The 56969-nt window shown below is 62.6% G+C and carries 55 protein-coding genes and 1 tRNA gene (1 of these 56 running past the window's edge); 21 read left to right on the top strand and 35 right to left on the bottom strand.

Annotated elements, in window-relative coordinates:
• The 14 genes from QKW60_RS19005 to rplJ form a co-directional block, all read right to left on the bottom strand.
• Nucleotides 1–509: GTP-binding protein (locus tag QKW60_RS19005; RefSeq protein WP_282371052.1), on the bottom strand; the 509-nt coding region annotated here is incomplete at its 3' end.
• 81 nt (nucleotides 510–590) lie between these two features.
• Nucleotides 591–2714, bottom strand: coding sequence for an elongation factor G (fusA, locus tag QKW60_RS19010; RefSeq protein WP_282371053.1), 2124 nt, complete (start codon nucleotides 2712–2714; stop codon nucleotides 591–593).
• Between the two features lie 18 nt (nucleotides 2715–2732).
• The gene (gene rpsG, locus QKW60_RS19015) at nucleotides 2733–3203 is read right to left on the bottom strand and encodes a 30S ribosomal protein S7 (protein WP_282371054.1); all 471 of its coding nucleotides are present in this window, start codon (nucleotides 3201–3203) and stop codon (nucleotides 2733–2735) included.
• A 12-nt stretch (nucleotides 3204–3215) separates the two neighbouring features.
• Nucleotides 3216–3587, bottom strand: a complete 372-nt coding sequence (rpsL, locus tag QKW60_RS19020) for a 30S ribosomal protein S12 (RefSeq protein WP_108855081.1) — start codon at nucleotides 3585–3587, stop codon at nucleotides 3216–3218.
• Nucleotides 3588–3856: 269 nt separating this feature from the next.
• Nucleotides 3857–4552, bottom strand: a complete 696-nt coding sequence (locus QKW60_RS19025) for a phosphatase PAP2 family protein (protein ID WP_282371056.1) — start codon at nucleotides 4550–4552, stop codon at nucleotides 3857–3859.
• Nucleotides 4539–5969, bottom strand: coding sequence for an ArnT family glycosyltransferase (locus QKW60_RS19030; RefSeq protein WP_282371058.1), 1431 nt, complete (start codon nucleotides 5967–5969; stop codon nucleotides 4539–4541). Before QKW60_RS19030 ends, QKW60_RS19025 begins: the two co-directional genes overlap by 14 nt.
• Entirely contained in the window at nucleotides 5962–6267 is a 306-nt protein-coding gene (locus QKW60_RS19035) for a lipid-A-disaccharide synthase N-terminal domain-containing protein (protein WP_282371060.1), read from the bottom strand. The genes QKW60_RS19030 and QKW60_RS19035 overlap by 8 nt, the downstream gene beginning before the upstream one ends.
• 3 nt (nucleotides 6268–6270) lie before the next feature.
• A complete protein-coding gene (locus QKW60_RS19040; protein ID WP_282371062.1) occupies nucleotides 6271–7005 on the bottom strand; it encodes a glycosyltransferase family 2 protein in 735 nt (244 codons plus the stop codon).
• 97 nt (nucleotides 7006–7102) lie between these two features.
• Nucleotides 7103–8011, bottom strand: a complete 909-nt coding sequence (locus QKW60_RS19045; protein ID WP_282371064.1) for a DMT family transporter — start codon at nucleotides 8009–8011, stop codon at nucleotides 7103–7105.
• Nucleotides 8008–8829: a glycosyltransferase gene (locus tag QKW60_RS19050; RefSeq protein WP_282371065.1), complete on the bottom strand. Its 822-nt coding sequence runs from the start codon at nucleotides 8827–8829 to the stop codon at nucleotides 8008–8010. The genes QKW60_RS19045 and QKW60_RS19050 overlap by 4 nt, the downstream gene beginning before the upstream one ends.
• 164 nt (nucleotides 8830–8993) lie before the next feature.
• Nucleotides 8994–13247, bottom strand: a complete 4254-nt coding sequence (rpoC, locus tag QKW60_RS19055) for a DNA-directed RNA polymerase subunit beta' (RefSeq protein ID WP_282371066.1) — start codon at nucleotides 13245–13247, stop codon at nucleotides 8994–8996.
• A gap of 48 nt (nucleotides 13248–13295) precedes the next feature.
• A complete protein-coding gene (gene rpoB / locus QKW60_RS19060) occupies nucleotides 13296–17429 on the bottom strand; it encodes a DNA-directed RNA polymerase subunit beta (protein ID WP_282371214.1) in 4134 nt (1377 codons plus the stop codon).
• A gap of 255 nt (nucleotides 17430–17684) precedes the next feature.
• Nucleotides 17685–18059: a 50S ribosomal protein L7/L12 gene (gene rplL / locus QKW60_RS19065; protein WP_263739260.1), complete on the bottom strand. Its 375-nt coding sequence runs from the start codon at nucleotides 18057–18059 to the stop codon at nucleotides 17685–17687.
• Between the two features lie 66 nt (nucleotides 18060–18125).
• Nucleotides 18126–18641, bottom strand: coding sequence for a 50S ribosomal protein L10 (gene rplJ / locus QKW60_RS19070; RefSeq protein ID WP_282371067.1), 516 nt, complete (start codon nucleotides 18639–18641; stop codon nucleotides 18126–18128).
• Nucleotides 18642–19344: 703 nt separating this feature from the next.
• Between rplJ and QKW60_RS19075 the strand changes: the two genes are divergently transcribed.
• Nucleotides 19345–20562 carry a glycosyltransferase family 87 protein gene (locus QKW60_RS19075; protein ID WP_282371068.1) on the top strand — a complete coding sequence of 406 codons (1218 nt, stop codon included), beginning with the start codon at nucleotides 19345–19347 and terminating at the stop codon, nucleotides 20560–20562.
• A gap of 12 nt (nucleotides 20563–20574) precedes the next feature.
• Here QKW60_RS19075 and rplA read toward each other — a convergent pair whose 3' ends face one another.
• The 5 genes from rplA to QKW60_RS19100 all read right to left on the bottom strand — a co-directional run bounded on the left by rplA (nucleotide 20575) and on the right by QKW60_RS19100 (nucleotide 23574).
• Nucleotides 20575–21270, bottom strand: coding sequence for a 50S ribosomal protein L1 (gene rplA, locus QKW60_RS19080; protein WP_282371069.1), 696 nt, complete (start codon nucleotides 21268–21270; stop codon nucleotides 20575–20577).
• A 3-nt stretch (nucleotides 21271–21273) separates the two neighbouring features.
• Complete coding sequence (gene rplK / locus QKW60_RS19085; RefSeq protein WP_263739263.1) at nucleotides 21274–21726, bottom strand: 50S ribosomal protein L11; 453 nt, start codon at nucleotides 21724–21726, stop codon at nucleotides 21274–21276.
• Nucleotides 21727–21815: 89 nt separating this feature from the next.
• The gene (gene nusG / locus QKW60_RS19090; protein ID WP_282371070.1) at nucleotides 21816–22349 is read right to left on the bottom strand and encodes a transcription termination/antitermination protein NusG; all 534 of its coding nucleotides are present in this window, start codon (nucleotides 22347–22349) and stop codon (nucleotides 21816–21818) included.
• Between the two features lie 181 nt (nucleotides 22350–22530).
• Nucleotides 22531–22725: a preprotein translocase subunit SecE gene (gene secE, locus QKW60_RS19095; RefSeq protein WP_282371072.1), complete on the bottom strand. Its 195-nt coding sequence runs from the start codon at nucleotides 22723–22725 to the stop codon at nucleotides 22531–22533.
• A gap of 111 nt (nucleotides 22726–22836) precedes the next feature.
• Nucleotides 22837–23574, bottom strand: a complete 738-nt coding sequence (locus tag QKW60_RS19100; RefSeq protein ID WP_282371074.1) for a YceI family protein — start codon at nucleotides 23572–23574, stop codon at nucleotides 22837–22839.
• Between the two features lie 102 nt (nucleotides 23575–23676).
• Here QKW60_RS19100 and QKW60_RS19105 point away from each other — a divergent pair, with 102 nt between their 5' ends.
• Together QKW60_RS19105 and QKW60_RS19110 are read left to right on the top strand one after the other, a co-directional pair.
• Nucleotides 23677–25095 carry an FAD-binding oxidoreductase gene (locus QKW60_RS19105; protein ID WP_282371076.1) on the top strand — a complete coding sequence of 473 codons (1419 nt, stop codon included), beginning with the start codon at nucleotides 23677–23679 and terminating at the stop codon, nucleotides 25093–25095.
• 76 nt (nucleotides 25096–25171) lie between these two features.
• Complete coding sequence (locus tag QKW60_RS19110) at nucleotides 25172–25897, top strand: sterol desaturase family protein (RefSeq protein WP_282371078.1); 726 nt, start codon at nucleotides 25172–25174, stop codon at nucleotides 25895–25897.
• A 42-nt stretch (nucleotides 25898–25939) separates the two neighbouring features.
• Here QKW60_RS19110 and hemC read toward each other — a convergent pair whose 3' ends face one another.
• Nucleotides 25940–26890 carry a hydroxymethylbilane synthase gene (gene hemC, locus QKW60_RS19115; protein WP_282371079.1) on the bottom strand — a complete coding sequence of 317 codons (951 nt, stop codon included), beginning with the start codon at nucleotides 26888–26890 and terminating at the stop codon, nucleotides 25940–25942.
• A gap of 100 nt (nucleotides 26891–26990) precedes the next feature.
• Between hemC and hemE the strand changes: the two genes are divergently transcribed.
• Complete coding sequence (gene hemE / locus QKW60_RS19120; protein WP_282371216.1) at nucleotides 26991–28019, top strand: uroporphyrinogen decarboxylase; 1029 nt, start codon at nucleotides 26991–26993, stop codon at nucleotides 28017–28019.
• A gap of 4 nt (nucleotides 28020–28023) precedes the next feature.
• Here the strand turns inward: hemE and QKW60_RS19125 are convergent, their stop codons facing one another.
• A complete protein-coding gene (locus QKW60_RS19125) occupies nucleotides 28024–28770 on the bottom strand; it encodes a maleate cis-trans isomerase family protein (RefSeq protein ID WP_282371080.1) in 747 nt (248 codons plus the stop codon).
• 187 nt (nucleotides 28771–28957) lie between these two features.
• Between QKW60_RS19125 and QKW60_RS19130 the strand changes: the two genes are divergently transcribed.
• A complete protein-coding gene (locus QKW60_RS19130; RefSeq protein WP_282371081.1) occupies nucleotides 28958–29428 on the top strand; it encodes an Lrp/AsnC family transcriptional regulator in 471 nt (156 codons plus the stop codon).
• Nucleotides 29429–29477: 49 nt separating this feature from the next.
• Nucleotides 29478–31175: an adenine deaminase gene (gene ade, locus QKW60_RS19135; protein WP_282371082.1), complete on the top strand. Its 1698-nt coding sequence runs from the start codon at nucleotides 29478–29480 to the stop codon at nucleotides 31173–31175.
• Between the two features lie 41 nt (nucleotides 31176–31216).
• Here ade and QKW60_RS19140 read toward each other — a convergent pair whose 3' ends face one another.
• The 4 genes from QKW60_RS19140 to QKW60_RS19155 all read right to left on the bottom strand — a co-directional run bounded on the left by QKW60_RS19140 (nucleotide 31217) and on the right by QKW60_RS19155 (nucleotide 34064).
• Nucleotides 31217–32017 (bottom strand): ABC transporter substrate-binding protein, encoded by an 801-nt coding sequence (locus QKW60_RS19140; RefSeq protein WP_282371218.1) that lies wholly within the window; start codon nucleotides 32015–32017, stop codon nucleotides 31217–31219.
• Nucleotides 32017–32733, bottom strand: a complete 717-nt coding sequence (locus QKW60_RS19145) for an ATP-binding cassette domain-containing protein (RefSeq protein ID WP_282371083.1) — start codon at nucleotides 32731–32733, stop codon at nucleotides 32017–32019. Before QKW60_RS19145 ends, QKW60_RS19140 begins: the two co-directional genes overlap by 1 nt.
• Nucleotides 32727–33431 carry an ABC transporter permease gene (locus tag QKW60_RS19150; protein WP_282371085.1) on the bottom strand — a complete coding sequence of 235 codons (705 nt, stop codon included), beginning with the start codon at nucleotides 33429–33431 and terminating at the stop codon, nucleotides 32727–32729. The genes QKW60_RS19145 and QKW60_RS19150 overlap by 7 nt, the downstream gene beginning before the upstream one ends.
• A 126-nt stretch (nucleotides 33432–33557) precedes the next feature.
• Nucleotides 33558–34064 carry a DUF2478 domain-containing protein gene (locus QKW60_RS19155; protein ID WP_282371087.1) on the bottom strand — a complete coding sequence of 169 codons (507 nt, stop codon included), beginning with the start codon at nucleotides 34062–34064 and terminating at the stop codon, nucleotides 33558–33560.
• 67 nt (nucleotides 34065–34131) lie between these two features.
• Between QKW60_RS19155 and QKW60_RS19160 the strand changes: the two genes are divergently transcribed.
• From QKW60_RS19160 to QKW60_RS19175, 4 genes are read left to right on the top strand one after another with little or no spacing between them, the layout of a single operon-like run.
• Complete coding sequence (locus QKW60_RS19160; protein ID WP_282371088.1) at nucleotides 34132–35001, top strand: formate dehydrogenase accessory sulfurtransferase FdhD; 870 nt, start codon at nucleotides 34132–34134, stop codon at nucleotides 34999–35001.
• A complete protein-coding gene (gene mobA / locus QKW60_RS19165) occupies nucleotides 34994–35599 on the top strand; it encodes a molybdenum cofactor guanylyltransferase MobA (RefSeq protein WP_282371090.1) in 606 nt (201 codons plus the stop codon). Before QKW60_RS19160 ends, mobA begins: the two co-directional genes overlap by 8 nt.
• On the top strand, nucleotides 35596–36090 hold the full coding sequence (mobB, locus tag QKW60_RS19170; RefSeq protein WP_282371091.1) for a molybdopterin-guanine dinucleotide biosynthesis protein B: 495 nt from the start codon (nucleotides 35596–35598) through the stop codon (nucleotides 36088–36090). Before mobA ends, mobB begins: the two co-directional genes overlap by 4 nt.
• The gene (locus QKW60_RS19175; protein ID WP_282371092.1) at nucleotides 36087–37355 is read left to right on the top strand and encodes a molybdopterin-binding protein; all 1269 of its coding nucleotides are present in this window, start codon (nucleotides 36087–36089) and stop codon (nucleotides 37353–37355) included. Before mobB ends, QKW60_RS19175 begins: the two co-directional genes overlap by 4 nt.
• A gap of 220 nt (nucleotides 37356–37575) precedes the next feature.
• Here QKW60_RS19175 and QKW60_RS19180 read toward each other — a convergent pair whose 3' ends face one another.
• Together QKW60_RS19180 and QKW60_RS19185 are read right to left on the bottom strand one after the other, a co-directional pair.
• Nucleotides 37576–37845 carry a hypothetical protein gene (locus tag QKW60_RS19180; RefSeq protein ID WP_282371093.1) on the bottom strand — a complete coding sequence of 90 codons (270 nt, stop codon included), beginning with the start codon at nucleotides 37843–37845 and terminating at the stop codon, nucleotides 37576–37578.
• A 101-nt stretch (nucleotides 37846–37946) separates the two neighbouring features.
• A complete protein-coding gene (locus tag QKW60_RS19185) occupies nucleotides 37947–38816 on the bottom strand; it encodes a hypothetical protein (protein ID WP_282371094.1) in 870 nt (289 codons plus the stop codon).
• Between the two features lie 180 nt (nucleotides 38817–38996).
• Between QKW60_RS19185 and QKW60_RS19190 the strand changes: the two genes are divergently transcribed.
• The 3 genes from QKW60_RS19190 to QKW60_RS19200 are packed head-to-tail and all read left to right on the top strand — an operon-like array spanning nucleotide 38997 to nucleotide 41591.
• Complete coding sequence (locus QKW60_RS19190; protein WP_282371095.1) at nucleotides 38997–39533, top strand: PepSY domain-containing protein; 537 nt, start codon at nucleotides 38997–38999, stop codon at nucleotides 39531–39533.
• Between the two features lie 43 nt (nucleotides 39534–39576).
• The gene (locus QKW60_RS19195) at nucleotides 39577–40236 is read left to right on the top strand and encodes a response regulator transcription factor (RefSeq protein WP_282371097.1); all 660 of its coding nucleotides are present in this window, start codon (nucleotides 39577–39579) and stop codon (nucleotides 40234–40236) included.
• Nucleotides 40236–41591 carry an ATP-binding protein gene (locus QKW60_RS19200; protein WP_282371098.1) on the top strand — a complete coding sequence of 452 codons (1356 nt, stop codon included), beginning with the start codon at nucleotides 40236–40238 and terminating at the stop codon, nucleotides 41589–41591. The genes QKW60_RS19195 and QKW60_RS19200 overlap by 1 nt, the downstream gene beginning before the upstream one ends.
• Nucleotides 41592–41649: 58 nt before the next feature.
• Here QKW60_RS19200 and QKW60_RS19205 read toward each other — a convergent pair.
• A tRNA-Ser gene (locus QKW60_RS19205) sits at nucleotides 41650–41739 on the bottom strand.
• Between the two features lie 243 nt (nucleotides 41740–41982).
• Between QKW60_RS19205 and QKW60_RS19210 the strand changes: the two genes are divergently transcribed.
• The 7 genes from QKW60_RS19210 to QKW60_RS19240 all read left to right on the top strand — a co-directional run bounded on the left by QKW60_RS19210 (nucleotide 41983) and on the right by QKW60_RS19240 (nucleotide 48653).
• Entirely contained in the window at nucleotides 41983–43029 is a 1047-nt protein-coding gene (locus QKW60_RS19210; protein WP_282371099.1) for an SPOR domain-containing protein, read from the top strand.
• Between the two features lie 20 nt (nucleotides 43030–43049).
• Nucleotides 43050–44219, top strand: coding sequence for a D-alanyl-D-alanine carboxypeptidase family protein (locus QKW60_RS19215; protein ID WP_282371101.1), 1170 nt, complete (start codon nucleotides 43050–43052; stop codon nucleotides 44217–44219).
• A gap of 8 nt (nucleotides 44220–44227) precedes the next feature.
• On the top strand, nucleotides 44228–44839 hold the full coding sequence (tmk, locus tag QKW60_RS19220; protein WP_282371102.1) for a dTMP kinase: 612 nt from the start codon (nucleotides 44228–44230) through the stop codon (nucleotides 44837–44839).
• Nucleotides 44836–45966: a DNA polymerase III subunit delta' gene (locus QKW60_RS19225; RefSeq protein ID WP_282371104.1), complete on the top strand. Its 1131-nt coding sequence runs from the start codon at nucleotides 44836–44838 to the stop codon at nucleotides 45964–45966. Before tmk ends, QKW60_RS19225 begins: the two co-directional genes overlap by 4 nt.
• 127 nt (nucleotides 45967–46093) lie before the next feature.
• On the top strand, nucleotides 46094–46900 hold the full coding sequence (locus QKW60_RS19230; RefSeq protein WP_282371106.1) for a TatD family hydrolase: 807 nt from the start codon (nucleotides 46094–46096) through the stop codon (nucleotides 46898–46900).
• A 1-nt stretch (nucleotide 46901) separates the two neighbouring features.
• Nucleotides 46902–47702 (top strand): MBL fold metallo-hydrolase, encoded by an 801-nt coding sequence (locus tag QKW60_RS19235; RefSeq protein WP_282371107.1) that lies wholly within the window; start codon nucleotides 46902–46904, stop codon nucleotides 47700–47702.
• A gap of 21 nt (nucleotides 47703–47723) precedes the next feature.
• Nucleotides 47724–48653, top strand: a complete 930-nt coding sequence (locus QKW60_RS19240) for an AEC family transporter (RefSeq protein WP_282371220.1) — start codon at nucleotides 47724–47726, stop codon at nucleotides 48651–48653.
• Between the two features lie 61 nt (nucleotides 48654–48714).
• On the opposite strand, the gene QKW60_RS19245 is transcribed toward QKW60_RS19240, so the two are convergent.
• Nucleotides 48715–50211 carry a winged helix-turn-helix domain-containing protein gene (locus tag QKW60_RS19245; RefSeq protein ID WP_282371108.1) on the bottom strand — a complete coding sequence of 499 codons (1497 nt, stop codon included), beginning with the start codon at nucleotides 50209–50211 and terminating at the stop codon, nucleotides 48715–48717.
• Nucleotides 50212–50271: 60 nt separating this feature from the next.
• Between QKW60_RS19245 and QKW60_RS19250 the strand changes: the two genes are divergently transcribed.
• On the top strand, nucleotides 50272–50823 hold the full coding sequence (locus QKW60_RS19250) for a hypothetical protein (protein ID WP_282371109.1): 552 nt from the start codon (nucleotides 50272–50274) through the stop codon (nucleotides 50821–50823).
• Between the two features lie 266 nt (nucleotides 50824–51089).
• Here QKW60_RS19250 and QKW60_RS19255 read toward each other — a convergent pair whose 3' ends face one another.
• The 6 genes from QKW60_RS19255 to QKW60_RS19280 all read right to left on the bottom strand — a co-directional run.
• Nucleotides 51090–52307 (bottom strand): ABC transporter permease, encoded by a 1218-nt coding sequence (locus QKW60_RS19255; protein WP_282371110.1) that lies wholly within the window; start codon nucleotides 52305–52307, stop codon nucleotides 51090–51092.
• A 5-nt stretch (nucleotides 52308–52312) separates the two neighbouring features.
• Nucleotides 52313–53950, bottom strand: coding sequence for an ABC transporter permease (locus tag QKW60_RS19260; RefSeq protein WP_282371111.1), 1638 nt, complete (start codon nucleotides 53948–53950; stop codon nucleotides 52313–52315).
• Nucleotides 53951–54035: 85 nt separating this feature from the next.
• Nucleotides 54036–55130 (bottom strand): extracellular solute-binding protein, encoded by a 1095-nt coding sequence (locus tag QKW60_RS19265; RefSeq protein WP_282371112.1) that lies wholly within the window; start codon nucleotides 55128–55130, stop codon nucleotides 54036–54038.
• A gap of 83 nt (nucleotides 55131–55213) precedes the next feature.
• A complete protein-coding gene (locus QKW60_RS19270) occupies nucleotides 55214–56320 on the bottom strand; it encodes an ABC transporter ATP-binding protein (protein WP_282371113.1) in 1107 nt (368 codons plus the stop codon).
• A 202-nt stretch (nucleotides 56321–56522) separates the two neighbouring features.
• Nucleotides 56523–56768 carry a MoaD/ThiS family protein gene (locus QKW60_RS19275; RefSeq protein WP_282371114.1) on the bottom strand — a complete coding sequence of 82 codons (246 nt, stop codon included), beginning with the start codon at nucleotides 56766–56768 and terminating at the stop codon, nucleotides 56523–56525.
• On the bottom strand, nucleotides 56768–56969 hold the end of the coding sequence (locus tag QKW60_RS19280; protein WP_282371115.1) for a xanthine dehydrogenase family protein molybdopterin-binding subunit. 2039 nt of this gene lie beyond the right edge of the window; 202 of the gene's 2241 nt are visible here — the last part of the coding sequence; its start codon lies beyond the right edge, outside the window — the gene reads right to left on this strand; its stop codon occupies nucleotides 56768–56770. Before QKW60_RS19280 ends, QKW60_RS19275 begins: the two co-directional genes overlap by 1 nt.

Below are 56969 nucleotides of genomic sequence, written 5' to 3' on the forward strand. Positions count from 1 at the left end.
GCCGAACCCTTGATGATCGGAATGTCGTCGCCCGGATATTCGTAGGACGACAGAAGCTCGCGCACTTCCATCTCGACCAGTTCCAGAAGCTCTTCGTCATCCACCTGGTCGACCTTGTTGAGGTAGACGACCATGTAGGGGATGCCGACCTGACGGCCGAGAAGGATGTGCTCGCGCGTCTGCGGCATCGGGCCGTCAGCGGCGTTCACCACGAGGATCGCGCCGTCCATCTGCGCCGCACCGGTGATCATGTTCTTCACATAGTCGGCGTGGCCCGGGCAGTCGACGTGGGCATAGTGACGGTTCGCAGTTTCATATTCCACGTGAGCGGTCGAGATCGTGATCCCCCGCGCCTTCTCTTCCGGCGCCGCGTCAATCTGGTCATAGGCCTTGAAATCGCCGAAATACTTCGTGATCGCAGCCGTCAGCGTCGTCTTGCCGTGGTCAACGTGGCCGATCGTGCCAATGTTCACGTGCGGTTTGTTACGTTCAAACTTTGCCTTTGCCATCATGGCCTCCTGTTCTGGGTTCGGTGCGCTTCCTAGCGCCCTACGGGGTGGTAGGGTGCGCCGCGATGGCGCACCGAGTTATCAAGCGTATTTCTTCTGGATCTCGTCCGAGATGTTCTGCGGCACGGCCTCGTAATGGTCGAACTGCATCGTGAACACCGCGCGGCCCGAAGACATCGAGCGCAGGTTGTTGATGTAGCCGAACATGTTGGCCAGGGGCACCATGCAGTTGATCACGTTGGCATTGCCGCGCGTGTCCTGACCCTGCACCATGCCGCGACGCGACGTGAGATCGCCGATGATGCCACCGGTATATTCCTCCGGCGTCACGACCTCGACCTTCATGATCGGTTCGAGAAGCTTCGCACCGGCCTTCTTCAGACCTTCGCGCATCCCGGCACGCGCCGCGATTTCGAAGGCGAGGACCGACGAGTCGACGTCGTGGAACGCTCCGTCAACAAGTGCCACCTTGAAGTCGATGACCGGGAAGCCCGCGAGCGGACCCGAGTCCATGACCGACTTGATGCCCTTTTCGACGCCCGGAATGTATTCCTTCGGCACCGCACCACCGACGATCCGGCTTTCGAAGGAATAGCCCTCGCCCGGTTCGGTCGGCGAGATGATCATCTTCACCCGCGCGAACTGACCGGTACCGCCGGACTGCTTCTTGTGGGTGTAGTCGATCTCGGCCTCATGGCCGATGGTTTCACGATAAGCCACCTGCGGCGCACCGATATTCGCCTCGACCTTGAATTCCCGCTTCATGCGGTCAACGAGGATGTCGAGGTGAAGTTCGCCCATACCCTTCATGATGGTCTGACCGGACTCAAAGTCGGTCTCGACGCGGAAGGAGGGGTCTTCGGCGGCCAGACGGGCGAGAGCGATGCCCATCTTTTCCTGGTCAGCCTTGGTTTTCGGCTCGACCGCGATCTCGATCACCGGCTCGGGGAAGGTCATGGTTTCCAGAACCACCTGCTTCTGGGCATCCGACAGGGTGTCACCCGTGGTGGTTTCTTTCAGACCCGCCAGCGCGATGATGTCGCCTGCAAAGGCTTCTTCGATTTCCTCGCGGTTGATCGAGTGCATCATCATCATGCGGCCGATACGCTCGCGCTTGCCCTTCGTCGTATTGACGATCTGGTCGCCCTTCTTGAGGACGCCGGAATAGATACGGGTGAAGGTGAGCGAGCCGACAAACGGGTCGTTCATGATCTTGAACGCCAGCGCCGAGAACGGCTGCGCGTCGTCAGCCGAACGGGCCTGATCGCGGGTTTCCGTCTCATCGCCCGGTTTGAAGCCCATATAGGCCGGAACGTCGAGCGGCGACGGCAGGAAGTCGATGACCGAGTTCAGAAGCGGCTGAACGCCCTTGTTCTTGAACGCGGAGCCTGCGGTCACCGGAACGAAGGACAAGGACAGCGTGCCCTTGCGGATCAGCTTGCGCAGGGTCGCCTCATCCGGCTCTTCGCCTTCGAGGTAAGCCATCATCGCGTCGTCGTCCATTTCGACGGCGACTTCGATCAGCTTGCCGCGCCATTCTTCGGCGAGTTCCTGAAGATCGGCGCGGATCGGCTTGCGAACCCAGCTTGCGCCGAGGTCTTCACCTTCCCAGACCCATTCTTCCATCTTGATCAGATCGACGATGCCTTCGAGCTTGTCCTCGGCGCCGATTGGCAGGGCGATCGGGGCGGGGGTCGCACCGGTGCGGTCCTTGATCATCGTCACGCATTTGAAGAAGTCCGCGCCGATCTTGTCCATCTTGTTGACGAAGACGATCCGCGGAACCTTGTAGCGGTCGGCCTGACGCCAGACGGTTTCGGTCTGCGGCTCGACGCCCGCGTTGGCGTCCAGAAGACAGATCGCACCGTCGAGCACCGCCAGCGAACGCTCGACTTCGATGGTGAAGTCGACGTGGCCCGGGGTGTCGATGATGTTGAACCGGTACTTGGTGTCCGAGGTGCCTTCGGCGGTCGGGTCTTCCTGACGCTGCCAGAACGTGGTGGTCGCAGCCGAGGTGATCGTGATGCCACGCTCCTGCTCCTGCTCCATCCAGTCCATGGTCGCGGCGCCGTCATGGACTTCGCCGATCTTGTGGGACTTGCCGGTATAGAAAAGGATCCGCTCGGTCGTCGTGGTTTTACCCGCGTCGATATGAGCCATGATACCGATGTTGCGGTATCGCTGAAGAGGGTAGTCGCGTGCCATCTTTCGCCTTCCTTCCGCTTACCAGCGGTAATGGCTGAACGCTTTGTTCGCGTCGGCCATCTTGTGGGTGTCTTCGCGCTTTTTCACCGCAGTGCCACGACCGTTGACGGCGTCGGCAAGCTCACCGGCCAGACGCTCTTCCATCGTGTTTTCGTTGCGGTTTTTCGCGGCGGTGATGAGCCAGCGGATCGCCAGCGCTTCGCGGCGCTCGGGGCGGACCTCGACCGGCACCTGATAGGTCGCACCGCCAACGCGGCGCGAGCGCACTTCGAGCGAGGGCTTCACGTTGTCGAGCGCTTCGTGGAAGCATTCGATCGGCTGACGCTTCAGCTTGCCTTCGACGCGCTCAAGCGCGTTGTAGACGATCCGCTCGGCGACGGATTTCTTGCCGTCGACCATCAGGTTGTTCATGAATTTGGTCAGAACCTTATCGCCATATTTGGCGTCAGGCAGAACTTCGCGCTTTTCGGCGGCGTGACGACGAGACATCTGGTGATCTCCTTATTTCGGACGCTTCGCGCCGTATTTCGAGCGGCGCTGACGACGATCTTTAACACCCTGGGTATCGAGGACACCGCGCAGGATGTGGTAACGGACGCCCGGAAGGTCTTTCACCCGGCCGCCGCGGATCAGGACAACGGAGTGTTCCTGAAGGTTGTGCTTTTCGCCGGGGATATAGCTGATCACCTCGTAGCCGTTGGTCAGGCGGACCTTGGCCACCTTACGCATAGCCGAGTTCGGCTTCTTCGGCGTCGTGGTGTAGACGCGGGTGCAGACACCGCGCTTCTGCGGGCAGGATTCCAGGTGCTGGGACTTGGACTTCTGCGGCTTTGCTTCCCGGGGCTTCCGGATCAGCTGTTGGATCGTCGGCATTAACTCTCGCCTTTGTTTGCAGCCCGATCAACGATCGCCCGTCAGCGACGTTTCCGGGGGCTTTTCTCACAAGTCGTGCCCTGCGCGTCCGCAAAACACCAAAACCGCAATCGTCCCTTCGCGGGGCGACGCGGTGGAATTCCAGAGGATCGGGGCTATGCGGCCCGGATCATGACCACTTCAGTTCTGATACACGCCCACGCGCAGTACACCCGTGGCCGAGTGGGCGCCGTATAGGGGGAGTCGCGGGGGTTGTCAACAAGGGGCGCTCAGCGTCGTTCCGTCAAAAGCCAGCGGTGCAGTCCCAAAGCAATGGCGAGCACAAAAAGCACGGCAAAGACGGTGTCGGACAGGAAATGCCGCCCGGTCATGACGCGCAGCGCGAGGCCCGCTGCGGGCAGAAATACCGCCACTGCTACACAAGCACGGAACAGGAGGTCGGACAGCACGCGCCGCAGAAGCGGTACGAGGAGCAGGAAGGTGATCGCGAGTGCGACCGCCGCCGACCCTTCGCCGGACACGAAAGAGCAATTGGATGCGCATTGATCTGACGGCAGCCAGGGGGGCGTGAACGTGAGTGTCCCGCCGAACTCCGTCGTATCGGCCGGCCGCGCCCGGCCCCAGTGGTTCTTCAGCACCGCGTTTACCAAAAGTACGGGGCCGAGTAGATAAAGCAGGAAGACGAACCCCGCCGGGCGCGCGCCGAAGCCGGGCAGCGGCCGCCGGATCGCGGCGAGGCCGAGAGCGGCGAGCGACAGCAGAACGGCAGCGATCGACAGGTTCCAGATGAAGTGCCGCAGCGCCTGAACAGAGTCCAGCCGACCCAGCCAGAATCCCTCGCCTTCGCGGTAGAACGCCGCCGACACTGCAAGGTCGAGCCCCGGCCAGATGGCAAAGACAGCGACCGCCACGAGGAAGGCGACGGCAAGCCGGATGGCTGCCTTGCGGTGATCAATTCCCGGCATCTCGGCACCCTTTGGGCAGAAGCCAGGCCCGCAGCGCAAGCCCCGCATGGGCCCCGTTTCCGGTGTCGAACTCCGCCACAGGCGCACCTGCGCAGGCAGGCGCGTCGCCCGCGACCAGAAGCACCCCGGCCGCGTCTGCGGGCAAGGGGAAGGTCTGCTCATAGTAGCTGCGCGGGCGGTCCTTCGGCGTGGGAGCATAGAAGGTCAGCCCTGAACCTTTCCCGGTATGAAAGAGGTCCGCAAGGATGTCGCGGTCGCCTGCAACGATAGATGTGGCCCCCGCCACACCCGCTGCGTCGATGATCTGACGGCTCAGATCGACACGGCCCAGATAGCGGGCCAGCAGCGGCTCGCCTCCGCGTTCGGGGACGGGCGCGATCACCGTCAGGACCGGCAACAGCACCGACAGCGCACCGTTGATGGCGAGCGACCACGGCAAGAGGCGCGGCGCACGATCCAGAAGCACCGCCACGGCGAGAACCGTACCGGCGAAATAGGCGGCGACGCCCCAATTGGCATAGGCTTGTGCAAGGAAGGCCTGAACGCAGACGATTACCACCACGGGCAGCGAGAAAAGGGCGAGCCCCCGGCCCTCAACCGATCCGGGGCGGACATAGCCGAACAGCAGTGCCGCAAAGATAACCGGACCGACAACCGCGAACTGGCTGAAAAAGAACTCGGCCAGACCGGAGGGATTGAGATTGGCGAACCATGACGCATGCTGCACCCAGCCTGCATTATCCACCGTATGCGCAACGGTCGTAAGGTCGTTCGACAGGTTCCAGAGCACATTCGGCAGGATCGCAACGACGAAAGCGATCAACATCGTGGCCCAGACCCGCAAGCCCGGGCGCAACGCCGGAACGAAAACCGCCGCCAGCGCCACACCGATCAGGAAATAGACCGCCGCGTATTTGGCCAGAAATGCAAGGCCGAGGCAAAACCCCGCCACTGCTGCGAACACTACCCGTCCCGTTTCGGCCGCCCGGATATGGAACAGCAGTGCTGTCGCGAAGAATGGCGCCATGATCGTATCGGTCGAGATGAGCACGCTGCCGAGCGCCACCATCGGCAGTGTCGCATAGGTGATCGCGGTCCAGAACGCCGCGCGCCCCGAGAAGAGGCGCGCCGAGACCGCCCCGAGGATCAGCGCCGTCGCCCCGTGGAAGATCGCGCCGGGCAGGCGCACCCAGAACGGTGCATCGCTGCCTGCGAGTTCCGTCACGGCCCGGATCACCCAGGCGATCAGCGGCGGCTTGGAGTAATAGCCGAAATCCAGCCGTTCACCCCAGAGCCAGTACTGGCTTTCATCGACGAACAGGTCGGTCTTGTTGAACCACAGCGCCACGAGCCGCGCGAGCGTGACCGCGCCGACCACGAGGGCCGCGCGCGGCAACCAGTCCGCGCGATCAGCCATTGGCCCGACGGTCTTTGTAGATAAGTCGGAGGTTGCGGGCATAGATGAAGACACCCGTTGACTGACCGAGGATGAAGACGACGTCGCGACGGTAAATCGCGTAAGTCAGCAGGATCAGCCCACCCGCCATCGACAGGTACCAGAAGGACAAGGGCACGACGGATTTCCTCGCCCGTTCCGACGCGATCCACTGGACAAGGAACCGACCGGTGAACATCAGTTGGCCGAAAAGCCCGAAGGCCACCCACCAGAACTCAAGCCAGCCGTCGACATGGAGGACGGCGAACACCTTGTCCATGCCTCAGCCCTTCTTCGCCCCGGGCTCGGTCGGGCGCGACTGTTTGCGGCGACGCAAAAGCCACATCACGCCGACGAGGTCGATCATGCCGACAAAACCGCGCTGGAGATTGGAATAGTTCGACCGCCCTGCCCCACGCGGGCGATGCGAAACATCGACATGCGCGACCTGCCAGCCGTCACGTGTAAAGAGCGCCGGAAGGTAGCGGTGCATGTGGTTGAAGAACGGCAGACGCAGGAAACCGTCGCGACGGAATGCCTTGAGCCCGCAGCCGGTATCGCGGGTACCGTCCTTCAGCGCCCAGGACCGGATTGCATTGGCAAAACGCGAGGCCAGTTTCTTTGACATCGTATCCTGCCGCCCGACCCGCTGTCCGGCCACGATACCGATCGCCTCGGACCCCTCGGCCAGAAGCGGCGCGAAAAGTTTCGGCAGTTCCTCGGGCGGGTTCTGTCCGTCGCCGTCGAGCGTACAGACAATCGACCCGCTGGCCGCGAGAACGCCGCTGTGGACCGCAGCACTCTGCCCACCCGACCGGTCATGGCGAAGCAGCCGGAGATTCGGATGGCTGTCCATGCGGCGGGTCACGACCCCGGCGGTGTCATCCTCGGACCCGTCATCGACGACGATGACTTCGTAGTCCCCATGCGCCGCACAGGCCGCGTCGATCCCGTCGAGCAGCGTCTCGATATTCTCCGCCTCGTTCTTCGCGGGAATGACGATGGAAACCGTAACCATGAGCGCCCCGGAAGTCGGCTTGTGTCAATGTATCTGGTCTGCGTCTGGCGGTCGTACTGCACCGGGCCGCGATTGTAAATGTGCGCGCGGGATACGGTCAGCGCAGCCGCAGGGGTGGCGTTGCGGGTGTCGCGACCACCTGACCAAGTCGGCGTTCGCGGTGGAAGGTGTAGATGCCGGTGGCAATGATGATGCCCGCACCCACAAGGGTGAGCATGTCCGGCAGTTCACCGAACGCGGCCCAACCCAGCGTGATCGCGAAGACCAGCGCGGTGTAGCGGAACGGCGCGACGACCGCGACCTCCCCAACCCGCATCGCCATCACGATGAGCAGATATCCCAGGATCAGGAACGCAGCGGCCGTGCCGATGAGCACCGCGATGCCCGGCCGGACCGGTGCCCAGCCGGCGAACGGCAGGAGACAGGCGGCCGCAACGGTGACCGAGGCGCCGGCAAGGAAGGCGACGCTGATCGATGGCACCTCCGCCGACAGGCGGCGGGTGGAGAGGTCGCGTATGACGACAAATCCGACCGAAGCCAGCCCGACAAGCGCCCAGCGGTCAAATCCTTCGGTGCCGGGCCGTACGATCAACAAGACCCCGGCAAAGCCGATGCCGATCGCGGCCATCCGGCGCCAGCCAACCGGCGCCCTCAACGCAACGGCGGCGGCCAGAGTGACGGCCAGCGGCAGCGCCTGCATGATGGCCGAGAGATTAGCCAGCGGCATATGCCTGAGCGCGGCCAGAAAAGTCAGCGTCGCCGCCACCTCGGCGAAAGATCGCATGATCAGCAGTCGGCCGTCCCCCGGCGGGAACCGAAATCGCAACCGACCCTGCCGCATACCGATCACGACAAGCGCCAGAACCGCGAGCGCGCCGCGCAAAACGATCGCCTGCGCCAGCGGCAGTTCCGCCGTCACCGCCTTCATGCAGCTGTCGTTGATCGTGAAGGCCGCCATGGCGAGGCTCATATAGAGCGCCCCGCGCAGGTTTTCGTTCGCGATCATGCCTGCCCCTGATCCCGCGCGGCCATTGATGCCACCTTCAGCGCTCCTGCAAGTCTGTCGGGCTCAATGCCGAAACGGCGGCGCAGGGTATAGCGCGCCGGGCCGGGTTCCATCGGGTCAGCGAAGTTTCGACTGGTCACGGTGCTGTCGTTCCACCCGTGAACGCCGCGCACGAACATGATCTGATCCTGAAGGCTGAGCGTTGTCATGTGGCGATAGACCAGATGATGCGGGTAATCGAAAACCGATTTATCGTGATCCGGCGGCATGAAAAGTGTCAGCGCCGGGGTCCAGCAGGACGCCGTCACCTTATGCACGCTGACCTCTTCGCCGGTTCCGTTCAGCGCCAGCCCCTTGCAGTGATCGAGCGCGACGAGCGGCTGAAAGGCAAAGGCAGGTGCGGCGAGGGCCTCGAAATCCGACCGCACGCGCCGGACGTAATCGGTGGCGACGGCGTCGTCATCGTCGAGCCTGAACTGGGCGACGATATCGGCGCTCTTGTCGATCCGGTCCAGCATCACCTGGCGCGAAACCTCGCGCAGGCGCCCGGGCGGCAGGAACAGAAGCTCGAACTGCGGCACATCCGCGACAATCTGTTGCAGATGACCGCGCCATGGCTCGGGGTAATCCTCACCCGTTGCGACCACGAGGTGAAAGTCAGGATCGCTCTGCGCCCGGATCGACGGCATGAACACATGTTCGAACCATGCCATCCGGGTCGTCAGGCGCAGCGGATCGTAAAGCTCGCGTCGGCGCTCTTCGAAATCCTGCGACGGCTTCTGAAACCCGTTGGTCACGAGAAGCGAAAAGCGGCACATTCCAAGGACCTGAATTCGCAAGGTTTACCTTTCCGTGCCGGGTCTTCCGCCGAGGTAGGTTCCGGCGGGGGCAGGATGTGGTTGCCCTACCTGGTTGTCAATCGCCCACAAAAAAGCCCCCCGCCAATGGCGGAGGGCCGTTTTTCAGTCAGGCACGCAGACCGTCAGTCGCGGCTTTCGTAGGTTTCCACCAGACCGCTGTCGATATCCATGTCGATCACGTCGTCCAGCACCTCTTCGCTGGGCGCGGCAAGCTGTGCGGCCTGCTCAGCCTCGGCCTTGCGCTGCTCGATGACCGACTGGTCGCGGTCATGGGCGATCTTGCGCACGCGCATGGTCGCGCCACCGGTACCGGCCGGGATCAGGCGGCCGACGATGACGTTTTCCTTCAGGCCGACCAGACGGTCGCGCTTGCCCTGAACCGAAGCCTCGGTCAGGACCCGCGTGGTTTCCTGGAACGACGCCGCCGAGATGAACGACCGGGTCTGGAGCGAGGCCTTGGTGATACCAAGCAGCACCGGCTCGCCCGTGGCGGGGGTGCCGCCGCGCGCGATGACCTTGTCGTTCTCTTCGTCGAACTCCGACTTGTCGATGTGCTCGCCCTTCAGAAGCGTCGAATCCCCGCTGTCGAGAATTTCGATCTTCTGCAGCATCTGGCGGACGATCACCTCGATATGCTTGTCGTTGATCTTCACGCCCTGAAGCCGATAGACGTCCTGCACCTCGTCGATGAGGTAGTCGGCCAAAGCCTCGATCCCCATGATGCGCAGGATGTCATGCGGTGCCGGGTTGCCATCCATGATATAGTCGCCCTTCTGGACATGGTCACCTTCCTGAACCGGAATGTGCTTGCCCTTCGGCACCATGTATTCGACCGGCTGCAAGGACTCGTCGATCGGCTCGATCGTGATACGACGCTTGTTCTTGTAGTCCTTGCCGAAGCGGACATAGCCCTCGATCTCGGCGATGATGGCGTGGTCCTTCGGACGGCGCGCTTCGAAAAGCTCGGCCACGCGGGGAAGACCCCCGGTGATGTCCTTCGTTTTGGCACCTTCGCGCGGGATACGCGCCACCACGTCACCGGCCTTGATGTCCTGCCCGTCCTCGATCGATAGAATGGCATCGACCGACATCTGGTACGTCACCGGATTGCCCGCATCGCTGCGCATCGGTTCGCCTGTCGCCGGATCCATGACGATGATCTCCGGCTTCAGATCGCTGCCCTTGGGCGCGGTGCGCCAGTCGGTCACGATCTTCTGGGTCATACCCGTCGCTTCGTCGGTATCATCGCGCACCGAGATGCCCGAGACGAGATCGACGAACTTCGCCACACCCGCTTTTTCGGCGATGATCGGCAGGGTATAGGGGTCCCACTCAAACAGCTTGGCGCCACGCTTGACAGTCTGACCGTCCTTGACGTGGATCTTCGCACCGTAGCTGACCTTGTGGGCGGCCCGTTCCTGTCCGTTCTCGTCGATGATGGCGATCTGCATGGAGCGGCCCATGACGATATTCTCGCCATTGGCGTTTTCCAGAAGCATCGCGTTGCGGAACTCAACCTTGCCCTCCTGGCTCGCTTCCTGGAAGGACTGCTGACCACCTTGTGCGATGCCACCGATGTGGAAGGTCCGCATCGTCAGCTGAGTGCCAGGTTCGCCGATCGACTGGGCGGCGATGATGCCGACCGCTTCGCCGATATTGACCTGGGTACCACGTGCAAGGTCACGACCGTAGCAGGCCGCGCAGATGCCGTCCTCTGCCTCGCAGGTCAGGGCCGAGCGGATACGGACAGACGCGACGCCCGCGGCTTCCACCGCGTCCGCCTTGCGTTCGTCGATCAGCTCGCCCGCGCGGACGATCACCTCATCCGAACCCGGAACCAGCACGTCATCGGCCGAGGTCCGACCAAGGATGCGCTCGCTCAGCGGCGAGACGACTTCCCCGTCATTGACGGCGGCAGAGGCCGTGATCGCCCGGTCGGTGCCGCAATCCGGCATCCGCACGATGCAATCCTGCGCCACGTCGACGAGACGGCGGGTCAGGTAGCCCGAGTTCGCGGTTTTCAGCGCGGTATCGGCCAGACCCTTCCGGGCACCGTGGGTCGAGTTGAAGTATTCAAGAACGGTCAGACCTTCCTTGAAGTTCGAGATGATCGGCGTTTCGATGATCTCGCCCGACGGCTTGGCCATCAGGCCGCGCATACCGCCAAGCTGCTTCATCTGCGCGGGCGAACCCCGCGCACCGGAATGCGACATCATGTAGACAGAGTTCGGCTCTTTCTCGGCGCCGGCATCGTCTTTGCGCACGGCCGAGATTTCGCCCATCATCGCGTTCGCGACGGCGTCAGAACATTTCGACCAGGCATCGACGACCTTGTTGTACTTCTCACCCTGGGTGATCAGGCCGTCCATATACTGCTGTTCGAATTCCTTCACCTGATCGCGGACCTCGTTGACGATCGTCCACTTCGAATCCGGGATGACCATGTCATCCTTGCCGAAGGAGATGCCCGCCTTGAAGGCTTCGCGGAAGCCCATGCCCATGATCTGGTCGCAGAAGATGACCGACTCTTTCTGGCCGCAGAAGCGGTAGACGGTGTCGATGACGTTCTGCACATCCTTCTTACGCAGAAGACGGTTTACCAGGTCGAACGGCGCCTTGGTGTTCCGCGGCAGAAGTGCACCCAGCCGCACGCGGCCCGGCGTGGTTTCGAACCGCTTCAGAACCTCATTACCTTCCTCGTCGATCTGGGGAATGCGCGCCGTGATTTTGGCGTGCATATGCACCGCACCCGCGTCGAGCGCGTGCTGAACTTCATCGACCGAAGCAAAGACCATGCCTTCGCCCTGCATCCCTTCGCGCATCATCGACACGTAGTAGAGACCCAGAACCATGTCCTGCGACGGAACAATGATCGGCGCGCCGTTGGCGGGCGACAGAACGTTGTTCGTCGACATCATCAGGACGCGCGCTTCCAGCTGCGCTTCCAGCGACAACGGCACGTGAACGGCCATCTGGTCACCGTCGAAATCGGCGTTGAAGGCCGAGCAGACGAGCGGGTGCAGCTGGATCGCCTTGCCTTCGATCAGGACCGGCTCGAACGCCTGGATGCCCAGACGGTGCAGCGTCGGCGCGCGGTTCAGAAGGACCGGGTGTTCGCGGATCACCTCGTCGAGGATATCCCACACTTCCGGACGCTCCTTCTCGACGAGCTTCTTCGCCTGCTTGACGGTCGAGGACAGGCCCTTCGCCTCAAGCCGCGAATAGATGAACGGCTTGAAGAGTTCCAAGGCCATCTTCTTCGGCAGACCACACTGATGCAGCTTCAGTTCCGGGCCGGTCACGATCACCGAACGGCCCGAGAAGTCGACGCGCTTACCCAGAAGGTTCTGGCGGAAGCGGCCCTGCTTGCCCTTCAGCATGTCGGAAAGCGACTTCAGCGGACGCTTGTTGGCGCCCGTGATGACGCGACCGCGACGGCCGTTGTCGAAGAGGGCGTCGACCGATTCCTGCAGCATCCGCTTTTCGTTGCGGACGATGATGTCGGGCGCGCGCAGTTCAATCAACCGCTTCAGACGGTTGTTCCGGTTGATGACCCGGCGATAGAGGTCGTTCAGGTCCGAGGTCGCGAAGCGGCCACCATCCAAGGGCACCAGCGGGCGCAGTTCCGGCGGGATGACCGGAACGACGGTCAGCACCATCCATTCCGGGCGGTTGCCGGATTCGATGAAGTTCTCGACGATCTTCAGCCGCTTGATGATCTTCTTCGGCTTCAGTTCCCCGGTCGCTTCCTTCAGCTCCTCGCGAAGCTGCTCGGCGGTCGCCTCAAGGTCGATCGCGGCCAGCATTTCGCGGATCGCTTCCGCGCCGATATTGGCGGTGAAGGCGTCGGCGCCATACTGGTCCTGCGCGTCAAGATACTCTTCTTCGGTCAGAAGCTGACCGTAGGAAAGGTCGGTCAGACCCGGCTCGATCACGACGTAGTTTTCGAAATAGAGAATGCGCTCAAGATCGCGCAGCGTCATGTCGAGCATGAGGCCGATGCGGCTCGGCAGCGACTTCAGGAACCAGATGTGGGCAACGGGGGCGGCCAGTTCGATGTGACCCATCCGCTCGCGCCGCACCTTCTGGAGCGTCACTTCGACACCGCATTTCTCGCAGACGACGCCGCGATACTTCATGCGCTTGTACTTGCCGCAGAGGCATTCGTAGTCTTTGATCGGCCCGAAGATACGGGCACAGAAGAGACCGTCGCGCTCCGGCTTGAACGTCCGGTAGTTGATGGTCTCGGGCTTTTTGATCTCACCGAAAGACCACGACAGGATTCGCTCGGGCGAAGCGAGCGAGATCTTGATCTCGTCGAACTGCTTCGGCGGGGTCAGCGGGTTGAACGGGTTGGTTGAGAGTTCCTGGTTCATCTTGCGTCCTTCATATCAGGGGATGGGTAAGCGGGGGCGCGAACGCCCTCACTCCTCCTCCGCATCCAGGAGTTCCATGTTAAGGCCGAGGCCCCGCACTTCCTTGACGAGAACGTTGAACGATTCCGGCACGCCGGCTTCGAAATTGTCCTCGCCCTTGACGATGCTTTCGTAGACTTTTGTCCGGCCCGCCACGTCGTCCGACTTGACGGTCAGCATCTCCTGCAGGGTGTAGGCGGCGCCGTAAGCTTCCAGCGCCCAGACCTCCATTTCCCCGAAACGCTGGCCGCCGAACTGGGCCTTACCGCCCAGAGGCTGCTGCGTGACGAGGCTGTAGGGCCCGGTCGAACGCGCGTGGATCTTGTCATCGACAAGGTGGTGAAGCTTGAGAAGATACTTCACACCCACGGTGACCTTCCGGGCGAACTTTTCACCGGTGCGGCCGTCGAAGAGGTCCGACTGGCCAGACTGGTCAAAGCCCGCGCGCGTCAGCGCGTCATTGACGTCTGCTTCCTTGGCGCCGTCGAAGACCGGCGTCGCGATCGGCACACCGCGTGTGACCGTCCCGGCCCGCTCCAGAAGCGTGTCCTCGTCGAGCGCGGCGAAAGCCTCGTCATAGGCCTCGTCGCCGTAACCGATCCGCAGCGCGTCGCGGACAGGGGTCATGTCGCCGGTGCGGCGATAGTCCTGCAACGCCTCGTCGATCTTCAGACCGAGCGAACGCGCCGCCCACCCCATATGGGTTTCAAGGATCTGACCGACGTTCATCCGGCTCGGCACGCCCAAGGGATTCAGCACCATGTCGACCGGGGTCCCGTCGCCAAGGAAGGGCATATCCTCCATCGGAACGACTTTGGAGACGACACCCTTGTTGCCGTGACGGCCGGCCATCTTGTCGCCCGGCTGCAGCTTGCGCTTCACCGCGACGAAAACCTTGACCATCTTCATGACGCCCGGCGGCAGATCGTCGCCACGACGGACCTTCTCGACCTTGTCCTCGAACCGGTGCTCAAGGGCGCGTTTCTGCGCCTCGAACTGGGCGTTGAGGGCCTCGACGTTCTGGGCATCTGCCTCTTCGCCGAGGGCAAGTTGCCACCACTGGCCGCGCGACAGGCTCTCCAGCAGTTCCTCGTCGATCTTGGCGTTCGGCTTGATGCCTTTCGGGCCTTTGACGGCCGTCTTGCCGAGGATCATGGACTTCAGACGCGCATAGATGTTGCGCTCAAGGATCGCCTGTTCGTCGTCGCGGTCACGCGCCAGACGTTCGACTTCCTCACGCTCGATCTGCAGCGCGCGTTCGTCCTTGTCCACACCGTGACGGTTGAAGACCCGCACTTCCACGACGGTACCAAAATCGCCCGGCGGCAGACGCAGCGAGGTGTCGCGCACGTCCGAGGCCTTTTCACCGAAGATGGCGCGCAGAAGCTTTTCTTCCGGCGTCATCGGGCTTTCGCCCTTCGGTGTGATTTTGCCCACGAGGATATCGGCCGGCCCCACTTCGGCGCCGATATAGACGATGCCCGCCTCGTCGAGGTTGCGAAGCGCTTCCTCGCCGACGTTCGGAATATCGCGGGTGATCTCTTCAGGCCCGAGCTTGGTGTCACGGGCGGCGACTTCGTATTCCTCGATATGGATCGAGGTGAAGACGTCGTCGCGCACGATGCGCTCGGAGATCAGGATTGAGTCCTCGTAGTTGTAACCGTTCCACGGCATGAAGGCGACGATGACGTTCTTGCCGAGCGCCAGTTCCCCCATATCCGTCGACGGGCCATCGGCGATGACCTCGTTCTTGGTGACCTTGTCACCCACCTTCACCAGCGGACGCTGGTTGATGCAGGTGTTCTGGTTCGACCGCTGGAACTTGCGCAGACGGTAGATATCGACGCCGGCATCGCCGACCTCAAGATCCTCGGTCGCACGCACAACGATACGGGTCGCATCGACCTGGTCGATGATGCCGCCGCGCTTGGCCATGATCGCCGCACCCGAATCCTCGGCCACGACGGCCTCGATCCCCGTGCCGACGAAAGGCGCATCCGCCTGCAGAAGCGGCACGGCCTGACGTTGCATGTTCGAGCCCATCAGCGCGCGGTTCGCGTCGTCGTTCTCAAGGAACGGGATCAGCGAGGCCGCGACCGAAACCAGCTGTTTCGGGCTGACGTCGATCAGGTCGACCACATCGGGCGGATTCAGCATGAATTCGCCCGACTGACGGGTCGAGACGAGGTCATTTTTGAACTTGCCGTTCTCATCAAGCTGCGCGTTGGCCTGCGCGACCGTGTGGCGCATCTCTTCGGTGGCGGACATGTACTGCACTTCGTCCGTCACCTGACCGTCCTTCACCTTGCGGTAGGGGGTCTCGATGAAGCCGTACTTATTGACGCGGGCGAATGTCGCCAGCGAGTTGATCAGGCCGATATTCGGGCCTTCCGGTGTTTCAATGGGGCACATCCGGCCATAGTGGGTCGGGTGAACGTCGCGGACCTCGAAGCCTGCGCGTTCGCGCGTCAGACCGCCCGGCCCAAGCGCCGAGAGACGGCGCTTGTGGGTGACTTCCGACAGCGGGTTGGTCTGGTCCATGAACTGCGAGAGCTGCGAGGAGCCGAAGAATTCGCGCACCGCGGCCGCGGCCGGTTTTGCGTTGATCAGGTCCTGCGGCATCACCGTGTCGATCTCGACCGAGGACATACGCTCCTTGATCGCGCGCTCCATGCGCAGAAGGCCGACGCGGTACTGGTTCTCCATCAACTCGCCGACCGAACGCACCCGGCGGTTGCCGAGATGGTCGATATCGTCGATTTCGCCCTTGCCGTCGCGCAGTTCCACCAGCGCCTTGATGCACGAGGTGATATCGCCCCGGTCCAGCGTGCGCTGGGTATCGGGCCGGTCGAGGTCGAGCCGCATGTTCATCTTGACCCGGCCAACGGCGGAAAGGTCATAACGCTCCTTGTCGAAGAAGAGCGTGTCGAAGAGCGCCGAGGCGGCCTCGACCGTGGGCGGCTCGCCCGGACGCATGACGCGGTAGATATCCATGAGCGCGGTATCGCGGTTCATGTTCTTGTCCGCCGCCATCGTATTGCGGATGTAGGGGCCGACATTGACGTTATCGATGTCGAGGATCGGGATCGAGGTGATGCCGTTATCCAGCAGCACCTTCAGCGTGCCGCCGGAGATCTCGCCATCCTTGTCGATGGTCTGGGTCAGCTCGTCGCCGGCCTCGACGTAGATCGCGCCGGTGTCCTCGTTGATGATGTCCTTGGCGACGAAACGGCCGAGGATATGGTCGAAGGGCACCAGAAGCTCCGTGATCTTGCCCTCGTCGATCCATTTCTTGACCATGCGCGGCGTGGCCTTCTCGCCCGCCTTGCAGATCACTTCGCCCGTGGCCGCATCCACGAGGTCATAGGTCGGACGCGTGCCGCGCACGCGCTCGGGGAAGAACCGGGTCACCCAGCCCTTGTTCTTCTTCAGCTTGAAATCGACCGTGTTGTAATAGGCATCCATGATGCCTTCCTGGTCGAGGCCAAGCGCATAAAGCAGCGTCGTCACCGGCAGCTTCCGGCGGCGGTCGATGCGGGCAAAGACGATGTCCTTGGCGTCAAACTCGAAGTCGAGCCAGGAGCCGCGGTAGGGAATGATCCGGCAGGCGAAGAGAAGCTTGCCCGAGGAATGGGTCTTGCCCTTGTCATGATCGAAGAAGACGCCGGGCGAACGGTGCATCTGGGAAACGATGACGCGCTCGGTGCCGTTGACGATGAAGGTGCCGTTGGGCGTCATCAGGGGCATGTCGCCCATATAGACGTCCTGTTCCTTGATGTCCTTCACGGACTTCGCGCCGGTATCCTCATCGACATCAAAGACGATCAGGCGCAGCGTCACCTTCAGGGGCGCCGCATAGGTCATGTCGCGGGTCTGGCATTCCTCGACATCGTATTTCGGCTTCTCAAGTTCGTATTTCACGAACTCCAGAATGGCGTTCTCGTTGAAATCCTTGATCGGGAAAACCGACTGGAAGACCCCTTTGATGCCCTCGCCGTCAAGCGGCTGCGGCTGGTCGCCGGATTTCAGAAAGAGGTCATAGGAAGATTTCTGAACCTCGATGAGGTTCGGCATCTCTAGGACTTCGCGGATTTTGCCGAAGTATCTGCGGATACGCTTCTGGCCAACGGTCGCTTGCGCCATGCTCGTCGTCACCTTTCGTCTCTTCGCGGGTGCGGTACCGTCGGGGACACGGGACCACGCCGCTTGCGAATGAAGGGGGCCGGTTCAATTCATGCCCTCCGTCCCACCGGAAAGCTCCCGAACCGTTAACCTCGCCTTGGAAGGGGCATCCTTTACCTCAGGGCAACGAAAGCCCCTTCCAAGACAGGTTCGGCTGGGCCCGGGGAATGCCCGGACCCAGCCATATTCTCACGTCGGGACCGAAGCCCCGGACGATTACTTGAGCTCGACCTTGGCGCCAGCCTCTTCGAGCTTCTTCTTGATCTCTTCGGCTTCGGCCTTCGCCGCGCCTTCTTTGACCTTGCCGCCGGCCTCAACGAGGTCCTTGGCTTCTTTCAGGCCGAGACCGGTGATCGCGCGCACTTCCTTGATCACGTTGATCTTCTGCGCACCGGCGTCGGTCAGGACGACGTCGAATTCGGTCTTTTCTTCCGCGGCTTCAGCAGCGGCAGCCGGACCAGCGGCCATCATGACGGCGCCACCGGCTGCCGGCTCGATGCCGTATTCGTCCTTCAGGATGGTCTTGAGTTCCTGCGCTTCGAGAAGCGTCAGGCCCACGATTTGTTCGGCGAGTTTCTTCAGATCAGCCATTTCTCTGTTCCGTTCCTAAGTATGTGTTCCAACGACGGGTTTCACCCCACGAAGGCACTAGATTGCTCACGCGGCTTGCCGCTCTTCCAAAGTTGAAAGGATGCCCGCGATATTCGAAGCAGGTGCGCCAATGGCCCCGGCGATGTTCGAAGCGGGGGCGCCGATGCAGCCGACGATGGAAGCGATAAGCTCCTCGCGCGACGGCATGGCGGCCACGGCTTTGACACCGGCCTGGTCCAGAGCCGTATCGCCCATTGCGCCGCCAAGAATCTCGAACTTCTCGTTCTTCTTGGCATAGGCGTCCGCGACCTTCGCAGCAGCGACAGGGTCCTCGGAATAGGCGAGTACGGTCATACCCGTGAGAAGCTGGCCGATGCTTGCGCAGGGCTTTCCCTCAAGGGCGATCTTGGCGAGCCTGTTCTTGGCGACGCGGACGGACCCACCCGCTTCACGCATGGATGCGCGCAGGTCCTGCATCTGAGCAACTGTCATGCCTTCGTAGTGGGCAACCACCACGACGCCAGAGCTTTCAAAGATCTGGCCGAGTTCCTCGACCACTTTCTCTTTCTGGGCTCTATCCACAGTTACGCTCCAAGTATGGGGGTTTCCCCCCGGCTCTAGTCTACCGGATCGCTCCGGCGGTTTGGTCCGCGTTAACGGAACCAGCACCGCCCGGGCGCTCGACGGTATCGAGCACTAGGAATAATGACTGATCCCGCCTCGGGCAGGAATTACCGGGGTTTTGAGCCCCAACCCACCGTCTCGGACGAAAGCACAAAAGCGTGCGACGAATCGCACGCTCCTCATGCAGGCGCGTTGATAGCTGCACGCACCGAAATTGCCAACCCCACTTCTGGTGCTGCCATTCGGTCGTGCGGCCCCCACGGATAGCTCTTGAATCAATACATGGGAACGATGACTTTCCAGATGTCGAGCCGGTTTGGGCTGATTGCTCGGATGAGCGCCCCTAACCTCTCGCCCCCCGGGTAGCTAACTCATTGCAGGATGATACACCATCAGCCGCTTCCTGTAGTCGGGTACTCGGTCTATGGCGTCCACTGACACTGTCTGATGCAATCATCGCTGCCCATCTGAAACATGGTTGCGGGTGGTTCAGCCATATCTCGCTAGGCCACAACCCGCTTGTCCAACGCCGGGCATTCGCTACGATCACAACGGTGCCTCGGCCCGATATTGCCATCGTGTACATAAGGCGGTCGAATGGGCAGCTGGCAGGGATCTCGAATTGAGTGATCGGAACATAGCAGGGCATTTAGGACGGATCTTGGCGAGGATAGAAGCCGTCTCGCCCGGTTCCGTCATCCTGTTCATGACCATTTGTCCGCCGATTGCCCTGTCCATCTGGCTGTCCGAGGCATTTGTGTCGCCCGATGGCTGGGCTGCGTTGAGGCTCGGCACCGACTTTGTCCCGATGTGGTTAAGCGGCGATCTCTACCGCGACGGCAGGGCGGCGATGCTGTTCGATTCTGCTGCGATGGCAGAACGGCAGGCGGCTTACACCTCGGCGGATGGCGTCTTGTTGTGGCACTATCCACCAACTTATTTTCTGCTTGTTCAACCGCTCCATCTATTGCCGTTTCACGCGGCACTGGCCGTTTTTTCGGCTTTCTCCGTCGTCATTTGGGTCGTTGTATCGGCCTTCTACAGACCGGTGAGGGGGTGGATCGGCATCCTGTTTCTCTACGCGTCACCCGTAGTGGCCGTCTGCCTTCTGCAGGGTCAGAATGGATTGATGACTGCGGGACTTCTCGGTGCGGCGCTGCTCGCCCGTGCAGCAGGCAGAAGATGGCTCGCGGCACTCATGATCGCGTTGCTGCTGACGAAGCCACATCTTGGTCTGGCCGTTTCCATCGTATTGATCGCGGCACGTGACTACCGTTTCATCGGTTCGATTGCGATGTTTGGGTTGGCATTCATCGGCATCACATTCGTGACCTTTGGGACTGACCTCTGGCTTGCCTTTTTTCGGAATGGTGAAACCATCAGAGTCGCCATGACCTCTGGGGATCTGTGGAGCCAGCAGCCTAGCATCTATGCGCTCCTGTCGCTGCTCGGGGCAGAGCACAACTTGTCGCTGACAGGTCAGGCGGTGATATCGCTTGCGGCAGCGACATGGTTGTGGCGCGTCTGGCGCAGTGCCTGCCCGGCGACACTGCGCGGTTCCGCCTTGCTGAGCGCTACGCTGCTGCTGACGCCATTCTGTTTCCGATATGACATGGGCGTTAGTCTTCTCGGCCTGGCCTTGCTCACACGTCACCTGGCCGACCAGGGTTGGCTGCGTGGGGACCGGGTTGTTCTCGCGGGCCTCTGGATTGCGCCGGCGATCATGCCGGCCATTGCCGATGCGACATCGATCCAGATCGGTACCGTCGCCCTGCTTGTTCAGTCATTGCTGATCCAGCGCGAAATCACACGACATGGTGCTGCCGCCGACGGTTCAAACGAAAAGGGCGGAGCCTGCGACCCGCCCTTTCCACAATAACAGTCAGATTGATCAGGCACCCGTCGACGCGAGGTCGACCGACACGCCCGGGCCCATGGTCGAGGACAGCGACACCTTCTTGAGGTAGGTGCCCTTCGCGCCCGTGGGCTTAGCCTTGGAGACCGCGTCGATGAAGGCGCGGACGTTTTCCGCCAGCTTGCCCTCGTCGAACGAGACCTTGCCGATACCGGCATGGATCACACCGGCCTTTTCGACCTTGAACTGGACTTCGCCGCCCTTCGCCGCTTCGACGGCCGCTTTCACGTCCATCGTCACGGTGCCGACCTTCGGGTTCGGCATCAGGTTGCGCGGGCCGAGGATCTTACCCAGACGGCCGACGACCGGCATCATGTCCGGGGTCGCGATGCAGCGATCGAACTCGATCTTGCCCGACTGGATCGTCTCCATCAGGTCTTCGGCGCCGACGATATCGGCACCCGCCGCGGTGGCCTCATCAGCCTTGGCGCCGCGGGCAAAGACCGCAACGCGCACCGTCTTGCCAGTGCCGTTCGGGAGCGTCACCACACCGCGGACCATCTGGTCGGCGTGACGGGGATCGACACCCAAATTCATCGCGATTTCCAGCGTCTCGTCGAACTTGGCCGACGCGGCACCCTTGATCAGCTTGACGGCATCCTCGACCGAAAGGTTCGACTTGCCTTCGAAAGCGGCCTTCGCGGCCGTTGTGCGTTTTCCGAGCTTGGCCATGACTTACCCTTTCACCTCGATACCGATCGAACGGGCGGAGCCGAGGATGATCTGCATCGCGGCTTCGACGTCGTTCGCGGAAAGGTCCTTCATCTTGGCTTCGGCGATTTCGCGCACCTGGGCCACGGTCACGTAGCCAGCCGTTTCACGGCCCGGCTTTTCCGAACCCTTCGGACGGTTACGCTTGCCGACCGGCTTCAGGCCAGCCGCCTTCTTGAGGTAGAAGGACGCCGGCGGCGTCTTCGTCTCAAAGCTGAACGACTTGTCGGCATAGTAGGTGATCACGGTCGGAACCGGGGCGCCCTGCTCCATCTCCTGCGTCTTGGCGTTGAACGCCTTGCAGAATTCCATGATGTTGATACCGCGCTGACCCAGAGCCGGACCAACGGGGGGCGACGGGTTTGCGGCACCCGCCTTGATTTGCAGCTTGAGCTGCCCAACCACTTTCTTGGCCATCAGGCCTCTCCTTCATCACTGGCACCCAATCGGGGTGCAGTTTAGTGGTTCGGTCCGGGCCGTAGCCCTCGCCTCCCACGGCTCACACGTCAGGCGACTTTCTGCACCTGCGTGAATTCCAGCTCGACCGGCGTCGGCCGGCCAAAGATCGACACCGTCACCTTCAGGCGGCTGGCATCTTCGTCCACTTCCTCAACCATGCCCGAGAAGCCGTCGAACGGCCCGTCGGTCACCTTCACCTGTTCGCCGATCTCGAAGCGGATCAGGTTGCGCGGCGCGGCCTCGCCTTCCTCAACGCGGTTCAGGATCGCGTTGACTTCGGCGTCCCGCATCGGCATCGGCTTGCCCTGAGGGCCAAGAAAGCCGGTGACGCGGTTGATCGAGGTGATCAGGTGGTAGCCCCGGTCGGTCATTTCCATGTGCACAAGCACATAGCCCGGCATGAAGCGGCGCTCAGACGTCACCTTTTTGCCGCGGCGGATCTCCAGCACTTCCTCGGTCGGCACGAGAACCTCGTCGATCTCGTCCTCGAGGCCCTTCTCGGCAACCGAATGCTTGATTTGTTCGGCGATCTTCTTCTCGAAATTCGAGAGAACGCTCACCGAATACCACCGCTTCGCCATCTGCCTTCGACCCCGCTCGACCGGTGATACGTCACCGGATTATTCCAGAATTCCAATGGGTTGCCCCAGCTTCGCCCGAACAAAAAACAGCGCGCATACCGAATCGTTGCGCGCCGGAGCCGGGAAAGTTGGCCTCACCTACAAGCCTTGGCCCTGAATTTCAAGGCCGAATGACCCGCGATCAGCCGCCAAGCCCCAGCACCGCCAGAAGCCCGAACTGGATGATCCTGTCGACGAGGAAGAAGAAAAGAGAAGTGATGGCCGCCATGATGAAGACCATGATCGTGGTCGTCACAACTTCCTTGCGGGTCGGCCAGTGAACCTTTGCGGTCTCCGAGCGGACCTGCTGGAGGAACTGGAGCGGATTGGTGGCCATGGTCGTGTTCGCCTTCGGTCTCGTTGCAACGGACGGGAGATACGCGGCCCGGCGCGCAAATTCAAGCCTGTCCGGCCGTTTCATCCGGGGGCGGTGGGTTGAAACCCCACCTTACGGGCCAAGCTGCGGACCGGAAACATCAGGATTGATGAACTCTGCCTCGATCCGGATCGCAACCTCATCACCTATGCCCAGCGTGGTGCCCGGGGCCGGGATGCCGAATCCGATCCCGAAATCCGACCGCCAGATAGTGCCCGTCGCGGAAAAGCCGATCCGCGCCCCGCCGGGGTCGAGCGGGTGTCCGGCATAGCCACCGTTGAAGATCACACTGAGCGTAATGGTTCGGGTGACCCCATGCAGGGTCAGGCCGCCCGTGACGGCTGCCCGGTCAGGCGCGGTCAGGTGGATCGTGCGGCTTTCGAAAGACATCGCCGGATAGGCCTTCGCATCGAGAAAGCTCTCCCCCGCGATCACCCCGTCGAAATCTACCGAAGGATCGGGGAACAGCGTCGTGACCGAGGCCGGGTCGATCCGCACGACAAGGCGCATCGCCTTAGGTCTCACCGGATCGAAATCCAGCTCGGCCTCGACCCCGGTGAAAAACGCCGTGTAGTTGGAAAAGCCAAGGTGGCTGACGGAAAACATCAGCCGGGTGTGACCGGCGTCCAGTATATAATGTCCTGCCGGTGCTTCGGTCGGCTTCGGCGTGATGGCAGGGCTTTCCCCCGCCACGCTGGCGGTGCCGGAACTGACTGTCAAAAGGGCGGCATAGAGCGCGGACCGAAACATTACCATGACCCTCATGACCTCGTGCACCACGATCCGACCCATGCCGGGCGAAGTCAACACGGGCAGCCGTCTCCGCACACCGATCGGCACAGCGCCGCCGCTGACAATCCGCTGGCATTCTCCCGGCGGCCTGCTCAAAGTGGCGCCGGAACGGAGACCATGATGAGCCTGACCGCACGCCTCGCCGATCTTCTCGGATCGGCCCATGTCCTGACCGGAGCCGACGCCGACCGCTATGGTCGCGACTGGACAGGGAAGTATGACAGCCACCCTCTTGCTGTCTTGCGTCCGGCGAATACCGGTGAGGTCGCCGCCATCCTGCGTCTGGCTCAGGCCGAATCCATACCGGTCGTGCCTGCCGGGGGGCGAACCGGCCTGACCGGCGGGACGCATGCCGAAGGCGTTCTGATGCTCTCGCTCGAACGGATGAACCAGATCCGGGACATCCGGCCCGACGCCCGCGTCGCGGTGGTCGAGGCGGGCGTGATCCTGTCGTCACTGCATGACGCGGCTGCGACACAGGGCCTCTATTTCCCGCTCTGGTTCGGGGCACGCGGGTCCGCCACGATCGGCGGGGTTCTGTCGACAAATGCGGGCGGGTCAAACGTTCTGCGCTACGGTTCCACCCGCGCGCTGTGCCTCGGGCTGGAGGTGGTGCTGGCCGATGGCAGGGTGATGAACCTCATGTCGGAACTGCACAAGGACAATTCAGGCTACGACCTGAAAGACCTCTTCATCGGCGCCGAGGGAACGCTCGGCATCATCACTGCGGCAGTGATGAAACTCGTCCCCTCCCCCCGCGCCCATGCGACCGCAATGCTGGCCGTTTCGTCGCTCGACGCGGCGCTGACGCTTCTCAACCGCTTGCAGGAGGCGACCGGCGGCCTAGTCGAAGCCTTTGAATTCATGCCGCGCGATTATATGGAACAACTCCGGGACCGCCGCCCCGACCTCGGCCAGCCCTTCACCGAAATCCATGATGTGACGATCCTTGTCGAGCTTGGCGCAACCGCCCCGCGTGACACGACGCCCGGACCAGACGGTGCCGTTCCCCTGACGGCCCTTCTCGAAGACACGCTTGGCGCGATGCTGGAAGAGGGGCTGATCCTCGACGCCGTCATTGCATCCTCCGAGGCCCAGCGCGCGGCGATCTGGGCACGGCGTGAGGCGGCGGCCGAGATCGCGACCGGTGTCGGCCATAGCGTCGATTTCGACGTGGCCCTGCCGCTCGACCGGGTAGAGATGTTTCTGAGCCGCATGCAGCAGGCGCTGCAAATACTCGACCCCGGCGCATGGACCAATACCGTCGGCCATCTCGGTGACGGAAATATCCACCTTGCCATCTTCCCCACGCGCGAGGACGCGGCACTCGACGACCGTCTGACCGAAGACCTTGAGGAAATCGTCCGCGAACTCGGCGGCTCTTTCTCGGCCGAACACGGGATCGGCCTGTCGAAACTTCCCTCAATGCGGCGGCGGAAGGACCCCGTGGCACTCGACATGATGCGGGCGGTGAAGGCCGCATTCGACCCGAAGAAGATTCTGAACCCCGGAAAAACCTTGCCCGACGCGACGTCCTGACCTCCAGGCCCCGGCGTCAGGCTTGACCTGACCCAGCCAACGACGGACTCTGGCGCCGCTTTGACAGGAGGGGCACATGGAACGACTGGCGCTGATGTTCAGACACCGCTCGATCCTCGGCGTTGCCGCCGCGATCATGATCGGCATCGGTATCGTCGCCGGTTCCGGCATCTGGTGGCTCTGGGCGCTGGCGCTCCTCGGTATCCCGGCGCAGATGCTGAACGAATACAACATGCACCGGTTCGTCTTCCACCTGCCGCCACCCGAACGGCAATGGCAGTTCGACCTTCTCTACCGCGCGCATTACGGGCATCACGACTTTCCGACGAACCGGGAGCTTTTTTTCGCGCCCGATTTCGTGGTCTTCCCGGCCCTTGCCCTCAACTTCGTGCTGGTCTTGGGTATTCTCGCCCTGTTTGGTGCCGCATGGGCCATTCCCGGCGCAGCGGCCATTGTCCTGATCGGCGGCGGCACGACCTTCCTTGCCTATGAATGGTTCCATTCCACGGCCCATCTGCCGGTGAGGAAGACGGCTGTCGAACGCCATGTGACGACGCTGCACAACCAGCACCATTTCCGCGACTTTTCGAAATGGTTCCACGTCACAGCAGGGGGCGAGATCATCGACCGGGCGATGGGGACGGCGATCGACAAGGATGCGCTGAAATCCCAGCAAAGGATCGATTTCATCCGCACACTCGGTATGCGCCCCGACGATCCCCGCCTCGTCGCGGCGCGACACCGCTTTGCCGGTCGCTACGGGTTGACCGAGGACGAGATCACCCGCGCCGCCCGCGCCTGAAATTCAGTTCCTGGGAAACACTCCGGCTGACGCTCGGCCCCCTCAACGCCAGTCGAAAAAGTCCGACGGCGCTTGCGACAGAAGCTCCCGCGCCAGATCGGACCCGGCCTCGGCCGCATCGGAGGCGGCAAACCGCCGTTCGCCCCGGATCACCTCGGACCCGTCAGGACGCAGGATTTCGCCGCGCAGCCACAATCCCGCGCCGTCATGCACGGCAAGCCCGGCAATCGGCGTTTCGCACGACCCGTCGAGCGTCGCGAGGAACGCGCGTTCGGCGGTCAGCCGTTCCGCGGTCGGGGCATCGTGGATCGCCGCCAGCAATTCGCGCGCGCGCTCACAGCTTTCCCGCCGTTCGATCCCGATTGCGCCCTGCGCAACGGCGGGCAGCATCTCGTCAACCTCGATCGCGCCTTTCGCGACATAGCCCATGCCCAGACGATTGAGCCCGGCCATCGCAAGGAACGTCGCCGTGGCCGCGCCATCCTCTAGCTTTCTCAGTCGTGTCTGCACATTGCCCCGGAACTCCACCAGCTTCAGGTCCGGCCGCCGGTTGGCAAGCTGTGCGCGACGACGCAGCGAGGACGAACCGACCACCGCCCCTTCGGGCAGATCGGCAAGCGAGGCGACCTTGGGAGAGACGAAAGCATCACGCACGTCTTCACGCGGCAGATAGCAATCAAGCACCAGCCCAGCAGGCTGTTCGACCGGCATGTCCTTCATCGAATGGACCGCGATATCGATGGTGCCAGCCAGCAGTGCCTCTTCTATCTCTTTGGTGAAAAGCCCCTTGCCGCCGATCTCCTTCAGGGGACGATCCGCCGCAATCAGCGCGCGGTCGTCACCAGTGGTCTTGATGATGACGATCTCGCAGCAATCCTCGGTCAGCCCGTGGGCCTCCATCAGCCGCGTGCGGGTCTCAAAGGCTTGCGCCAGCGCCAGCGGAGAGCCGCGGGTGCCGATCTTCAATGGTTTCTGAGCACTAGGTTTGATCATGCCCCCGGCATAGCCGCGACAGATTGCCCGCGCAATGGGCCCAGCCCCGGGATCGCCTTGACATCCCGTCGCAGGGCGGGGTCAAAGAGGCGACGGAGGCATCATGACCAAGAAAATCCTGCGCGCCCTTGCCGGTGAAACCCTGCCCACCCCGCCCATCTGGATGATGCGGCAGGCGGGCCGCTATCTGCCTGAATATAAGGCAACAAGGGCCGAGGCAGGGGATTTTCTGTCGCTGTGCTATAACCCTGATCTCGCGGCAGAGGTCACGTTGCAGCCGATCCGCCGCTATGGTTTCGACGCGGCAATCCTGTTTGCAGATATTTTGTTGGTGCCGCAGGCACTTGGTTGCGATCTCTGGTTCGAAACCGGCGAAGGGCCGCGATTGTCTACGATCGGGAATCCGGGCGACCTTGCGCGCCTGAAGGATCGCGACGGCATTCACACAACACTTGGGCCAGTCTACGAAACCGTTCGTATCCTCAGGCGGGAACTGCCGCCGGAAGTGACGCTGATCGGTTTTGCCGGTGCGCCCTGGACCGTGGCCACCTACATGATCGCCGGGTGCGGCACCCCCGATCAGGGACCGGCCCACGCGCTGAAGGCAAGCGACCGGGCGACCTTCACCGCGCTGATCGACCTGCTGACCGGCGCGACCATCGACTATCTCTCGGCCCAGATCGAGGCTGGGGCAGAGGTGGTGAAACTTTTCGACAGCTGGGCCGGATCGCTTAAGGGGCAGGATTTCGATGATTTCGCGCTGGCCCCGGCCAAACGCATCATCGCGGAACTGAAATCCCGCCATCCCGGCCTGCCGATCATCGCCTTCCCTCGGGAAGCGGGCGACCGCTACGAGGGCTTCGCGAAAGCCACCGGCGCCGATTGCGTCGCGCTCGACAATTCGGTGGCGGCGGAATGGGCGGCGGCGCATGTGCAGAAGGATGGCTGCGTTCAGGGCAACCTCGACCCTTCGCTGCTGGTGACCGGCGGCGACAGGCTGGTGAGCGAAACGAAGCGGATCGTAGCAGCCTTTTCAAAAGGCCCACATGTCTTCAATCTCGGCCACGGGATCACCCCCGATGCCGATCCCGAGAACGTGCACCGGATGATCGAAGCCGTGCGCGGCTGAGCGCCTAAAGACCCCGCGAAAAGAGCGATACCCCGGGGGCAACGCCCATCGGCAACCCGGCCAGTGCACGCATGTGCCAGGCAAGCGCGATGTTCGAGGAAATCACCGGGCGGCCGATACGTCGTTCCGCCTCGGCTGCAATCCCAGCCACGCGCAGATTCGTACAGGAAACAAAGACAGCGTCACATTCGGCCTGCCCGGCCACCGTTTCGATGGAGGCAAGAATGCTTTCAGGCGATATCCGCGCCACGACCCTGTCGTCGCCCTCCTCAAAGGACGCAAAGGCAGTGATCTCAAGCCCGTACGCGACAAGAAGGGCCCGCATCGCGGCCGACACGCTTTCGACATAGGGCGTCACGAAACCCAGACGCCGGACGCCCAGCGCATTGCAGGCTGCAAGCGTGGCGCTGATCGGATCGGTTACCTCTGCCTCGGGATGCACCTCCCGCACACGCTGCCGTACTCCCTCGGGACCGATCACGGTCGCGCCAGAGGTGCAGCCATAGCCGATCACATCCAGCGACCTTTCGGGCAGCATCGCGACCGCCGCAGGCAGGGCGTCAGCCATGCTCGCCAGCGTCTCGGTCGTGACCTCGGGCGGCATCACGATGCGGGTGTGGTAAAGCGCCACGTCCGGTTCCGGAACAAGGAACCGCATCTCGGTTTCAAGGGTTTCGTCTGCCGGCAACACGACGAGGCCCAATGCGGCCCGCGTGCCCATTCCCGCGTCGATGTCAAACGGCAACTTCATCGCTTCCCCCGAACGGGCGGCGCCAATCGCCTCCATCCTTGTCATTTAGCGCAAATTCAGGGCGAAGTTTGCCCTATGATCCGCCATAGCAATCCGAAATTAGTATCAAACTGCATTTTGTGTGATGCATTTCCACCTTGCTGCCTGCATCATACATCAACCGCAGCAGGATCGTCCCAACACCGCCATGTCCTATTCCCTCGACAAATTCGATCTCAAGCTTCTCGAACTTCTTCAGCAAAACTGCCGCCAGACCGCAGATGTCCTGAGCGAGCATCTTGGCCTGTCGCCTGCCGCTGTACAGAAACGGCTGAAAAAACTGCGCGATACCGGCGTGGTTGAGGCAGAGATCGCCATGATCAGCCCGCGCGCGGTCGGGCGTAGCATGACCATCATCGTCGAAGTGTCGATGGAGCGGGAAAACACCAGCGTGTTGGAAAGCTTCAAACGCCGGATGCGGGTCGAGCCGTTGGTCCAGCAATGCTACTACACGACGGGAGAGGCCGATTTCATGCTGATCCTCGTGGTGCGGGATATCGAGGAGTATCAGCGGTTCACGCAGGAGAACTTTTTCGGCTCGCCTGAGGTCAGCAAGTTCACCACCTCTATCGTCATGGACCGGGTCAAGGTCGGGCTGGCTGTCAGCCTCGACGACTGATGCACTGTCCGACGGCCGACGCGACCGGTGAAAGAAAGGCAGCACGAGGATGACTGAGCTTGAACTCCGGATCGCGGTGGGGCGCGGCGATGAACCGGCGGATATCGTTCTGAGGGGCGGGCAGATCCTTGATGTCGTGACCGGCGCGCTCGTCGGCGGGGATGTCGCGGTCTGTGGCGATACCATTGTCGGGATCGGGGCGGATTATGAAGGGCGCGAGGTGATCGACGTCACCGGTCTGACGCTGGTGCCCGGTTTCATCGACACCCATCTGCATATCGAAAGTTCGCTCGTCACGCCTTTTGAGTTCGACCGCTGCGTTGCCCCACGCGGTGTGACGACCGCGATCTGCGACCCGCATGAGATCGCCAATGTGATCGGCGTCGATGGCATCCGCTATTTTCAGGAGGCAAGCCGCCACACGCTGATGGACATCAAAGTACAACTGTCCTCCTGCGTGCCCTCCACGCATATGGAGACGGCGGGCGCGCGGATCGACGCGGCGGATCTTGCGCCCTTGATGAACCATCCCTCAGGCATCGGTCTGGCCGAATTCATGAACTATCCCGGCGTCATCCACCGTGACCCGGGGGCGATGGCAAAACTCGCGCTCTTCCAAGGCGGTCATATTGACGGCCATTGCCCGCAGCTTTCGGGCCGCGACCTCAACGCCTATATCGCCGCCGGCATCCGGACCGAGCATGAGGCGACGACGGCCGAAGAGGCGCTGGAGAAGCTTTCGAAGGGGATGCGGGTGCTGATCCGCGAAGGGTCGGTATCGAAGGATCTTGAGGCGCTGGCACCTGTCCTGACCGAGGCGACCTCGGCCTATCTCTGCCTTTGCACCGACGACCGCAATCCCTTGGATATCGGCGAACATGGCCATCTCGACTACATGATCCGTCGGCTGATCGAAAAGGGCGCGTCGCCTCTTGCCGTCTACCGCGCGGCGTCCCTTTCGGCGGCCGAGGCCTTCGGGCTGAAGGATCGCGGCCAGATCGCGCCGGGCAGGCGTGCCGACATTGTCGCGGTCGACAGTCTTGAGGGCTGCCATGCCCAGCTTGTGCTATGTGGCGGACGGGTAGTGAACGATGCCGCCTTCGCCACGCGGCAGACGATCCCCCCGGTCGGGCGCGGCTCGGTCAGGGCTCCGCTTGTACGACCTGAGAATTTCCGTGCCCGCGCCAACCGGGTTGAAACCGACGTGATCGGCATCATCGAAGGCAAGATCATCACCGAACACCTGCGCGAGGAGATCGCGATCACCGATGGCGACAAGCGGCCCGATCCCGCACGCGACCTGATCCGTATCGCGGTGGTGGAGCGGCATGGCAAGAACGGCAACATCGCCACGGGATTCGTGAAAGGCTTCGGGCTAAAGACCGGCGCCATCGCCTCGACCGTCTGCCACGATCACCACAACATCGCTGTCGTCGGCGCTGACTATGCCGATATGGCGCTGGCCGCGAACCGGCTGTCGGAGATTGAGGGCGGCTTTGTAGTGACGCAGGGTGGCAACGTTCTGGCCGAGCTGGCACTTCCGGTGGCTGGGCTGATGAGTCTCGATCCCTTCGAAGCGGTCCGCGACCGGCTGGTGGCCCTGCGCGCGGCGGCGCGGGATCTGGGCGTGACACTGGAGGAACCCTTCATACAGCTCGCCTTCCTCGCGTTGCCGGTGATCCCCGCGCTGAAGATCACCGACCGGGGCATGGTGGACGTGACGAAGTTCGAGATCATTCCGGGATAATCAAAACGTAAGGTGGGATTAAACCCACATTACTTGACTGTTCACATGGCTTCCGCGTTGAAGTGGAAGAGTTGCTGGCCACCGATCTGGTAGCCTTCGATCAGGCCCTTGGCCTTGTCGCTGACCAGCCAGTCCTCCAGCGCCTTGGCGGCATCGGCCTTCACATGCGCATGCTTCTCGGGATTGACCGGCAGATAGGCGTATTGGTTGAAGAGCGCCGGATCACCTTCAAAGAGCAAATCCAAGCCCGCCTTGTTGTCGAAGTTGAGCCAGCTTGCCCGGTCGGCGAAGATATAGGCATCCATTCCGGCCGCCGTGTTCAGCGCCGCGCCCATGCCCTGACCGACGGCCTTGTACCAGTCGCCCGCAGGCTCGATCCCGGCCGAGGCCCAGATCTTCAGTTCGGCCTTGTGCGTGCCGCTGTCATCGCCCCGGCTGACAAAGGGGGCCTGCGCTTCTTCGATTAGCGCGAAAGCCTCGGATGCCGAGCCTGCGGCCTTCGCACCGGCAGGGTCGCCCGCAGGTCCAACGACGATAAAGTCGTTGTACATGATCTCGCGCCGGTGAGTGGCGTGCCCTGCCTCCACGAAGGCTTCCTCGGCGGCCTTGGCGTGTACCAGAACCGCATCCACGTCGCCGGCTTCGCCGAGCTTCAGCGCCTGCCCGGTGCCGACGACCAGCAGCTGCACCTCGATCCCGGTATCCTTCTGAATCTCAGGCAAAAGCACCTCGGCCAGCCCGGAATTGGCAAACGAGGTCGTCACGGCCATCTTCAGTTCCTCGGCCCCGGCCGCAGTCGCAAGCCAGAGCGCCGACAGGGCGGCAAAGGCGGTCTTGAACATCATGGTAAAAGGTCTCCGTTGATATGGGCCATGGCTTCCGGCGTTTCCGGCCCGGCAAAGAACGCATCCCCGCTGCCGGTCTCGATCAACCGGCCATCGAAGAGGAAGAGGATATCGTCGGCAAGGCGGCGGGCCTGGCCGACATTGTGGGTCGACATGACGATGCGCGTACCCCGGTCGCGGGCAGCGATCAGCACACGCTCGATCTCGGCGGTCGAATGCAGATCGAGATTGGCGCAGGGCTCATCAAGTAACAGAACCTCGGGGGCGCGGATCAGCGCGCGGGCCAAAGCCATCTTCTGCCGCTCGCCGCCCGACAGAACGCTGGCGGGGGCGGTGAGTGTCACATCAAGGCCAACCTGACTGGCGGCCGTCTCGGCGCGCGCGCGCGCCATCTTCCGCTCCACACCGTCAAGGATCAGCGGATAGGCGATGCAGTCCAGAACGCTGCGCCGCATGAGGACCGGGGTCTGGAACACAAAGGCCTGCCGGGCACGCACCTCCTCGGCCCCGCCCTGCCAGACCGCGCGGCCCCTGTTGATCCGTTCCAGCCCATGCATGGCCCTCAGAAGCGAGGTCTTGCCCGCCCCGTTCGGCCCCATGACGACCGTGATCCCCTCACCTTCAAGCGTCAGCGAGACCGGGCCGAGGATACGCTTGCCCTGTCGGCGCAGTTCGACGTCTTCGAGGACAAGGGGCAGGATCGCACTTACCATCGGCTGCCCCTTTCGGTGCCCGAGAGCATGTGCAAAGCGAGGTTCACCGCGATGGCGAGCGCGATCAGGACGAAGCCCAGCGCCAGCGCCAACCCGAAATCGCCCTTGCCCGTCTCCAGCGCGATCGCCGTCGTCAGCACCCGTGTCGCATGGTCGATATTCCCGCCGACGATCATGATCGCGCCAACCTCGCCGATCGCCCGGCCGAACCCGGCCAGTGCGGCGGTCATCAGCGCCCGCCGCCCGTCCCAAAGCAGCGTTTTGATCCGCTGCGCCCGCGTTGCATGGAGCGAGATCAGCAGGTCATGGTAATCGGCCCAGAGCTCGCGGATCGCCTGATGCGAGATCGAGGCGATGATGGGCGTGATGATGATCACCTGCGCGATGATCATCGCCGTGGGCGTGAACAGGAGCCCGAAGACCCCGAACGGCCCCGAGCGCGACAGCAGAACATAGACGATCAGCCCGACCACAACCGGCGGCAATCCCATCAGCGCGTTCAGGATTGCAATGGCGAAGCGGCGCAGGCGGAACCGGTTGACCGCGATCCAGGCGCCCATGGGCAACCCGAGAACCGAGGCGATCACCGTCGCCGTCAGCGTAACCTGCAAGGATCGCAGGGTAATCTCGGCCAACCCGGGGTCGAGCGTGATGACCAGCCTTGCGGCTTGCCAGAGCCCCTCGACGATATCGTTCATGCCTCAGCCGCCCCGCCGGTTGCGAATCTCCCTTCCTCCATAGAGGGACATTATGGGGCTGAAAACGGACAAGGTGACGTTTCAGAGGGACATTTTGTCCACTTTGGCCGGTCGGGCCTAGAGTGCTTATTCCACCGCGCGGTGGCACCAGTCCAGAATGGCATCGAAATCCAGCGGCAGGGATTCGGCCAGCCCATGGGCGAAGGCCTCGAACCCCGGCAGGTTGGCGCTGTTGACCGCCGTCAGGACTGGTACACCCGCCGTCAGCGCCCGGCCGATAACGGGGCGGAAGCCGCGCCCGTCGATTTCCTGCTTGCCGAACTTGTTGACGATCAAAAGGCGCGGCCCGGGCTTTGCGTCCAGCGCCGCCTCGACCATGCCGACGGCCTGTTCCAGGCCGGACGGGTCGAGCCTACATCCCTTGGCGAGCGACCCGAGGTTCTGCGATATCCGCACGATCCGGTCAGCAGCCAGCACATGCAGGTCCATGTCGCAGGGATGCATCTCTCCGCGTTCGGAATTGACCTGAACGGCGCCCGCAAGCGGCCAACCTTCGTCATGCAGGCGCCGGGCCAATTCGGCCAGCACCCGGTCCGCCGCGCCGCGTCCTTCCGCGATGACATAGCCGAGCATCAACCGCATCCCCTTGAAACCCCTTCCGCCGAAATACAAGATGCAGGCCGAAACGGAAAGTCACCCGATGCCCCCTGCCCTGCCGATCCTTCCCGACCCCGCAGATCCGCGCCTGACGCGCGGCGTCACCGGTACCGACCAGACCGGTGCGGCGACCGAAATCGCGGTGGTGGAGGAGCGACCGTTGACGATCTTCCTAAACAGTCAGGAGATTGTGACGGCCATGACCATCGGCGACTATCCCGACTATCTGGCGCTCGGCTTCCTGCGCAATCAGGGGATGCTAAAGGCCGACGATGTGGTGACCGGGGTCGATTACGACGAGGAGATCGAAACGGTCGTCGTGCGCACAAAGCGCGCCACCTCCTACGAGGAAAAAGTGAAGAAGAAGACCCGCACCAGCGGCTGCGCCGTCGGCACGGTCTTTGGCGACATGATGGAGGGGCTGGAGGGGCTGGTGCTGCCAGATGCCGAGGTCCGCACCAGCTGGCTTTACAAGCTGGCGAAAGAGATCAACACCACGCCCTCGCTCTATCTCGAAGCCGGGGCTATCCATGGGACCGTGCTCTGCCAGGAAGACAGGCCCTTGGTCTACATGGAGGATGTCGGCCGCCACAACGCGGTGGACAAGATCGCGGGGTTCATGTTCCGCCACAACGTCTCGCCGGGCGACAAGATCCTCTACACGACCGGACGGCTGACCTCGGAAATGGTGATCAAGACTGCCCAGATGGGCATCCCCGTCCTCGCCTCGCGGTCGGGCTTCACTGCCTGGGGGGTGGAGATCGCGCGGCAGGTGGGGCTGACCCTGATCGGCCGGATGCGCGGACAAAGGTTCGTCTGCCTCTCCGGCGAGAACCGGTTGATCCGCGACGCCGCGCTGACCGGCGAGGATGAGGATCGCAAACACCGGCGCAAGGGGGCTGTCGATGACTAGTACTCCCGGCGTCATCCTCGCCGGTGGCAAGGCGACCCGCATGGGCGGCGGCGACAAGGGGCTGAAATCCGTGGCGGGCGAGCGGCTTATCGACCGGGTGATCGGCCGACTTCACCCGCAATGCGCACCCCTTGCGATCAACGCCAATGGCGATCCGGCGCGGTTTGGCGAGTTTGGCCTGCCCGTCCTGCCCGACAGCCTGCCCGACCATCCCGGCCCGCTGGCCGGTGTCCTTGCCGGCCTCGACTGGGCGGCGGGGCTTGGGGCCGATTCCATCGTTACGGTCGCCGCCGACACGCCGTTCTTTCCCGCCGATCTGGTCGCCCGGCTTAAGGCCGCAGCTGGCCCAACGGGCCTCGCGCTGGCCGCCAGCAGGGACGATACCGGCAAGCTCTGGCAGCACCCGACCTTCGGCCTCTGGCCGGTCGCGCTGCGCGATGATCTGCGCGTCGCACTTAAAGGAGGGCTTAGGAAGATCGTCCTCTGGACCGACCGCCACCAAGCGGGCATTGCCGAGTTTCCTTCGGACCCGTTCGACCCGTTCTTCAACATCAACACCCCCGAGGATATCGCCGAAGCCGAAAGGCTGACCCTATGAAGGTCTACGGTGTCACCGGCTGGAAGAACTCCGGCAAGACCACGCTGATGGAACGCTTGGTGGAAGAGATCACCGGGCGGGGCTTCAGCGTCTCGACCGTCAAGCATGCCCATCACGCGACCGAGATCGACCATGAGGGCCGCGACAGTTTCCGTCACCGTCAGGCGGGCGCGTGCGAAGTACTGGTCGCCTCGCCCGTCCGCTGGGCACTGATGCATGAACTGCGCGGCGAGGCTGAGCCGCCTCTGGCCGAGCTTCTGACAAAACTCTCCCCGGTCGATCTGGTGCTGATCGAGGGCTACAAACGCGAAAGCCATCCGAAGGTTGAAGCCCATCGTGCCGAAACCGGCCGCCCCCTGCTTGCGCCCGACAATCCGACGGTGCGGGCAGTGGCCTCAGATACTGTGCCCACGGGTCTGGCTGTGCCGGTCTTCGATCTGAATGACATCACCGCGATCGCGGATTTCATCCTGAAGGAGGTCGGGCTGTGAGCAATCTGATCCCACCCCGCCTTCGAGATGATTGCTTTGCCATGCCGCAGGGCGTGGAATGGGTGCCGGTGGATGACGCGCTTGAACGGCTGCGCGCGGCCCTCGCCCCGATCGCGCAAACCGAAACCCTGCCCGTGTCGCAAGCGTCCGGCCGGGTTCTGGCCGCCGATTGCATCGCGCGGCGGTCGAACCCGCCACGGCCCAATTCCGCCGTCGACGGCTATGGCTTTGCCCATGCCGCGACCGGTACGGGCGTCCAGCGCCTGCCGCTGGTTGCGGGCCGAGCCGCCGCCGGGCAGCCCTTTGACGGGGCCGTGCCACAGGGGCAGGCGATTCGCATCCTGACCGGGGCGATCTTGCCCGAAGGCGTCGATACGGTGGTGCTGGAGGAGGATTGCGCGACCGACGGCGCAATGGTCGCCTTCGACGGTCCGGTGAAACCCCGCGCCAATACCCGAAAGGCGGGCGAGGATGTGACCGAGGGCGCGGTGGCACTGACCGCCGGGCACCGGCTGCGCGCGTCGGACCTTGCCCTGCTATCCGCCCTTGGCATCTCGACTGTCGAAGTTTTTCGGCCGCTCCGCGTCGGCGTACTGTCAACCGGGGACGAGATTGTCGGCAGCCCGGCGGACCAGGCCGAACCCCACCAGATCTATGACGCCAACCGGCCGATGCTTCTGGCCATGGCGGCCGCGTGGGACACGGTGCCGGTCGATCTCGGCCATGTCCGCGACGACCCGACTTTGATCGCCGCCGCGCTCGACCGCGGGGCGGCGGAGGCGGACGTGATCCTGATCTCGGGCGGGGCGTCGGCGGGGGATGAGGATCACGTCTCTGCCCTCCTGCAGTCCCGCGGCCACCTGACAAGCTGGCGCATCGCGATGAAACCCGGGCGGCCCCTGGCGCTTGCGCTCTGGTCCGGGGTGCCGGTCTTCGGCCTGCCGGGCAATCCCGTCGCCGCCTTCGTCTGCGCGGCAATCTTTGCGCGCCCCGCCATCAGTCTCATGTCCGGCGCTGGCTGGGCCGAGCCCTTGGCCATGACCCTGCAAGCCGGGTTCTCCAAATCCAAGAAGGCCGGCCGCCGCGAATATCTCCGCGCGCGGATCGGCGCGGATGGGCGGGCAGAGGTCTTCGCCTCGGAAGGCTCGGGCCGGATCAGCGGCTTAAGCTGGGCCACCGGCCTCGTCGAACTGCCAGACGAGGCGCTGACCATCCAGCCCGGCGATCCGGTACGGTTCCTGCCCTATCAGGGATTCGGGCTCTAAGCTTCAGGCATGTCTATCATCTGCGTGAGCCGACAGGCCGACGAGAAAGAGCGGAGAACGGTCCGGCCAGGAACCAGCCGACCAGAGGGACCGCCGACAACACCATTGTCACGACGGCATCGAAACCGGTGCCAGCTATGTACGGTCAAAACGAAAAAGCCCGCAATGCGGGCCTTTCGTACCGATCTTCACCGCACCAACCTGCGGCAAGACTGGTCGTTCAATCTGCAATCTGCTGCGGGGTCCGATTGCCCAAGGTCTCACGGCGCTCTGATGCCCGGACCAAAGGCTGATCCGTGAAGAAGACGAAGAAAACGTCCACAACCGAAATTATCCCGCGGGTCAGCGGCCAGATCGTCAGCGCCGCGATCGACGCTTCGGGTTGCTGCAGCAGCAGCAGCGTCGAAGATGAACCGATCGCCGTTACAAGGGCGAGACGGTCAATGATCCAATACAGTGGCATATCGTACTTCCCCTTCTTCATCAGCACGAAGTCTGCACTGCCCTTCCTCACAAGTATATTATTGTTTTTTATAGTTTTTATCAGCCCCCGGACCGTTGAAACCGGGGGCCGTTCTTACCTCGGGGCGGTTACTCTGCCACGGGTTCTTCTGCCGGTGCCTCCTCCTCTTCGACCGGAAGCGCGCGGGTGACACCGAGGGCCGAAGCCAGCTCATCGAGAAGATCCTCGGTGCGCTCGGGCGAGAGTTCCTTGTTGGATTCATCGACGATCCGCGCCTCGGAATCCGAGAGAAGATCGTCCAGTGCGGCCTGATCAGCCTCATCCTGAGCGCTTTCGGCCGCCGCGTCGGCAATGCTTTGTGCCGCCTCGACATCGGCGTCGTCGCAGTTTGCGCTGCACGACACCACGCCGCCCTCGACCGAATATTCCGGATCACCCTCGACCGTATCCGAATTCAGCATATCCTCGAGTTCCTGATCCGACACTTCCACCGGCTCACGCTCGCCCAGAAGCGAGTCGAGCGCGGCCTGTTCGTCCTCGGTCAGTTCCTCGCCCGCGGCAGCCTTTGCGGCCAACTGGTATTGCGACAGCGCACCGATCGTGCCGTTGAAGTTCTGGTTGCGGATATGCGCATCAAGTGCCGCCTGGTTCGCATTCTTGGCGTTCCACTTGCCCAACTCGCTCGGATGCAGCGGCTCACCCGGAACGGCGGAGGCAGCGGTCGTCTTCTTTACAATCTTGGTGGATTTGGCGGCAGTCTTGCGCTTTGCACTCTTCTTCGCACTACCGCCTTTGCCGCCAGCTTTGCCGACACTCTTGCCGTTGCCACCTTTGTCGGCGCTTTTGCCGCCTCCCTTTCCACCGCCGTTGCCACCACCATTGCCGTTCTTGGCATAGGCTGCATCGGGCATCGCCATTGCGGTTACGAATGCCACCGCCCCGAGCGAGGCGACGGTGAAACAGGCGACTTTGAGCAGTTTCGCAGGTGTGAATGTCATTGGTGTCCTCATTACATTGCATTCGCCAAAGAGTGGGTTCAGAAACCCCAGCTTCGCAATTCGGCGACAACGGCTGACGAATCGGATCATCGTTGCCCAAAAGAGGACCACATTGGCATTGAACCGGATGACAACACCCTATTCATGCCCCATTCACTGCGTATTTGTTACGGGATGAACATGAAACAACGCATGCTTGCAGTGGGTCTTATTGCCCTGACTCTGACGCCCCTTCCGGCGCAGACTGCTGGTGTGCGCGAACTCAGCCAGGCAGAGCTGCGTCAAAGTGTGCAGGCCGGACAGAGCCAAAGCCTGAAGAACATTCTGCGATCTGTTGCAAGAACCGTCTCCGGCGAACCTGTGGATGTAAGGGCATTTGAATCCGACGGTGTCTACTATCATGTTTTGGTGATGCAGCCGAACGGCAAACTTGCCAGCGTTGTCGTCAATGCCGCGACGGGTCAGACCCTGCCCGGCGCATCCGCCAGCGCCAAGGCAGTGCGCCAGGCCGCGCGCACGAATCCGGGTGGTAAATCGAAGACCGGCGTGGGCAATTCCGGCAAGGCCAATCCGGGTCACGGCAATTCCGGCAACGGAAACGGAAACAGCGGCGGAAACAACAGCGGTGGAAACGGCGGTGGAAACGGCGGCGGCAACGGTGGTGGGAATGGCGGCGGCAATGGTGGTGGTAACGGTGGCGGTAACGGCAATAAGTAGTGTATCAATACCGCACTGATCTCAGACCTCGCCGGGACAAGCCATGCGTATACTGATTGCCGAAGACGAAACGGTTCTTTGCGACCAAATCAAACGGGCTCTGACCGCCGAGGGACAGGTTGTCGACGTTGTGCATGATGGCGAGGAGGCCGTCTTTCGCGGGTCCAACGAACCTTACGACGTGATCATTCTTGATATTGGCCTGCCCAAGAAAGACGGGCTGTCCGTGCTCAAGGAATGGCGTACCTTCAACGTGAACACGCCCGTTCTGATCCTGACCGCCCGGGATGGCTGGACCGACAGGGTGGATGGGCTTGATGCCGGTGCAGACGACTATCTGTCAAAACCGTTCCATATGGCGGAATTGTCGGCCCGCATCCGCGCCTTGCTGCGTCGCAAGTCCGGCGTCTCCAACCCTGTCTTCCGCAAGGACGACGTGGAGTTCGACACCCGCAACGGACGGGTCGCCAAGAGCGGCTTTCCCGTCGAACTGACCGCGCAGGAAAACGCCGTACTGTCCTACCTTTTTCACAATGCCGGGCGGCTGGTTTCCCGAACCGAGCTGTCGGACCACATCTATGAATATGACGGCGACCGTGATTCCAATACGATCGCGGTATTCATCACAAGGCTCAGAAAGAAACTTGGCGGCGACTTCATTCAGACGGTTCGCGGCCGCGGCTACATGATCGATACCGATTGATGCGCTCACTACGGCAGCGCGCGATCATCGGCGGACTGCTCTGGGCCGGTTTGATCGTCGCCATCGGCGGCGTTGCGCTCTTTTACTTCTTCGATGCCTTGACCCTGCGGCGTTTTGATACGGCGTTGCGGGAACGCTATCTTCAGGTCGTGTCGGCCCTTGGCAACAGCGGCGGCGATTCCGATCTTATGAACGAACTGCTGACGGATCCGGCCTATCAACGCACCTATTCTGGGCGCTACTGGCAGGTCATTGCGGCCGACGGTACCGCTGTCGTTTCGCGGTCGCTGTTCGATGCGTTGCTCGACCATCCTCCGGCGGCGACCGAAGAACCCGGATATTGGATCGGGCCGGGTCCCGAGAGTAATCTTCGTGGAATTTCCAGCATGGTCGAACTTGACGACGGCTCTGTGTGGACCGTCGCGGTGGCCGAGTCGCTCGAGGCGCTGAATTCCGAGCGGAACCAGATCCGGCAAAGCCTGCTGACCACCTTTGCGTTCATAGGTGCCCTCGGTGTTGTCGGCGCAATGTTGCAGATGTCGGCCGTAATCCGTCCCCTCAACAAGCTGCGCAACGATGTGGCGCACCGCTGGGACAGCAACGATACTCTGGACCCGGCCGATTACCCCGAGGAAGTCGCGCCGCTTGTCACCGATATCAACACGCTCCTGCACCGCAACCGCGAGATCGTAGAACGCGGCCGCAGGCAGGCGGCGGACCTCGCGCATGCACTCAGAACCCCCACGGCGATCCTGCGCAATGAACTCGACGCGCTGACCAGTCAGGGGCGTGATCTTGACCGCGCAAAGGAAGCGCTCGACCGCGTGGATGCGCAATTGCAGCGCTCGCTTGCCCGCATCCGCGCCGAGAATACCGGTGCGACGACAAAGACGCATACCCGGCTCTCCAAATCAGTGGATCGCCTGGCGCGCCTCTTCCGCTCGATGCCCAACGCAAGGAACAAGTCCCTGAAAGTTGACCTCTCGGACCGCATCCATATCCCCATGGATGCGCAGGACCTCGAAGAAATTCTCGGCAACACGCTGGAGAATGCGTTCAAATGGGCACGAAAAGCGGTTCGCGTCATCGGCGGCGAGTCGCCCGATGACATATGGTTCGCGATCGAGGATGACGGCCCCGGCATCCCCGAGGAAAGCCGGCGCGAAGCGCTGCGTTCGGGCGGACGTCTCGATACCTCGATGCCGGGTACGGGGCTCGGCCTCGCCATCGCTGCCGACCTGATGCACGCCTATGGCGGCCGCATCGCGCTGTCGCAGTCCGAAGATCTGGGCGGCCTGCGGGTCACATTCTCGGTCCCCGCCCGCCGCGGTCTTGGCGCGTCCGAAGCCGAGTAATCCGTCAGTATCAGAACCATCTGCCCGCAGTGGTCTGCAATCTAAGTATAGTACCATTTGGCGGAAGCGGTGGGATTCGAACCCACGAACGAGTCTCCCCGTCGCTGGTTTTCAAGACCAGTGCCTTCAACCACTCGGCCACGCTTCCGGCAAACTGGCCTTATCCTGCCGATCGCGATTCTGAAAGACGTACATGGCTGATTTCCGCAACAAGGCCCGGCGCAGCCTTTTCTTGAAGGTGCCGAACCGCTACAATAAACAATCAGGCGCGGAACACCGCATGTTCTTGGGGTAATACGACCGATTTGATCCGAGTCAGGGGGTCGGTTGCCGTACAAAAAAATTAGGCAGACAAGCACGACACACAGCGCGTGCAAAATCGGGGGCGAGCATGAATAGGCAGGGATTGGCGTGGCTCGGGGCGGCGTTGCTTTCGCTTGCGCTTGGCGGGTGCCAGCAGACCGGATCATCGGCGCAATCCTCCGGACCAGCAACCGGGCAGCCGGCCGGTGGGGCGATTGCCGTCGGTGCCGAGGTAGAAGCCCCCGATGTCTTCCAACTGACGGCCAAGGGCCTCTGGGACGGACGCCCCTCGCTTGGCGGGGTCTGGGTTGCCCATGCCGATGTTACCGATCCGGAACGTGTCGTCATTCGCAACGCGGCGAACGGCAAATCTATCACCGGCGCGCTGTTCCGGCGTGAACGCGACAATCCGGGCCCCAGCATTCAGGTTTCCTCGGATGCGGCGGGTGAACTTGGCATGTTGGCGGGCCAGCCCGCCGAACTCAGCATAGTGGCCCTGCGGCGCAAAGAGGTAGAGCTGCCGCCTCCGCCCGAAGCCGAACAATCAGGCGAACCGGAAGCCGAGGTCCAGGCCGCCACTGTCGATTCCGCCCCGGAAACTGCGCCTGCCGCAGCCCCGGCAGCGGCCGCTCCGGCGGCCGAACTCGCTGCCGAAACCCCGTCCGAACCCGCCACTGAAGCCCCCGTGGCCGAGCCCGCACCGAAGAAGAAGTCGGGTGGCCTCTTCGGGTTCCTGCGCAAGAAACCGAAAGCCGATCCCGCGCTCGACGCACCGGTGACCGGCGGCATTACCTCCGGCCAGATCGAACAGGCCCCGCTCGACCCGATCGCGGGCGCGGCAGCCGCCATCGACCGCGCCGAGGCGGGCGAACCGCTCAGCGCCACCGCCCCGGCGGCGACGCTGAAACGTTCCTACATCCAGATCGCCACCTTCACCGCCGAGGCCAATGCCAACAAGGCGGCGGACAAGGCGAAGGCCGCCGGTCTGACGGCCACGATCATCCGTGAACAGGGCAACGAAAAACCCTATTGGCGCGTTCTCATCGGCCCCGCAGCCTCGGTGGCCGAACGCGACGCGCTGCTCGCCCGGGTCAAGGAAGCCGGCTTTGCCGACGCCTATCCCGTGACGCAATAAGCAAAGTACTGAGGTCTCAGATGTTCCGCCACCTCGCCGCGCTCCTCCTCGGGCTCGTTATCGCCATTCCGGCCCATGCGTTCGACACCCGCGCGCAGGCAGCCTGGGTCTATGACATGACGACCGGAACGGTTCTCCTGGAAAAGAACGCGGACGCCCCCCTGCCGCCCGCTTCGATGTCAAAACTGATGACGCTGAACATGCTCTTTGAGGCGCTCAAGGACGGACGGGCCAGAATGGACACGACATTCTCCGTCTCGACCAAGGCCTGGCAGATGGGCGGGTCGAAGATGTTCGTGAAACCGGATGACCGTCCCACCGTCGAAGAGCTGATCCACGGCATCATCATCAACTCGGGCAACGACGCCTGCGTCGTGGTCGCGGAAGGCCTCGCCGGTTCCGAGGAAAACTTCGCCAAGCTGATGACTCAACGCGCCAAGGATCTTGGCATGACCCAGTCGACCTTTGCGAATGCGTCGGGCTGGCCTGATCCCAGTCAGCGCATGAGCCCGCGCGACCTCGGCTTCATAGCCACGCGCCTGATCACCGAGTTTCCCGATTTCTATCCGTATTTCGCGATGACGGACTACAACTACAAGGATCGGGTTCCCGCCAATTCGCGCAACCGCAACCCGCTGTTGCGCACCAGCGGCAGCGGCGACTGGACGGCGGACGGGCTCAAGACCGGCCATACGTCCGAGGCGGGCTATGGCCTCGTCGGCTCGGCCGTACATCAGAACGGCCGTCGCATCGTCTTCGTCCTCACCGGCATGGCAAGCGAGGCCGAGCGTGCGCAGGAGGCCGAGGCGATCGCCAACTGGGCCTTTCGCGAATTCGTTCAGAAGACCGTCGCCCAGAAAGGCACCCGCATCGCCGAGGCCGATGTCTGGTTGGGTGAGGCGACGAAAGTCGGTCTTGTCGTCAGCGATGATGTCGAATTGCTGCTGCCGTCGCTCGCACAGGAAACGCTGAAAGCGAATGTGATTTTTTCCAGCCCGATCGAGGCGCCGATCGAGGACGGCCAGAAGCTGGCCGAGATGCAGATCGACATCCCGGGCATTCCGATGGTGACCGTTCCGCTTGTGGCGGAGCAGGCCGTACCGAAGGGCGGCTTCACCAGCCGGTTGCGCACCGCCTTCGGCATCCTTGCCAAGCGCGTGATGGCCGAAGTCGCAGAGATGCAAAGCTGACCGGCGGCATGTTCATCACCTTTGAAGGGATCGACGGGTCCGGCAAATCGACCCAGGCGCGGATGCTGGCCGATCACCTGCGGTCAGCCGGTCGTGATGTCGTCCTGACCCGCGAACCGGGCGGCTCTCCCGGTGCCGAAGAAATCCGGCGTCTGGTGCTGGAGGGTGACCCCGACCGCTGGTCGGCCGAGACGGAAATCCTCCTTTTCACCGCCGCCCGCCGCGACCATCTGGAGCGGGTGATCGAGCCTGCGCTGAAGGCGGGCAAGGTCGTCATCTCCGATCGCTTTGCCGACAGCACCCGCATGTATCAGGGTCTCTCGCGCGGCGATCTGCGCGGCACGGTGGACCGGCTGCACCAGATGATGATCGGCCGCGAACCCGATCTGACCTTCATCATCGACATGGACCCCGAGGTCGGCCTCGCCCGCGCCAAGGGCCGCAACGGAACCGAAGAACGGTTCGAGGATTTCGGTGCTGACCTGCAGACCCGTATGCGCGAAGGGTTCCTGTCGCTTGCGGCCGAATTCCCCTTCCGCTGCCGCGTTATCGACGGCAACCGCCCGCCAGAAACCGTCGCCGGGGAGGTCGCCGCCATCGCCGAAAGGGCGCTGGCATGAGCGACGAGGGCTATCCAGAACCCGACCGGGTCGAAGGTGCACCGCATCCGCGCGACACGGCCCGGCTGATCGGGCAGGACACCGCCCAAGCCACCTTTCTGGACGCATACGACTCGGGCAGGCTCCACCACGCCTGGCTCCTGACCGGCCCGCGTGGGGTCGGCAAGGCGACACTCGCCTGGCGCATCGCCCGTTTCCTTCTGGCCACGCCAGAAGACGACGGCGGCGGCCTTTTCGGCGACCCGACCCCGGCGCCGGCATCGCTCGACATCGCCTCCGACCACCCGGTCGCCCGCCGCATCCATGCCGGTTCCGAACCACGGCTCTTTCCACTTCGCCGTGCCTGGGACGACGACAAGAAGCGGCTCAAGACCGTCATCACTGTGGACGAAGTCCGGCGGATGAAAAGCTTCCTGCACCTCTCCGCCACCGATGGCGGCCGCCGCGCCGTCATCGTCGATCCGGCGGATGAGATGAACACCGCCGCAGCCAATGCACTTCTGAAGATGCTGGAAGAACCGCCCCACGGCGTCACCTTCCTGCTGATCTCGCACCAGCCGTCGCGCCTTCTGCCGACGATCCGCTCGCGCTGCCGCGAACTGCGGCTCACCACGCTCAACCCCGACGCCCTCACCGAAGCCATGACCGCCGCCGGGGCCGATGCGGGCAACGGCGCGGCCCTTGCAACCCTTGCCGGCGGCTCCGTCGGCGAGGCGATACGGCTGACCAATCTCGACGGGCTCGACACCTACGCCGCCATCGTCCGGCTATTCTCGACGCTTCCGCGCCTCGACCGGCCGCAGGCCCTGAAACTCGCCGACAGCGCCGCGCAACGCGGGGCCGAGGAAAAGCTCTCGCTCCTCCTCGACCTCATGGACCTCTTCCTCGCCCGCCTCGCCCGCACGGGCGCAACCGGCACGACCGGGCTAGAGGCCGCGCCCGGCGAAGCCCAGCTTCTGTCCCTCCTCGCCCCCCATGCCGCAGCAGGCCGTCGCTGGGCTGAGCTCAGCCAAAGCCTCGGCGCGCGGGCCCGCCACGGCCGCGCCGTCAATCTCGACCCCGCCGCGTTGATCCTCGACATGGTGCTGAAGATCGACGAGGCCGCGCGCGATACCCTCTCCGCTTAGGCCAAACACCGACCCGGAGCGCCTCCCCTCCCCCTCGTGGGGAGGGGATGGGGGTGGGGGCACCCGCCCTACCATTTCCGCACGTCCCCGCATTCCCCTCGGCTGAAAAACGCGCTAAAGGCAGGCCATGACCAGACCCGCGCTCATCACCGACAGCCACTGCCATCTCGACTTCCCCGATTTCGCCGGGGAACTGCACGATATCATCGCCCGCGCCAACGCGGCAGGCGTCCATCGCATGGTGACGATATGCACGCGGCTGAAGAACGAACCGCAGGTCCGCGCCATTGCGGAAACCCATGCCAATGTCTTCTATGCGGCAGGCACCCATCCGATGAGCGCGGCGGAAGAACCGATGGCCACGGTGGATGACCTTGTCGCGCTGGCCCGTCACCCGAAATTCGTCGGTATCGGCGAAACCGGGCTCGACTACCACTACACCGCCGACAGCGCCGAGGTGCAGCAGCAGTCACTCCGCATCCATATCGCGGCCGCGCGTGAAACCGGCCTGCCGCTCATCATCCATGCCCGCGCGGCGGATGAGAATATGGCCCGCATCCTGACCGAGGAATACCGGAACGGTGCTTACGCTTGCGTCATGCACTGCTATTCCTCGGGCCCCGATCTGGCCCGCGCGGCGCTGGACCTCGGCTTTTACCTCTCCATGTCCGGTATCGCTGCCTTCCCGAAAAGCCAGGAACTGCGCGACATCTTCGCGAACGCCCCAGTCGACCGCATCCTTGTCGAAACAGACGCGCCCTACCTGGCCCCGCCACCGCATCGCGGGCGGCGCAACGAACCGGCCTATACCGCCCATACGGCCAAAGTGGGCGCGGAGATCTTCGGCCTCAGCTATGAGGACTTCGCGGCCCGGACCGAGGCCAATTTCGACCGGCTCTTTACCAAGGCGGCGGCTGCCGCAAAGGCGGCCTGACATGGCGCTCATGCGCTTCACCATCCTTGGCTGCGGGTCGTCCGGCGGCGTGCCGCGCATCGGCGGGCTCTGGGGCGATTGCGACCCTGAAAACCCGAAGAACCGGCGGACCCGCTGTTCCATGCTGGTTGAACGGATCGGAGAAGAGGGCATCACCCGCGTCCTCATCGACACCTCGCCCGACATGCGCGAGCAGCTTCTGAAGACGGAGATCGACCATCTCGACGCCGTCCTCTACACCCATTCCCATGCAGATCATGTGAATGGGCTCGATGACCTGCGCCAGCTCGTCTTCCTCAACCGCCGCAAAGTTCCGGTCTGGGCGGACGCGCCGACGCAAGAGGCGCTGATGTCGCGCTTCGCGTACGCGTTCGTGCAGCCCGAGGGCTCCTCCTATCCGCCGATCTGCGATCTGCACACGATAAGGGGCGTGGTCCATATCGACGGGCCCGGCGGGCGGATCACATTCGACCCGTTCGAGGTCGATCACGGCGATATCGACGCTTTGGGTTTCCGCATCGGCTGCCTTGTCTATCTACCCGATGTTCTGACGATCCCGGACCCGGTCTGGGACAGTCACTTGAAGAACCTCGACTGTTTCATCGTGGACGCGCTCCGGCGCAAGCCGCACCCGACCCATGCCCATCTGGCCCTCACGCTGGAATGGCTGGCGCGCGCCCGGCCGAAACACGGCGTCCTGACGAACATGCATATTGACCTCGACCACGCCACGGTGGAGACCGAGACCCCCGACCATATCAGCGCCGCCTATGACGGGATGGTGCTGGAATACGAGGTTTAGGTCCCGGTGCCCGGCCTGCCGATCCAGACACTTCTGGAAGTCACGCTGCCGGTCTTTCTGGTCATCGGGTTCGGCTATCTCGCCGTCAGGTTCAGGACCTTCAGCGATGCGGGCGTGGATGGGTTGATGAAGTTCACCCAGAACTTCGCGATCCCCTGCCTTCTCTTCCGCGCCATCTCGACGCTTGACCTCGACCAGACCTTTCAGTGGCCCCTGCTGGTATCGTTCTACACCGGCGCCACGACGGGCTTCTTCGTCGGTCTTCTGGGCGCAAGGTTCCTTTTCGGCCGCCCATGGACCGACGCGGTGGCCATCGGCTTCTGCTGTCTCTTCTCCAACTCGCTACTCTTGGGCCTGCCGATCACCGAACGCGCCTATGGGTCGGATGCGCTGGCCGCGAACTATGCGATCATCGCCCTGCACTCACCCTTCTGCTACGCGCTCGGCATCACCGCGATGGAGATCGCCCGGCATGGCGGCGCCGGGGTCATTACCACCGTCAAGGCCGTGGTCGCCGCGATGGTCAAGAACGCGCTGGTGATCGGCATCGCGCTCGGCTTCGCGGTCAACCTGTCCGGCACCACCCTGCCCGGTGTCCTGACCGAGGCCATCGACCTGATGATCCGCGCCGCCCTGCCCGCCGCCTTGTTCGGGCTTGGCGGGGTGCTGGTGCGTTACCGGCCCGAGGGCGACCTTTTGACCGTTCTCTTCGTCTGCGCCGTGGGTCTGGTCCTGCACCCGACGATCACCTGGACACTGGGACAATCGCTCGGCCTCGCGCAGGCTCCGTTCCGCTCGGCCGTTGTCACGGCCGCGATGGCGCCCGGGGTCAACGCCTATGTCTTCGCCAATATGTACGGCGTCGGCAAACGGGTGGCAGCAACGGCCGTCCTCTTCGCCACCGCGCTTTCGGTCGTGACCGTCTCGGTCTGGCTCAGCCTGCTCGGCTGACCCGATGTCGGATCTGAGCCCGGAGCAGACGTCCGGGCAAAAAGAGGAATGACCAGGTCAGCTACCTGAGGCCGGCCATCTTGAGCCCCTGAAACAGCAACTCTCGGTCCTTAGGCCCTTCAAAGCGTGTATCGCGCGCAAATCGCGCAATTGTCAGGCCGGGATTGAGCGTCAGGAGTTCCTTGGCGATCCGGCGCGATTCCTTCTCACGCCCGATGTGCGCAAGGGAGGCCGCCAGAACGCGATGACAGACCGAATATTCAGGCGCGACCGCATGGGCCCGGTAGCCATCGCGGACAGCACCTTCGAAATCGCGCTGATAAAGCAACGCGAAGGCGCGCCCGGTGCGCATGCGGAAAGAGAACTCATCGATCGGACAGAGCGTGAGCGCCCGGTCGAAATGCTCCAACGCCTCGGCAGAGCGGCCGGTATACAGCAAGAGCCATGCAAGGTGATCATGGGCACGAGCCGAACTTGGGTTGATGGCCAGTGCGCGGCGAACATAGTCTATGCCTGTGTCCGGATGCCGGTCGAAGTAACCGAGAGCATATCCACCCATCGCAAGCGCGTCACAATCGAAGGCGCCCTCGGTCACGGCCATCCGGCTTCGCTGCAGTTCCACCCGAGGGTCTACGCGCTGACCCTGAGGCAGGAGGAGTGTAGCGATCCATGCCCGCATGCCATACGCCGCACCGTAGCTAGGATATGCCGAAATCGCCTTATCGAGTTCGATGCAGGCTGCGCGCATAGAAGGCAGATCCATCACCCTTAAGAGATCCTGCGCGCGCAGATAATGGTCGAAGGCCGTGAGGTTTCCATGTCGCGCTTCGCTTCGCTGGAGCTCCACGCTTCTGAGACGCGGCTCGACTTCCCCAAGAATGATTTCTGCCATGCTATCCTGCAGACCAAAGATATCACCTCGCGGGGCATCGAATCTGCCTGACCACATCTGACGGCTTGCGTCCGAACTGATCAAACGAAGGTCGAGTCTGAGGTGCTCAGCAGTGGCGTGCAGCGTCCCGAGCACGAGATAGCCGACCTTGAGCCGCGCCGCGACGTCCTTGGGTGCGAGACCGGCGAGCGCCGATGCGAAGGAGGCAGTCGTGTCGCAAACGTCGAACCAGCCGGCCTGGCCGAGCGATGCTGCAAGTTGCTCGGCCAAGCCTCGCGCAAGATGTTCACTCGCCCCTTCTCCATTGGTCAGAAGGAACGGCAGGACGGCTAGGGCAGGCCGGCCGGAGGTGTCGCCCTCGATCGTCACATCGCCCACGAACTTGAAGCCTTGCCGCGAATGCGTGGCGATGAAGGACTGACGCCGACCGTCATCACCGAGGGCCTTTCGGGCTGCATTGATACGTGAAGCGATTGTCGCATCGGACACGATCCTTCCCTTCCAAACCCGCGCGATCAACTCGTCCTTGCCGACGACGCGACTGCGGTTCTCGACCAGATAAAGAATGAGGTCGAAGACCTGTGGCTCGACGTGGAGCTCTTCGCTGCCCAGCGAGAGGCTGCGCGCCCCAACTTCAAGTGCCCCGTTCTGGAACAGATACTTCATCGCAAGCGCGTCTTTGCAATCATCACGCAAGAGAGAAGCACGAATCTAAAGAAATTCTAAATGAAAACTCCAAGTATTCGAGGCGGCACTCATCAGACTGAAATCTGGAGGGCAGCCGGATTGTCCGGCCCCGCAGACCTGGAGGTCACCATGTTTCGGAAAAATTCCACACCGCTTTCCCTCGCCGCCATTTCCATTCTTGTCCTGCCGCAGGTTGCTCTGGCGGAATGCCGTCCAGTGGCTGGAACGATCGACGCCACCGTCGTCGGGGGCGAACCTGTCAATGTGCTCGGCAATGTCAGCGGCGATCTAGCCGGATCCACGCGGGCGGTGCTGACCGGTCAGTCGGAAGACGATGATGGGAAGATCAACCTGACGCTCGCGCATGATTTTGTCACCCATGGGCGCAGTTCACTTAAGACGAGCGACGCCGCAGTTTGGACGCCTATTCCCGGGCAGAACGGCGTCTTCCATATGGCGACCAATTATACGATCGAAGGCGGCACAGGCACATTCGCCGGCGCCACGGGCTCGCTGAAGAATGACGGTGTGGCTGACGCCAACACAGGCCTGGTCACCCTTCGCTATTACGGAGAAATCTGCAGGGACTGAGCCACTTCGTTACAAAGCACGGTCGCAGTCCAGAGGATTGCAAACAAGAAATCCCGTGGCGCAGCTGTCGCCACGGGCACTTTTTGCATAGGCCCAGCGGGGCCCGAGTGTCTGCTTCGTCCGCAAAGTGAACTTTGCGCATGATGTGATCTCCATCCAACACACTCCGCCCGAAACGATACACGCCGGGGTTAACCCGGCGTGCGCTCTTGCCATACGTTTTGCCGACGGAAGGCCGACGCCCCGCCGACCTGGGTCAGACGGCATCAGGTCGGGCTCATCCCCCTCAGCCGTTCCGACCGGCGGCGCAGCAGTTCGACCGTGGTCAGAAGGATGATCGAGAAGGTCACAAGCACCGTGGCGACCGCGAGGATCGTGGGCGAGATCTGTTCGCGGAGCCCCGTGAACATCTGCCAGGGCAGCGTCTTCTGGCTCGCCGAACCGACGAAAAGCACTACCACAACCTCGTCAAACGAAGTGATGAAGGCAAAGAGGCCGCCCGAGATGACGCCCGGCAGGATGAGCGGCATCTGCACCTTGAAGAAGGTGCGGACCGGTCCCGCCCCCATATTCGCCGCAGCCCGCGTCAGCGAGCGGTCAAAGCCCACGAGCGTCGCCGTTACCGTGATGATGACAAAGGGAATACCCAGCACTGCATGGGCAAGGACCACCTTCACATAACCGATGAAATCCTGGCTCAGGCCCAAATTGCCTTCCATCCAGTTGCCGAGCTTGGAGTAGAAGAAGAACATGCCGGTGGCCGAGATGATCAGCGGCACGATCATCGGCGAAATCAGGATCGCCATGATCGCCCGGCGGCCCGGCACATGGCTCTGGGAAAGGCCGATCGCGGCCAGCGTTCCCAGCGACACCGAGATGATCGTGGCCAGCGGCGCGATGATGAACGAGTTTTTCAGCGGCCGGGTCCAGTCAGGATTGTTAAAGAAATCGCGGTAGTGTTTCAGCGAATAGCCCTCGGGGTCGAAGGCCAGCATCTCGGGCGTGAAGGTAAAGAAGTCCTGCGCGTTGAAGCTCAGCGGCAATACCACAACGATTGGAGCGATCAGGAAGAAGAAGATCAGCCCGCAGATCAGCTTGAACGTATTGTGCCACAGCACATCGCCCGCCGTCGCATAGACCGGAACGGTGCTGCGGTAATCGCCGGTGGAAAGCCAATAGGCGAACCAGCTTACGATCAGGCCGATGATCACGCCCACTACCGCGCCGGAGACACCCGCCATGAGAAGCCCTGCAATCGCGGCCACAGCGGCGGTACCGAGCCGGCCGACGCGGCGGTCCGGCACGAAACTGGCCAAGACATAGCCGAGCGCCGCCGCAACGGCCGCCCCGGCGATCAGTCCCAGCAGGGGCTGACCGTTTGCGGTGCCGACGACATATCCCAGACACAGCCCGGCAACGGCCATGAGCGGAAGGGTAAAGCCAGTGAGGCTCGGCTTCGGAATTTCGGGATGACCGATGCTCATATCTCTTACCCCAGCTTCACGTTATCGATGCCGACGATCTTGTCGTAGACGTAGTAGAGCAGCAGCACCGCCCCGAGCAGGATCGACCCCAAGGCCGCCGCCAGACCCCAGTTCAGCGAGGACGAGATGTGGAAGGCGATCCGGTTCGAGATGAAGACACCCTGCGTACCACCAACGAGTTCCGGCGTGATGTAGTAGCCGATCGCGAGGATGTAGCACAGGATCGACCCCGCGCCGATGCCCGGCACCGATTGCGGGAAATAGACCCGCCAGAACGCGGTCCAGTTCGTCGCGCCAAGCGATTTTGCCGCGCGCAGATAGGTCGGTGGGATCGTCTTCATCACCGAGTAAAGCGGCAGGATCATGAAGGGCAGCAGAATATGCGTCATCGCCACGATCGTGCCGAACTGGTTGTTGATCAGAACCAATCGGCTGCCGTCATCGACGAGGCCAAGCCAGACGAGGATGTCGTTGATCACACCCTGTTGCTGCAACATCACCTTCCAGGCTGAGGTCCGAACCAGAAGCGAGGTCCAGAAGGGCAGGAGGACGAGGATCATCAGCACGTTCGCGGTCGAGGCGCGCAGGTTGGCGAGGATCCACGCCACCGGATAGCCGAGAACGAGACAGCAGAAGGTGATCAGCATCGACATCCAGATCGTGCGCCAGAAAAGCATCAGGTAGATCTGCTGCTGCTCCGGTCGTTGCTGAATGCCCTCGGGGCTCTTTTCGAGATCGACAGCGTTCAGGAAGTAACCCGGTGTGTAGCGCGCGGCATAGGATTGAATCGTCTGCCAGCTGTCGACTTCGCTCCATCCCTTGTCGATGTCGATGAAGGCATCCTTGTACGAAATCGGCTCAAAACCCGGAACCGCGGCGCCTGCCGCTTGCAGCAGCCCGGCTGACGCGCCGTTCACCGCAGACAGCGATTCGGGGGATGCGGTAGCAAGGTCCTGTTCCAGCGCGGTGTAGAGGACTGGCCAAGGCTTGGTCTCAACCGCGCTTTTCTTGTTTTCAGTCCGTGCGACCCTTGCGAAGGCCGTGTAGACATCGGAAGTCATCGGCAACGCAGAAGCAGCCTCGGCGCGGGGCGAGAAGCGCGGCTGGCGGCCATCGTCCTTCGACCATTCCGCCATATCGGCCAGCCAATCATCCGACCCCAGAAGTGCGGCCCAGGTCGCGCCGTCCTTCCAGGCCGGGTCAAGGTCGGTGAACCGTTTTGTTGACGCCTTGCCGATATCGTCGGCACCGCGTCCGGTCTTGCGGAACATCGAGGAGAGCCCCGGATTTTCGTAGTTCAGACGGGTGCCAAGCTTGGTATGGTTCTTTTCCTCGCTCGCGGCCTGAAAATCGACCGCCAGCGCGGCATAGACCGGCTCATCCGGCGTTTCTCCGGTTGAGGAATCCCAACTGGACAGCAGCCGGACGGTATGCGGAAGTGTATCCGAGACGATCTGGTTTTCCACCGACCGGAACAGCATGTCTGCGATCGGCACCACGAAGGTGACCAGCACGAAGATCAGGAGAGGCGCGATCAGCGCCAGTGCCCTGAGCTTCTGCCGCCTGAGTGCGCGGGCGAGGCTTTTCTTCAGCGGCGTGCCGTCGGCGGCCCGCATCGGACCCGTATCGGTAGTGTCGCTCATGTCTCCCCCGTCAGAGATTATTGGTCTTCAAAGTCACAAACGAATGGGGTGGAAGGGGCCCTGAGGCCCCTTCCGAAAGTGAAGCTTAGCCAGCGAGCCAAGCCTGGAACTTCGCGTCGATATCGTCGCGATAGTCAGCCCAGAACTCGAAGTTGTAGTAGAACACGTTCTGCGCGTTGGCCGGGTCGGTCGGCATGTGCGGTGCCATGTCGATGCCGAGGTCAGCATGCTGACCGACGAGCGGAGCAGACGAGGCACGGGCCGGGCCGTACGAGATGTACTTGGCCTGATCCGCCAGACGCTGGGTGTCGGTCGCGAAGAACAGGAAGTCCTTGACGACAGCCAGACGATCCTCCGGAAGACCGGTCGGGATAACCCAGCCGTCAAAGCTGAACACCTGCGCGTCCCAGAGCATGCCGATCGGCTGATTCTGTTCGGCAATGGCCGAGAAGAGACGACCGTTATAGGTCGAGCCCATGACGACCTCGCCATCAGCCAGAAGCTGCGGCGTATCGGCGCCAGCCGACCACCAGATCACCTGATCCTTGATCGTGCCGAGCTTGGCGAGCGCCTGCTGCTGGCCTTCGTCGGTCGCCAGAACGTCATAGATGTCTTCCTTGGCGACGCCGTCACACAGGAGAGCCCATTCCATGTTGTTGATCGGGCGCTTTTCCAGCGAACGCTTGCCGGGATAGGCTTCCAGATCGAAGACGTCGCAGATGTTCGACGGCGGCGTGTCACCGACTAGATCGGTGCGGTAGCCGAAGGTCGTCGAATAGACGATCTGCGGAATGTAGCAGGCATTCACGATCTGGGCGCCGAAGTCCTCGGAAGCCGAGGTGCCGTCATCCGCCGGGGCCAGCAGTTCGTCCGGATCGTATTCCATCGCCAGACCTTCGTCGCAGAGACGGAAGCTGTCCGCCGCGTCCACATCGACCAGATCCCAGGTCAGGTTGCCGGCCTCGTTCATCGCGCGGAGTTTTGCCACGGCTTCGGCCGAACTTTCGTCCCAGATGATGTTCACGTCCGGATGCGCTTCCATGTACGGCTTGGCATAGGCTTCGAGCTGCGACTTCTGATAGGCGCCGCCCCAGGACACGAACGTCAGGTCGATGGCCGAGGCAGCCCCGGCGGACATCACCAACGCGGATGTCGCAAGAAGAGTTTTCGTCAGTTTCATTGCTTACTCCCTATAAGCTCCCGTCTTGATCTTGTTGGTCCACACCCCGGGATAGGTATCCGGACCAAATTCACTTGTTTTGTTTAGGCGTCGAGCGCGCGGCAATCCTGCGGCAGCCAGCCGATCTCGATCTGCGCTCCCGGCTGAAGCCGGACCTGATCTGGCGCGTTGCGGGTCTTGACGACGAATTCGTCATTGCCGGCGACGCGCAGACGGGTGCGGAAGATGTCACCCATATAGATGAATTCAAGCACCTCGGCCTTGAGCGTATGGGCGCCGGGCTGAAGCCGGGCCTTGTTGAACTCCACGCGCTCGGGCCGGATCGACACCCGGGTGCGCTCACCGGGCTTGGAGACGTTGACCGGCTTGCAGTCGATCAGTTCACCATCGTCCAGTTCCACGACGGCGATATCGCCCTTGATCTCTTTCACAGCACCAAGAAGCGTGTTGTTTTCGCCGATGAACTGGGCGACGAAGCTGTTGGCCGGTTCTTCATAAAGAACATCGGGCGGGGCAAGCTGCTGGATGCGACCGTCATCAAAGACAGCGACATTGTCCGACATCGTCAGCGCCTCGGTCTGGTCGTGGGTGACGTAGACCGTCGTGATGCCAAGGTCATGCGCCAGGCGGGTGATCTCGAACTGCATGTGTTCGCGCAACTGCTTGTCGAGCGCGCCAAGTGGTTCGTCCATCAGCACCAGTTCGGGTTCGAAGACGAGCGCGCGCGCCAAGGCGACACGCTGCTGCTGACCGCCTGACATCTGTGCCGGACGGCGTCCACCGAACTTGCCCATCTGCACCATGTCGAGCGCGCGCTTTACCTTCGCCTCGCGATCGGACTTGCTCATGCCGCGCACTTCCAGCGGAAAGGCGAGGTTTTCAGCCACAGTCATGTGCGGAAAGAGGGCGTAGTTCTGGAACACCATGCCGATGCCGCGCTTGTGTGGCGGGATATTGTTGATCGGCTTGCCGCCCAACCGGATGTCGCCATGGGTCGCTGTCTCGAACCCTGCCAGCATCATCAGGCACGTGGTCTTGCCCGAACCGGACGGCCCGAGCATCGTCAGGAACTCGCCCTTGGCGATGGTGAGATTCAGGTCTTTGACGACCAGTGTTTCCCCATCATAACTTTTCTGAACGTGTTCAAATTCGACGAATGCGGCGTCGCCGCCGGTTTTGGCATTGGTCAAATTCGGGCTCCCCGTGTTGCTTTTTGTGAGTCTTTCCAGACCCTTTACCCGACTAAATCGGAACACCGCGCGGTTTTCAACCCGTTCGGCAAGAACGACTCCTTTCATACGAAATGCGTCAAATCCCGCAAGAGCTTTGACGAAATTACGACAGATCCAAAACAAAAACGACCGCAACGCTGAAAATCAACGCCAACGCCCGCTATCCACCGGTCATGTATGGCATCAGCACAACCTCGCTATCCGGCGGAATCTCGGTGAACCACGCCTCGCGGTAGATCACACCGTTCAACGACATCGATACGCCGCGCTTAATCTGCGGTTGCAAACCTGGATAGGCCTCGCCCAGCCGGTCGAGGAGTTGCTTGAAATTCGTCGCCTCGATCTCGACCTCGGTCAGCCCGTCCGTGGCCTGCCTGAGCGAACCCCAGAGCAGGACCTTGACCATCAGGTGCCCCCGATGGCCTTCAGGACCCGAGGCGGAGACATCGGCAGTTCGGTCATCCGCACACCCGTCGCATGCGACACGGCGTTCGAGAGCGCTGCGAGCGGTGGCACGATCCCGGTTTCGCCCACGCCGCGCACACCGTATGGGTGGCCGGGATTGGGAATCTCAAGGATCACCGTCTCGATCATCGGCAGGTCCGAG

Origin of the sequence: Albidovulum aestuarii (assembly GCF_029961185.1) — a bacterium.
Taxonomy (GTDB): Bacteria; Pseudomonadota; Alphaproteobacteria; order Rhodobacterales; family Rhodobacteraceae; genus Albidovulum; species Albidovulum aestuarii.

Coding starts and splice junctions, on each gene's coding strand:
- fusA (WP_282371053.1), bottom strand. CDS start 2,714: ATGGCACGCGACTACCCTCTTCAGCGATACCGCAACATCGGTATCATG.
- rpsG (WP_282371054.1), bottom strand. CDS start 3,203: ATGTCTCGTCGTCACGCCGCCGAAAAGCGCGAAGTTCTGCCTGACGCC.
- rpsL (WP_108855081.1), bottom strand. CDS start 3,587: ATGCCGACGATCCAACAGCTGATCCGGAAGCCCCGGGAAGCAAAGCCG.
- QKW60_RS19025 (WP_282371056.1), bottom strand. CDS start 4,552: ATGCCGGGAATTGATCACCGCAAGGCAGCCATCCGGCTTGCCGTCGCC.
- QKW60_RS19030 (WP_282371058.1), bottom strand. CDS start 5,969: ATGGCTGATCGCGCGGACTGGTTGCCGCGCGCGGCCCTCGTGGTCGGC.
- QKW60_RS19035 (WP_282371060.1), bottom strand. CDS start 6,267: ATGGACAAGGTGTTCGCCGTCCTCCATGTCGACGGCTGGCTTGAGTTC.
- QKW60_RS19040 (WP_282371062.1), bottom strand. CDS start 7,005: ATGGTTACGGTTTCCATCGTCATTCCCGCGAAGAACGAGGCGGAGAAT.
- QKW60_RS19045 (WP_282371064.1), bottom strand. CDS start 8,011: ATGATCGCGAACGAAAACCTGCGCGGGGCGCTCTATATGAGCCTCGCC.
- QKW60_RS19050 (WP_282371065.1), bottom strand. CDS start 8,829: ATGTGCCGCTTTTCGCTTCTCGTGACCAACGGGTTTCAGAAGCCGTCG.
- rpoC (WP_282371066.1), bottom strand. CDS start 13,247: ATGAACCAGGAACTCTCAACCAACCCGTTCAACCCGCTGACCCCGCCG.
- rpoB (WP_282371214.1), bottom strand. CDS start 17,429: ATGGCGCAAGCGACCGTTGGCCAGAAGCGTATCCGCAGATACTTCGGC.
- rplL (WP_263739260.1), bottom strand. CDS start 18,059: ATGGCTGATCTGAAGAAACTCGCCGAACAAATCGTGGGCCTGACGCTT.
- rplA (WP_282371069.1), bottom strand. CDS start 21,270: ATGGCCAAGCTCGGAAAACGCACAACGGCCGCGAAGGCCGCTTTCGAA.
- rplK (WP_263739263.1), bottom strand. CDS start 21,726: ATGGCCAAGAAAGTGGTTGGGCAGCTCAAGCTGCAAATCAAGGCGGGT.
- nusG (WP_282371070.1), bottom strand. CDS start 22,349: ATGGCGAAGCGGTGGTATTCGGTGAGCGTTCTCTCGAATTTCGAGAAG.
- secE (WP_282371072.1), bottom strand. CDS start 22,725: ATGGCCACCAATCCGCTCCAGTTCCTCCAGCAGGTCCGCTCGGAGACC.
- QKW60_RS19105 (WP_282371076.1), top strand. CDS start 23,677: ATGAGCCTGACCGCACGCCTCGCCGATCTTCTCGGATCGGCCCATGTC.
- QKW60_RS19110 (WP_282371078.1), top strand. CDS start 25,172: ATGGAACGACTGGCGCTGATGTTCAGACACCGCTCGATCCTCGGCGTT.
- hemC (WP_282371079.1), bottom strand. CDS start 26,890: ATGATCAAACCTAGTGCTCAGAAACCATTGAAGATCGGCACCCGCGGC.
- QKW60_RS19125 (WP_282371080.1), bottom strand. CDS start 28,770: ATGAAGTTGCCGTTTGACATCGACGCGGGAATGGGCACGCGGGCCGCA.
- QKW60_RS19130 (WP_282371081.1), top strand. CDS start 28,958: ATGTCCTATTCCCTCGACAAATTCGATCTCAAGCTTCTCGAACTTCTT.
- ade (WP_282371082.1), top strand. CDS start 29,478: ATGACTGAGCTTGAACTCCGGATCGCGGTGGGGCGCGGCGATGAACCG.
- QKW60_RS19140 (WP_282371218.1), bottom strand. CDS start 32,017: ATGTTCAAGACCGCCTTTGCCGCCCTGTCGGCGCTCTGGCTTGCGACT.
- QKW60_RS19145 (WP_282371083.1), bottom strand. CDS start 32,733: ATGGTAAGTGCGATCCTGCCCCTTGTCCTCGAAGACGTCGAACTGCGC.
- QKW60_RS19150 (WP_282371085.1), bottom strand. CDS start 33,431: ATGAACGATATCGTCGAGGGGCTCTGGCAAGCCGCAAGGCTGGTCATC.
- QKW60_RS19155 (WP_282371087.1), bottom strand. CDS start 34,064: ATGCTCGGCTATGTCATCGCGGAAGGACGCGGCGCGGCGGACCGGGTG.
- QKW60_RS19160 (WP_282371088.1), top strand. CDS start 34,132: ATGCCCCCTGCCCTGCCGATCCTTCCCGACCCCGCAGATCCGCGCCTG.
- mobA (WP_282371090.1), top strand. CDS start 34,994: ATGACTAGTACTCCCGGCGTCATCCTCGCCGGTGGCAAGGCGACCCGC.
- mobB (WP_282371091.1), top strand. CDS start 35,596: ATGAAGGTCTACGGTGTCACCGGCTGGAAGAACTCCGGCAAGACCACG.
- QKW60_RS19185 (WP_282371094.1), bottom strand. CDS start 38,816: ATGACATTCACACCTGCGAAACTGCTCAAAGTCGCCTGTTTCACCGTC.
- QKW60_RS19190 (WP_282371095.1), top strand. CDS start 38,997: ATGAAACAACGCATGCTTGCAGTGGGTCTTATTGCCCTGACTCTGACG.
- QKW60_RS19195 (WP_282371097.1), top strand. CDS start 39,577: ATGCGTATACTGATTGCCGAAGACGAAACGGTTCTTTGCGACCAAATC.
- QKW60_RS19200 (WP_282371098.1), top strand. CDS start 40,236: ATGCGCTCACTACGGCAGCGCGCGATCATCGGCGGACTGCTCTGGGCC.
- QKW60_RS19210 (WP_282371099.1), top strand. CDS start 41,983: ATGAATAGGCAGGGATTGGCGTGGCTCGGGGCGGCGTTGCTTTCGCTT.
- QKW60_RS19215 (WP_282371101.1), top strand. CDS start 43,050: ATGTTCCGCCACCTCGCCGCGCTCCTCCTCGGGCTCGTTATCGCCATT.
- tmk (WP_282371102.1), top strand. CDS start 44,228: ATGTTCATCACCTTTGAAGGGATCGACGGGTCCGGCAAATCGACCCAG.
- QKW60_RS19225 (WP_282371104.1), top strand. CDS start 44,836: ATGAGCGACGAGGGCTATCCAGAACCCGACCGGGTCGAAGGTGCACCG.
- QKW60_RS19230 (WP_282371106.1), top strand. CDS start 46,094: ATGACCAGACCCGCGCTCATCACCGACAGCCACTGCCATCTCGACTTC.
- QKW60_RS19235 (WP_282371107.1), top strand. CDS start 46,902: ATGGCGCTCATGCGCTTCACCATCCTTGGCTGCGGGTCGTCCGGCGGC.
- QKW60_RS19245 (WP_282371108.1), bottom strand. CDS start 50,211: ATGAAGTATCTGTTCCAGAACGGGGCACTTGAAGTTGGGGCGCGCAGC.
- QKW60_RS19250 (WP_282371109.1), top strand. CDS start 50,272: ATGAAAACTCCAAGTATTCGAGGCGGCACTCATCAGACTGAAATCTGG.
- QKW60_RS19255 (WP_282371110.1), bottom strand. CDS start 52,307: ATGAGCATCGGTCATCCCGAAATTCCGAAGCCGAGCCTCACTGGCTTT.
- QKW60_RS19260 (WP_282371111.1), bottom strand. CDS start 53,950: ATGAGCGACACTACCGATACGGGTCCGATGCGGGCCGCCGACGGCACG.
- QKW60_RS19265 (WP_282371112.1), bottom strand. CDS start 55,130: ATGAAACTGACGAAAACTCTTCTTGCGACATCCGCGTTGGTGATGTCC.
- QKW60_RS19275 (WP_282371114.1), bottom strand. CDS start 56,768: ATGGTCAAGGTCCTGCTCTGGGGTTCGCTCAGGCAGGCCACGGACGGG.